This window comes from Pseudomonas sp. BF-RE-25 (genome assembly GCF_019956105.1).
Taxonomy (GTDB): Bacteria; Pseudomonadota; Gammaproteobacteria; order Pseudomonadales; family Pseudomonadaceae; genus Aquipseudomonas; species Aquipseudomonas migulae.
In genome coordinates this window covers 1-56,314 of record NZ_JAHBDB010000088.1, presented here as the reverse complement: position 1 = coordinate 56,314, position 56,314 = coordinate 1, and the positions used below count along the sequence as shown (strand labels likewise).

The window sequence follows — 56,314 nt, the reverse complement described above, 5'->3', positions numbered from 1 at the left end:
CGCGGAACTGTTCTTTCCCGCGATCACCGATTTCTTCCAGCGTCTCGATGCAATCGGCAACGAACGCCGGGCACATCACCAGCACCTTCCTCACGCCCATTCCCGCCAACTCATCAAGGCGCGCTTCGGTGTAGGGTTCGATCCATTTCGCCCGCCCCAGCCGCGACTGAAACGACACCGACCATTTGCCGTCCGGCAGGCCCATGCGCTTGGCAAATTCCGCTGCGGTGCGCAGGCACTGGCCGCGATAACAGGTCGCGACGACTTCCGGTGGCGCACCGGCGCAGCAATCGCCGCCACCTTCAAAACTGTGCCCCGGGTTGAGCTTCTTCAGATGCCGCTCCGGCAAGCCATGGAAGCTCAGCAACAGATGATCGAAATCCTGCTCCAGATGCGGTTTGGCGCTGGCCACCAGGGCATCGATGTATTCCGGCTGATCGTAGAACGGCTCGAGTATCGAGAACTGCACGTCGAGTTTGTGCTCGCTCACCACCCGCTTGGCTTCCTCGATCACCGTGGTCACGGTGCTGTCGGCGAACTGCGGATAAAGCGGCGCGAGGGTAATGCGCTTGTGGCCCAGGGCGGCGAGTTGCAGCAGTTTCGACTCAATCGACGGCTCGCCATAACGCATCGCCAGCTCCACCGGCCCGTGCGTCCACTGTGTGGTCATGGCCTGCTGCAAGCGGCGGCTGAGCACCACCAGTGGCGAGCCCTCCTCCCACCAGATCGAGGCATAGGCGTGGGCCGACTGCTCCGGGCGCCTGATCAGAATCAGCGAGACCAGCAAACGGCGCACCGGCCATGGCAGGTCGATCACATACGGGTCCATCAGAAATTGATTGAGGTAGCTGCGCACATCCGCCACCGAGGTGGAGGCAGGTGAACCCAGGTTGACCAGAAGCAACGCGTGATCGGTCATGCAACGTCCTATTTCAGAGGCGGCTGGACAAGTCGTCCAGAGCCGCACGCAGGTCAGTGAACTGGAAGGTGAAGCCCGCTTCCAGCAAGCGCGCCGGGACAGCCTTCTGGCCACCCAGCAACAGCAATGACAACTCGCCCAGGCCCACCTTCAAGGCCAGGGCCGGCATGGGCATGAACGCCGGGCGATGCAGCACGCTGCCCAGCGTCTTGGCAAATTCACGATTGCGCACCGGTTTGGGCGCGCAGGCATTATAAGGACCGCTGGCGTTTTTCTGATGCAGAAGAAAATCAATCAGAGCGATTTGATCCTTGATATGAATCCACGGCATCCACTGCCGACCAGTGCCCAAAGGCCCGCCCAGCCCCAGTTTGAACGGCAGCAACAGCCGCGACAAAAAGCCGCCCTCGACCGACAGCACCAAGCCGGTGCGAACGAAGATCACGCGAACGCCCAAGGCTTCGGCACGCTGGGCGGTTTCTTCCCAGGCAATGCACAACTGACTGGCAAAATCATCGATCACCGGAGGGGAATGTTCAGTCAACTCCCGCTCGCCCCCGTCGCCATACCAGCCAATGGCAGAGCCCGAAATCAACACCTGCGGTTTCTGTTCACGGCTTTCGAGCCACACCAGCAAGGTTTCCGTCAGCGTGATACGGCTGCTCCACAGCAAGGCTTTACGTCGGTGGGTCCAGAGCCGATCGGCAATTGGCGCACCCGCGAGGTTGATAATCGCATCCACCGGTTCCTGACCGAGGTCCTCAAGTCGGGCCACCGCGCGCACCTGGGCGCCACAGACTTTCGCGACTTTGGCCGGCGTCCGGCTCCAGACGCTCAGACGATGTCCCTGACTCAACCAGTGGCGGCAGAGCTGACGTCCTATCAAACCAGTACCGCCGGTCAGCAATATGTGCATGACTTCTTCCTCGCGTGGCGTTTTACCCTGATCACTAGTCTATTTTTATAAGCAGGGATCTTTGATATCGGGCAGGGTCTGTGTTTAACAATAGGCCAAGCTGTCAGAACGAGAACGCTAAAAGTTATACCGAAAAACAATATTGTACAGGTTTCAACCACGGCGTAGTCTGTACAGAAAGGTAAACGAGGCCCCTATGACTGTACCTATCGCAATCATCGGCACCGGCATTGCCGGACTCTCAGCCGCCCAGGCCCTTACGGACGCAGGGCATGTCGTTCAACTTTTCGATAAAAGCCGCGGCAGTGGCGGACGCATGTCGAGCAAGCGCAGCGATGCGGGTGCGCTGGACATGGGCGCGCAATATTTCACTGCGCGTGATCGCCGCTTTGTCACTGAAGTCCAGCGTTGGCAAGCCAAAGGCTGGGTCGCCGAATGGGCGCCGCAGCTTTATACCTACCACGGCGGCCAGCTCAACCTGTCGCCGGACGAGCAGACGCGCTGGGTCGGCACGCCACGCATGAGCGCCATCACCCGTGGCCTGATTGGCGATCTGGAAGTGCATTTTGCCTGCCGCATTACCGAGGTCTATCGCGGTGAAGAACACTGGCATCTGCAGGATGCCGAAGGTTTCACTCATGGCCCGTTCGGCCATGTGGTGATCGCCACACCGGCACCTCAAGCGACCGCTTTGCTGGCCTCCGCACCGAAACTCGCCGGAGCCGCCGCAGGGGTAAAAATGGACCCGACCTGGGCCGTCGCCCTGGCCTTCGAAACGCCGCTGGACACGCCCATGGAAGGCTGCTTCGTGCAGGACAGCCCGCTCGACTGGCTGGCGCGTAACCGCAGCAAACCGGGACGTGACAACACGCTGGACACTTGGGTGCTGCACGCGACCAGCGCCTGGAGCCGACAACATATCGACTTGTCCAAGGAAGCCGTGATCGAGCAACTGCACGGCGCATTTGCTGAACTGTTACACGATTCAATGCCGGCTCCGACCTTCAGCCTCGCCCATCGCTGGCTCTACGCGCGCCCTGCCAGCAGTCATGAATGGGGTGTACTGGCTGACGCCGACCTGGGCCTGTATGTGTGCGGTGACTGGTGCCTGTCGGGCCGGGTCGAAGGTGCCTGGCTCAGTGGACAGGAAGCTGCCCGTCGCCTGCATGCGCACTTGCAGTGAACCGCATTAACCCGAGCAAATTGCTGCTGTCGAAGTGGACAGCAGCCCACCCGCAAAACCGCGAAAAACATTTTCTGGTCATCGAGTTGTTCCGCGACGAGGAAGGCACGGTGCTGGACGTCGAATTGCAGGCGGTGCTGACCAAGCGCAATCAACGCCTGAGCTGGCAAACCCTGAAAAACAGCAACGCCTGGCTACTGGGCTGGAACTAGATCCCTGTAGGAGCCGGCTTGCCGGCGATGCAGGCGCTACGGTTTAGCAGGTAAACCCCGTCATCGTTCATCGTCGGAACGCCGCCCGCAGCAAGCCGGCTCCTACCAACACGCCAAATACTTATACAAACAATTTGACTTGTACACCTTTGAATCTATGATGAAACACATGTTGTACAGAAATTAAATCCTGTACAGGTTTGGATTCGAGGTGCTCCGATGCCCCACGCCAGCGCGAAACCGAAAATCGCCATCAGCGCCTGCCTGATGGGCGCCGAGGTGCGTTTCAATGGCGGGCACAAGGAATCGCGGCTGTGCAGCCGCACCCTCACCGAGTATTTCGATTTCGTCCCGGTGTGCCCGGAAGTCGCCATCGGCCTGGGCATTCCTCGCCAGCCCATTCGACTGGTCGGTGACGCTGAACGCCCCGAAGCCATCGGCACTGTTCACCCCGAACTGAATGTCACCCGGCCGCTGGCCGATTACGCCCGGAAGATGGCCGCCGAGCTGGACGATGTCTGCGGCTACATCTTCATGCAAAAATCGCCGTCGTGCGGACTGGATCGGGTCAAGGTCTACCACGCCAACGGTGCACCGGTAGACGGCGGTGGCCGTGGCATCTATGCCCAGGCTTTCTGTGCGCTGCACCCGGACCTGCCGGTGGAAGAAGACGGCCGGCTCAACGACCCGGTGCTGCGGGAAAACTTTCTCACCCGTGTGTTCGCCTACAGCGCCTGGCAACAGTTGCTGCAAGCAGGCCTGACTCGTCGCGGATTGACGGAATTTCACTCGCGCTACAAATACCTGCTGATGGCCCACAACCCGGTGCAGTACAAAACCCTGGGCAATCTGCTGGGCAACATGGGCCGGATCGACCCGAAAGAACTCGGCCCTCGCTATTTCAGCGAACTGATGGCGGCCTTGAAAAAGTGCGCCACGCGCCGCACCCACACCAACGTTCTGCAACACATCAGCGGTTACCTCAAGCAGGTCATCAGCGCTGAAGACAAACAGGAAGTGCAACACGTCATCGGCCAGTACCGCCACGGCATCGTGCCGTTGGTGGTGCCGCTGACGCTGCTCAAGCATCACTTTCGCCAACACCCGGATCCGTACATTGCGCAACAGGTTTACCTGCAACCGCACCCGGAAAACCTCAGCCTGCGAAACGCGATCTGATGAAAACCCCACTCGACACCAGTGCCCGCGAAGACCTCGGCGCCGACTTCAAGAAAGCCCTCGATGAGGGTTGGCTGCCGATTCGTGAAGTGGCCCGGCAGACCGGCGTCAACGCCGTCACCTTGCGCGCCTGGGAACGGCGTTACGGTTTGATCGTGCCGCAACGCACGCCCAAAGGGCATCGGCTGTTCAGCGCCGAACACGTGCAACGCATCCTGACAATCCTCACCTGGCTCAATCGCGGCGTGGCCGTCAGCCAGGTCAAGCAACTGCTCGACACCCCGCAAGCCTTTAGCGAATCGGTCGAAAATGATTGGCAAGTGCTGTGCAACACGCTGCTGCAAGCAGTCACTCGGCTCAACGAACGCACCCTCGATGACACCGTCAACCAGGCGATCGCGTTGTACCCGCCACGGACTTTGTGCGAACAACTGTTGATGCCATTGCTGGCCGAACTTGAACAACGCTGGCAAGGCCAGTTTGGCGCGCAGATGGAGCGCGTGTTTTTTCACTCCTGGTTACGCAGCAAATTCGGCGCGCGCATCTACCATAACAACCGTCAACTGCGCACCGCACCGCTGCTGTTGATCAATCACTCCGACCTGCCGCTGGAACCGCATCTGTGGCTCACCGCGTGGTTGATCAGCAGCGCCGATTGCCCGGTGGAAGTGTTCGACTGGCCGTTACCGGCGGGCGAGCTCGCACTGGCGGTCGATCACCTGCAAGCCCGCGGCGTACTGCTGTATTCCAGCAAAGCCATGAACCTTGCGCAGCTGCCGAAACTTTTCAACGGTGTCAGTTGCCCAAAAATGATTGCCGGACCAACGGTATGCATCCACCACGCCGAGTTGTCCGTAAAAACCACAGAGATTGCTGAATTGTTCCTGGCCGAAGATCCGCTATCGGCGCATCAGGACCTGGTACAGCGCGGGCTTATTTAAATGAATCGTACGGACACCACCATGCAATTGATCTGGCTGCGCAGCGACTTGCGTCTACATGACAACACCGCCCTCTCGGCCGCCGCTTCCCGGGGGCCGAGCGTGGCGGTGTACCTGTTGAGCCCGGAACAATGGCGCGAGCATGACGACGCGCCGTGCAAAGTGGATTTCTGGCTGCGCAACCTCCGTGAACTGAGCCGTGCACTCGGCGAGTTGAACATCCCGTTGCTGATTCGCACGGCCTCTCGCTGGGATGAAGCGCCGAAGGTTCTGCTCGACCTGTGCCAGCAGTTGAAGATCGACGCGGTGCACGTCAACGAGGAATACGGCATTCACGAAAGCCGTCGTGATGCAGCGGTGGCAGAAGCACTGAAAACCAAAGGCGTCGACTTTTATAGCTACCTCGATCAGTTGCTGTTCAGCCCCGGCACCGTGCTGACCAAGACCGGCACGTATTTCCAGGTCTTCAGTCAGTTCCGCAAAGTCTGCTACGACCGTCTGCACCGTTCATTGCCGAGTCTCGTCAGGGCGCCAGCGGTGCAATCGAAGCTGAACATCGACAGCGATGAAATCCCTTCAAGCGTTGCAGGCTTCGACACGCCCAGCGACACCTTGCGAAAGCTCTGGCCCGCCGGTGAAGCCGAAGCCCGACGCCGTCTGGACACCTTCGCCGATGCGCAGATCGACTACTACAAAAGTGAGCGTGACTTCCCGGCCAAACCCGGCACCAGTCAGCTCTCGGCCTACCTGGCGGCCGGCGTCATTTCCCCGCGCCAGTGCTTGCATGCCGCCCTGCAAAGCAATCAGGGCGAGTTCGAAAGCGGCAAAGTCGGCGCCGTCACCTGGATCAACGAATTGCTGTGGCGCGAGTTCTACAAACACATTCTGGTGGGCTACCCGCGCGTCTCCCGTCACCGCGCCTTCCGCCCGGAAACCGAAGCCCTGGCCTGGCGCGATGCACCCGACGAACTGGCAGCCTGGCAAGAAGCGCGCACCGGTCTGCCGATCATCGACGCGGCGATGCGCCAACTGCTTGAAACCGGCTGGATGCACAACCGCTTGCGCATGGTGGTGGCGATGTTCCTCACCAAAAACCTGCTGATCGACTGGCGTGAAGGCGAACGTTTTTTCATGCGGCACCTGATCGATGGCGATCTCGCGGCGAATAACGGCGGCTGGCAATGGAGCTCATCCACCGGCACCGATTCGGCGCCCTACTTCCGGATTTTCAACCCGCTCAGCCAATCGGAAAAATTCGACAGCGAAGGCCTGTTCATCAAGCACTGGTTGCCGGAGCTGGCCGGACTGAACAAGAAAGACGTGCACAACCCGGCGAACCTCGGCGGGTTGTTTGGCGTGGCAGGTTATCCGTCGCCGATCGTCAATCTAAGTACATCCCGTACACGCGCACTGGCGGCGTTCAAAAACCTGCCGTCGCGACAGAACGCGGGAGGCGGTTATGAGTGATTTCCTGCGCCGCTTCGCCTGGCAGTTTGCCGAGCTGAGCAAAGACAACCTGCAGCGCCTGAATGAGCTGTACGCCGACGATGTGCACTTCACCGATCCGCTGCACGAAGTACAGGGCCTCGCGCATTTGCGCAGCTATTTCAGTGAGCTCTACGCCAATGTCAGCGAACTGCGCTTTGATTTTCACGGCTTCGACCAGATCGGCGAAGGCGAAGGTTATCTGCGCTGGGTCATGAGCTACCGCCATCCACACCTGGCCGGCGGGCGTTTGATTCGGGTGGAAGGCTGCTCGCACCTGCTCTGGCGCGACAAGGTTTATCGCCACCGGGACTACTTCGATGCCGGGGCGCTGCTTTACGAACATGTACCCGTATTGGGCCGGGCTATCGCCTGGTTGAAAAGGAGAATGGGATGAGCCTTACACCTCCACGACGATATTGGCTGACCGGGGCCAGCAGTGGCATTGGCGCCGCGCTGGCCGAGGAAATTCTGAAAACCGGCGCCCACCTGGCGGTCAGTTCACGTTCGCTGGCGCCGCTGAAAGTCTTGTCGCAACGCTATCCCGGGCAAGTGCTGGTGGTGGCGGGTGACCTGACCAACAGCCAGACCGTACGCGAAATCGGCGAGCAAATCGCGCACGACTGGGGCTCGCTGGATACGGTGATTCTCAATGCTGGCACCTGCGAATACGTCGACGTTCAGCAGTTCGATTCGTCGCTCGTCGAGCACGTGGTGCGCACCAATCTGCTGGCCAGCAGTTACTGCATCGAAGCCGCGCTGCCGCTGTTGCGCAAAGGCCTCGCGCCGCATCTGGTGGGCGTCGCCAGTTCGGTGACTTACCTGCCGCTGCCACGGGCAGAGGCGTATGGCGCGTCGAAGGCCGGGCTGCGTTATCTGTTCGAATCGTTGCGCATTGACCTGGCGCCCGAAGGCATCGAAGTCACTGTGGTCAGCCCGGGGTTCGTCGAGACTCCGCTGACGGCGAAGAACGATTTCCCGATGCCGCTCAGTTGGCCGGTGGGCAAAGCGGCGCGGCACATCTTCGCCAAACTGAAAAACCGGCCACTGGAGATCGCGTTCCCGGCGCTGTTCATGGCGGCGCTCTGGCCGCTGTCGAAAATGCCCAACCGGGTGAAGCTCGCCATCGGCAAACGCATGGTCCGCAGCAGTCCGCCGATCAAGGACGCGCCGTGAACATCGCCATCATCGGCAGCGGCATCTCGGGGCTGACCAGTGCTTACCTGCTGAATCGCCGTCACGAGATCACCCTGTTCGAGGCTGGCGACCGGGTCGGCGGCCATACCCACACCGTGGACGTGAAGGTCGATGGCGAGCGTCATGCCGTGGACACCGGTTTCATCGTGTTCAACGACTGGACCTACCCGAACTTCATTCGCTTGCTGGGTCAGATCGGCGTGGGTTTCAAAGCGACCGAGATGAGTTTCTCGGTCACCGATCCGGACAGCGGCCTGGAGTACAACGGCAACAACCTCAACAGCCTGTTCGCCCAGCGCCGCAACCTGCTGTCACCGGGGTTCTGGGGCATGCTGCGCGACATTGTGCGCTTCAACAAACGCGCCCGGCTCGACCTGTCCGAGGGCCGGATCGCGGCGCACACCACGCTCGATGAATACCTCAAGGCCGGCGGTTACGGCGAGCGGTTCATCCTGCACTACATCGTGCCGATGGGCGCGGCGATCTGGTCGATGCCGATGGCCGACATGCTGAATTTTCCGCTGCAATTCTTTGTGCGGTTTTTCAAGAATCACGGTTTGCTATCGGTCAACAATCGCCCGCAATGGCGTGTGATCGAGGGCGGTTCGAGTGCTTATATCGCACCGTTGACCGCAACCTTTAACCGGAAGATCCGCCTCAACTGCCCCGTGATGCAGGTCGAGCGCGATGCCGATGGCGTCGTGATCCACAGCCGCGCCGGCAGCGAACGCTTCGACAAAGTGGTGTTCGCCTGCCACAGCGATCAGGCGCTGAAACTGCTGGCCAAACCGAGCGATGCCGAACAGTCGATCCTCGGCGCCCTGCCCTACGCCGACAACGAAGTGGTGCTGCACACCGACACACGCCTGCTGCCGTCGCGCACACTTGCCAGGGCCAGCTGGAATTACCGCCTCGGTGGCGCCGGCCATACGCTGGCGGCGGTCACCTACGACATGAACATCCTGCAAGGCATCCAGAGCGACACCACGTTTTGCGTCAGCCTCAACCAGAGCGCCGGCATCAGCCCGGCCATGGTGCTCGGCCGGTTCACCTACGCCCATCCGCAATACAGCCTGGCGGCGGTGGCGGCGCAGGAGCGCTGGGAAGAATTGAATGGCGCGCAACACAGCTTTTATTGCGGCGCCTACTGGGCCAACGGTTTCCATGAAGATGGCGTGGTCAGCGCGTTGCGCGTGGCCCGCTCGCTCGGGGAAGTGCTGTGAACAGCGCGCTCTACAGCGGCTGGATCGCCCATCGGCGGTTTGCCCCAAGGCGCCATGAATTCCGTTACCGGATCGGCCTGCTGTACCTCGATCTCGATGAACAGGACGCCGTACTCGGGTTATCGCCGCTGTCGGGCAACCGCCGTTTCTCGCCGTTTTCGTTTCGCGAAAGCGACTACCTCAAAGCCTTCACCGGCAACGGCATGCGCCTGATCGATGCGGTGCGCGAACAGGTCCGCCAGGCCATCGGTCATGCGCCACAAGGTTCGGTCTGCCTGCTGACCCAGCCTCGCAGTTGGGGCCTGGCGTTCAACCCGGTGAGTTTTTTTTATTGTTACGAAGCCGACGGCCAACTGGCGGCAATCGTTGCCGAAGTCACCAATACCCCGTGGCGCGAGCGTTATCACTACGTGTTGCCGGCCAGGACGCCGGATGACCTGCGCGATTTCCATCAGCATTTCGCCGTAGCCAAGGCCTTTCATGTGTCGCCGTTTCTGCCACGCGATCTCGAACACCGCATGAGCTTCAGCCCCGTCGCGAAAAAACTCGGCGTGCACATGGCCGACTGGCAGGGCGAACTGAAGCTGTTCGACGCCACGCTCAACCTGAAACGCGAAGCCCTGAGTCGCGCCAGCCTGCACCGATACCTGCGGCGGTTTCCGTGGATGACCGCAAAAACCTGCCTGGCGATTTATTGGCAAGCCCTGCGCCTGCTGTTCAAACGCGTGCCGATATTTGCTCATCAAGCTGCCGACGGCAGCTTTCAAACCGCCACCGTTCCGCCCAAGGATCGCCGCCATGAAATCCTCTAGCGTCTCGGCCAAAGCCACTCTACTCAGCACTAACGGCTTGACCGGGACGTTGCTGCGTCGCGGTGTGCTGCGGCAACTGGCGCACCTCAAGCACGGGCAACTGGTGGTGATCGAGGATGGCGAGCGGCAGGTCTTCGGCACCGCTGGCAGTCATTTGCAGGGGGAAATCCACATCCTCGACTCAGCGGCGTGGGGGCTGGTGGCGAGTAACGGTTCAATCGGCGCGGGCGAGGCATTTATTCACGGTTACTGGAGCTCGCCGGACCTGACGGCGGTGGTTCGCGTGTTTGTCAGTAACCTTGACGTACTTGATTCGCTGGAAGGTGGCCTGGCGAAACTCGGCCGGCCCTTCGTTCAAGGCCTGCACTGGCTCAATCGCAATACACGCAAGGGTTCGCAGAAAAACATCGCCGCTCACTACGACCTGGGCAACGACCTGTTCGAACAGTTTCTCGACCCGACCATGATGTATTCGGCCGCACAATTTCTAAGTCCCGAGGACAGTCTGGAACAGGCGCAGTTGAACAAACTGGAGCGGATCTGCCAGAAACTCGACCTCAAGCCCAGCGATCACCTGCTGGAAATCGGCACCGGCTGGGGCAGCATGGCGCTGTACGCGGCGCAGAATTATGGCTGCAAAGTCACCACCACCACGTTGTCCAGGGAGCAGTACGCGTTTACCGCGCAACGGATCGAAACCCTCGGGTTGCAAGGCCAGGTCACGTTGTTGCTCAAGGATTACCGCGACCTCACCGGGCAGTACGACAAACTGGTGTCGATCGAGATGATCGAAGCTGTAGGCCATCGCTTTCTGCCGACCTACTTCAAGCAGTGTGCGCACTTGCTCAAGAGCAATGGCTTGATGCTGTTACAGGCGATCACCATCCGCGAACAGCGCTACGAGCAGGCCAAGGGCAGTGTCGATTTCATTCAGCGCTACATCTTCCCCGGCGGCGCCCTGCCCTGCGTGCAGAAAATGCTCGAGATCGTCAGCCGCGACACCGACATGAACTTGCTGCACATGGAGGATTTCGGCCTGCACTACGCGCGAACCTTGCGCCTGTGGCATGAGAATTTTCGCCGCGCCCAAGGCCGCTTGAGCGAATTGGGCTACGACGATTATTTCCTGCGGCTGTGGGAGTTTTACCTGTGCTACTGCGAAGGTGGTTTCCTGGAGCGCACCATCGGCACCGCGCAGTTGCTGCTGGCCAAACCTTCGGCGATCACCGCGCCGCTGCTCGGCCGTTTCGATGCTTGAACGCCTGGCCAACGCTGTGCTGTTCCAGCTCGGCTGGCTTGCCTGCGTGATCGGCGGCAACAGTCTGTGGTTATTGGTGGCGTTGGGCGCGTTGGTGATTCATCTGCTGTGGATAAGTCGTTGGGCGGACGAAGGCCGGCTGATTCTCAGCGTTGTGCTGCTGGGCACGACCGTCGACAGTTCATTGCGCTGGCTGGGGGTGTTCGAGTTCAACGATGTCGCGCCGCTGATTCCACTATGGCTGATGTTGTTGTGGGCGTTGCTGGCCACGACGTTGCGCCATTGCCTGCAATGGAGCGCAACGCCCTGGTGGCTGGGCTGCTTGCTGGGCGCCGTGGGTGGGCCGTTGTCGTATTACGCGGGAGGACAACTGGCCGGGGTGCAATTCCCTTACGGCCAATTACCGACGCTGATCGGCATCGGATTACTTTGGGCGCTGCTGTTTCCCACGCTGCATTTCATGGCCCGGCGCCTGGCGTCGTCCGACACCCACGACTGAGCGTCCGTCCGGCCTTTCACACAGCACCGACCGACTGACTTACACTGCGTGCCATGAAAACCATTCCCCACACGCAAATCACCGAGCCTGCGGTCACGTGCTCGACCTGCGCGGCCTGCTGCTGCCAGCTCGAAGTGATGCTGATCACCGACACCGGCGTGCCCGAACGTTTTATCGATACCGATGATTGGGGCGGGGAAGTCATGCTGCGCCTGGACGACGGCTGGTGCGCCGCGCTGGATCGCAACACGATGATGTGCACGATCTACGAAAAACGCCCGCTGATCTGCCGGGAGTTCGAGATGGGCGCACCGGAGTGCATCGAAGAGCGCCAGGGGATTAGCACGGCGTATCGATGATCTTGAAAACACCTCGCTCCCTGTAGGAGCCGGCTTGCCGGCGATGGTGTGTCAGTCGACATCACCGTAGCTGACCCACCATCGCTGGCAAGCCAGCTCCTACAAGGGACCGCGTTTTGTCTTACAACGGCATCGTGTAGTGCAGCGCGTAACTTTCTACACCATCGTTCGGGCTGCTGAGCCCCGCATTGGAATAGTGCGTCGCACGAATCCCGACTTCATGCCCGCCCGCAAAACGCAGACCGAAGCCAAAACGGTCTTCGAACTGAAAGGCACTGCCCAGTTCGTTGCCTTCGAGTTCGGTATTCGAGAACGCCGCCACGCCAACCCCGAGCTCTAGATAAGGTTTGACGTTCTGACCGGCAAACTCATAAACAAACACCGGCGAGAAAGACAGGCTGTGGTTGCTGGAAGTCTTGTCGCCTTCCCAATAGGTGTAGGCACCACTCCAGTAACCGGTCAAACGACCGACGTCACTTTGCAACCAGCTCTTGTCCCAATCGAATTGCATGCCCAATCGATAGGTCATGGTCGAATCGCTGGTCTGGCCGACCCCGAACTCCACGCCTGCCGCCTGTGCGGTAAAACTTTGCCCCATCAATGCAGCCGCAATCGCGGCCAAGCAGAATAGTCGCTTCATAGAAACATCCTTTTCCGTACGATTTCGTATGGTTTTTTTTTGCTTACCGCAATAGAAGTCGACGCTTAATCAGAAGTTCACCCCAATTACCCGTTTCCCCAAACTACCTATTGAAGCTTTGCACAACGCCAGCGGTATTCCACAGTATCGGCAAGATATTTCTGAAATGTTCCGGATCGGCACTCGTCCAGAATTGCGCTGCGCGAGCTGGACCTTCAGCCAGCAATTCACGCTCGGCCAACAGCCGCTGAAGTTGTCGCGCGACGGCGGCGCCGGTATCGATCAGGCTGATGTCCTCGGGGATCATCTGCTTAAGCAACGGCTTTAGGAAGGGGTAATGCGTGCAGCCGAGAATTATCGTGTCGCAGCCTGCGGCGAGCAGCGGCCCGACATAGCGGGCCAGCAACTCACGCAGGGCGGGACTGTGCAGATCGCCGTTTTCAATCAGCTCCACAAGCCCTGGGCACGGTTGGGTGATCACCTGCACATCGGTGGCGAAACGGTCGAGCAACGCAGCGAACTTGGCGCTCTGCAAGGTGCCGGTGGTGGCGAGGACACCGACCACGCCGCTGCGGGTCGCGGCGGCGGCCGGTTTGACCGCAGGCTCCATGCCGACGATGGGCCACTCGGGGAAGTCGCGCCGCAAATCGGCAACACCGGCCACCGTCGCCGTGTTGCAGGCCAGCACCAGGGCCTTGGCGCCTTGCTGCTGAAAAAATTCGGCCATCACGCTGCAACGATGGCGAATGAATTCCGGGGTTTTCTCGCCGTAAGGAATATTGCCGCAATCGGCGACGTACAGCAGAGACTCGTTAGGCAGCAAACGCTGGACCTCGGCCAGCACCGACAGCCCACCGACCCCGGAGTCGAACACGCCAATGGGCGCTTCACGCATGTTTCGGCCCACAGACGCTGCAGCCCGGATCACGCTTGACGCGCAATTCACGGAAGCGCGAACCCAAGGCATCGATCAACAACAGGCGCCCTACCAGCGGTTCGCCGAAACCGGCCAACAGTTTCATCGCTTCCAGCGCCTGAAGGCTGCCGACCAGTCCCACCAAAGGACCGACGACGCCCGCTTCACTGCACGTCAATTCAGCTTCGCTGCCGTGCCCGTATAGACAGTGGTAGCACGGACTGTCCGGACGGCGCGGATCGAACACCGACAATTGCCCTTCAAGACGAATCGCTGCGCCGCTGACCAACGGTTTGCCGGCCGCCACGCACGCAGCGTTGACCGCTTCGCGGGTGGAAAAATTGTCGGAACAGTCGAGGACCAGGTCCACTGTGGCCACCACAGCGGCCAGGGAATCTTCGTCCAGCGCGGCACGATGGGCGACCAGCTTGATCTCGGGGTTGATCGCGCTCAGGCGGCGGATCGCCGAATCAACCTTGGTCTGGCCGACGCTGTCGGTGTCGTGAATGATCTGGCGTTGCAGGTTGGTCAGGTCGACGGTGTCGAAGTCCGCCAGATGCAGCTCACCGACGCCCGCGGCGGCGAGGTACAACGCAACCGGCGAACCGAGCCCGCCGAGACCGATGATCAACACGCGGCTTTCTTTCAATCGCAACTGGCCGTCGATGTCGACGTGCTGCAACAGAATCTGCCGACTGTAGCGCAACAATTCCTGATCATTCAGCACGGCAGGCGCCCCAGGCTGATCCGTTGGTGACCGCCCAGATCGGAGCGGCTGTGGACTTCTTCAAAGCCGCGGGTCTGCAACAAATCGCGCACGGCTTCGGCTTGATCATAACCGTGTTCGAGCATCAGCCAGCCGCCCGCTTCCAGATAATCCGGGGCCTGGGCGACGATCAAACGCAAATCGTCGAGCCCGTCGACTCCAGCTACCAAGGCACTGGCCGGTTCGAAGCGCACATCGCCTTCCACCAGATGCGGATCGGCGGATGCAATGTACGGCGGGTTGCTGATGATCAGTTGAAAACGCTGACCTTCCAGGGCGCTGAACCAATGACTGCTCAGCACGGTGGCGTTGTTCAGGTGCAAACGCTGACGATTGCGCTCGGCCAAAGCCACGGCTTCGAGTACACGATCCACAGCGGTGACGCTCCACGCCGGACGCTCGCTGGCCAGGGCCAACGCAATGGCGCCGCTGCCGGTGCCGAGATCGAGGACCTTCGCGGGGGTGGCGGGAAACAATTCCAGCGCGGCTTCCACCAGCAATTCGGTGTCCGGGCGCGGGATCAAGGTGTGCGGCGCAACTTCCAGATCCAGCTTCCAGAAACCTTGCTGGCCCAGAATGTAAGCCACCGGCTCACCGCCACGACGGCGTTGCAGGTACTCGGCAAACTTCAGCGCGGCGTCGCTCGGAACGATGCGCTCCGGCCAGGTGTGCAGAAAACTGCGGGACTTGCCCAACGCCGCCGCCAGCAGCAATTCGGCATCCAGACGCGCCGTCGGCGAGTCGGGTAAATCAGCGGCGCGCAACAAACTGGCAATGATCGTCATTTAGTCACCTATCGCTGCCAATTGGTCGGCCTGGTATTCGGCCAGCAACGGTTCGATCACCGCATCGACACCGCCCGCGAGAATTTCGTCGAGGGAATACAGCGTCAGGTTGACCCGGTGGTCGGTGACCCGGCCCTGGGCAAAGTTGTAGGTGCGGATGCGCTCGGAGCGATCACCCGAACCGACCAGCAACTTACGCTCGCTGGCGATGGCATTCGCCGCTGCGCTGGTCTGCTGATCATTGAGCTTGGCCGACAGCCAGGACATCGCCCGGGCGCGGTTCTTGTGCTGGGAACGTTCTTCCTGGCACTCGACGACGATACCGGACGGCAAGTGCGTGATGCGGATCGCCGAGTCCGTCTTGTTGACGTGCTGGCCACCGGCACCGGAAGAACGGTAGGTATCAATCCGCAGGTCCGCCGGATTGATCTCGATCGCTTCCTGCTCGTCCGGCTCGGGCAATACGGCCACGGTGCACGCCGAAGTGTGGATACGCCCCTGGGATTCAGTGGCCGGAACCCGTTGCACGCGGTGCGCGCCGGATTCGAATTTCAGCTTGCCGTAGACGTTGTCGCCTTCGACGCGGGCGATGACTTCTTTATAGCCGCCATGTTCGCCCTCGTTTTCCGAGAGGATTTCCACACGCCAGCCGCGACGCTCGGCGTAACGCGAATACATGCGGAACAGGTCGCCGGAGAAGATCGCCGCCTCGTCACCGCCGGTGCCGGCACGGATTTCAAGGAACACGTTGCGCCCGTCGTTCGGGTCCTTGGGCAGCAGCATGCGTTGCAGGCTGGCTTCGATCTCGATCAATTGCTCTTTGGCTTCGCGGACTTCTTCCACGGCCATTTCACGCATGTCCGGGTCGTTGTCCTTGAGCAGTGCCTGGGCGCCTTCGAGGTCGCTCTGTACTTTGAGCAACTGTTTATAGGCGTCGACAATCGGCTCGACTTCCGCGTATTCCTTGGAATAGGCGCGGAATTTGGTCTGGTCGGAAATGACCTCGCCGTCGCCAAGCAAGGCGGTCAATTCCTCGAAACGGTCCTGGAGGATGTCCAGCTTATTGAGCAGTGACGCTTTCATTGCGGTTTTTTATCCGAAAAGCTATCCGATGAGCCCTCACCGAGGGCAAAGAGTTCCTGGGCCATGGCCAGTGCGTCGAGGCGACCTTCGGCTGAGAGCTTTTTCAACTGCACGCTCGGGGCGTGCAAGAGTTTGTTGGTCAAGCCACGCGCCAGTTGCACCAGCACATCTTCGGCGCTGCTGCCATTGGCCAGCATGCGTTGGGCCTTCTGCAATTCTTCGTCACGCAGGCGTTCGCTTTGTTGGCGATAGGCCTTGAGTACATCCACCGCTGCCAGTTCGCGCAGACGGATCATGAAATCTTCGGCGCCGACCGAAACCATCTCTTCCGCCGCTTGCGCAGCGCCTTGACGGCTCTTGAGGTTTTCGGCGACCACTTCGTGGAGATCGTCGACGCTATAAAGGTAAACGTCGTCCAACTCGCCGACTTCAGGCTCGATATCGCGCGGTACGGCGATGTCCACCATGAAGATCGGTTTGTGCTTGCGCAGTTTCAAGGCACTTTCCACCGCGCCTTTACCGAGAATCGGCAACTGGCTGGCGGTGGAACTGATGACGATGTCGCTGCGCACCAGTTCGGCCGGAATGTCCGAGAGCAACACGGCATGGGCGCCAAACTGCTCGGCCAGAATGCTTGCGCGCTCCAGGGTGCGGTTGGCGACGACGATGCGTTTTACCCCCAGTTCATGCAGATGGCGGGCGACCAGGGTGATGGTCTCGCCGGCGCCGATCAGCAAGGCCTGGCTGCGTTGCAGGTCGCTGAAAATCTGTTTCGCCAGGCTGACTGCGGCAAACGCCACGGACACCGGGTTCTCGCCGATGGCGGTGTCTGTGCGCACTTGTTTGGCCGCATTGAACGTGGCCTGGAACAAACGCCCGAGCAGCGGACCGATGGTGCCGGCCTCGCGGGCCACGGCGTAGCAGGATTTCATCTGGCCGAGGATCTGCGGTTCGCCCAGCACCAGCGAATCGAGCCCGGAGGCGACCCGCATCATGTGACGAACTGCCGCATCATCTTCGTGCACATAAGCGCTCGCGCGCAGCTCGTCGAGGCTCAGATGGTGATAATCGGCCAGCCAGCGCAGCACGACGTCCGCCGAAAGGTGATCCTGTTCTATATAGAGTTCACTGCGATTGCAGGTGGAGAGGATCGCAGCTTCGCGGCTGTCGGTGAGTCGGCAGAGCTGCTGCAAGGCCTCCACCAGCTGCTCAGGGGTAAAGGCCACGCGCTCGCGGACGTCTACTGAAGCAGTCTTGTGGTTAATACCGAGTGCAAGGAAGGCCATTCAAGGTCGCTGATGGTGACGTGAAGCCGGCAATTGTCCTACTTCGACAGATTCAGAACAACTACTCGATCTCTATTGACCTGGTAGCCGATGCCCGGGCTTGCGAGCGGTTCTCGTTTACACAACTTTTGATCCACGCACCCCCCCTGTAGGAGCCGGCTTGCCGGCGATGGTCGTGAACGATGACGCATTTATTCTGGAAAAGACGCGACACCTTCAAGTCCATCGCCGGCAAGCCGGCTCCTACAGGGGGGTGTCCGACACGTTCCGTACGTGCAAGGGTAAATTGGCCGGCCGGTTATGTTTGGCCGAAGGCTTGTGTCATGATGATCTGACCGCAGGTTAGTCGTCCTCTTCCTATATGAATAGATCTTCCGCGTTGCTCCTCGCTTTTGTCTTCCTCAGCGGCTGCCAGGCCTTGGCACCCGTTTCGTCGGACGGTACGTCGCCGGTCGAAGACAGCACTCCGGCCCCTGAAAAGCCCAAGGTCTACAGCTCGTTCAGCGAAGAAACCATCTTCAGCCTGTTGAGCGCCGAACTGGCTGGCCAACGCAATCGTTTCGACATTGCGCTGGACAACTACGTGACCCAGGCCATCAACACCCAGGATCCGGGCATCTCCGAACGGGCGTTTCGCATCGCCGAGTACCTGGGCGCCGATCAGGCTGCCCTGGACACCGCGCTGATCTGGGCGAAAAACGCCCCGGACGACCTCGAGGCGCAACGGGCCGCTGCCGTGCAACTGGCGCGCGCCGGGCGTTATGACGACTCCATGGCCTATATGGAGAAAGTCCTTCAAGGCAAGGGCGACACACATTTCGACTTCCTTGCGCTGTCCGCCGCGGATACCGATCAGGAAACCCGCAACGGCCTGATGAAAAGTTTTGACCGCTTGTTGCAGCGTCATCCCAACAACAGCCAGCTGATTTTCGGCAAGGCCTTGTTGATGCAACAGGACGGCGACAGCAAAGGCGCACTGACACTGCTGGAAGACAACCCGCCGGATGACGGCGAAATAGCCCCGATTCTGCTGCGCGCACGCCTGCTGCAAACGCTCAATCGTGGTGATGAAGCGTTGCCGCTGCTGCAAAAAAGCATCAAGAAATACCCGGACGACAAACGCCTGCGCCTGACGTATGCCCGCATGCTGGTCGAACAGGACCGGATGGACGACGCCAAAGTCGAGTTTTCGAGCCTGGTTCAGCAGTACCCCGAAGACGACGAATTGCGTTACTCCCTGGCGCTGGTGTGCCTGGAAGCCAAGGCCTGGGACGAGGCCAAGGGCTACCTGGAAGACCTGATCGCCCGTGAAAGCCATGTCGACTCGGCACACCTGAACCTCGGCCGTATCGCTGAAGAGCGCAACGATCCCCAGGGCGCCCTGATCGAATACGCCAAGGTCGGCCCGGGCAACGACTACCTGCCGGCACAGTTGCGCCAGGCCGATATCCTGATGAACAACGGCAAGACCGCCGAAGCGCAAAGCCGCCTGGCGGCAGAGCGTGACGAACAACCTGATTACGCGATTCAGCTGTATCTGATCGAAGCCGAAACCCTGTCCGCCAATAAACAGGGGGACAAGGCCTGGAATGTTCTGCATAAAGCCTTGCAGCAATACCCGGACGATCTGAATCTGCTGTACACCCGCGCCATGCAGGCGGAAAAACGCAATGACCTGGCGCAGATGGAAAAAGACCTGCGGCTGATCATCAAGCGCGACCCGGACAACGCCATGGCGCTGAACGCCCTCGGCTACACCTTGTCCGACCGCACGACGCGTTATGCCGAAGCCAAGGCCCTGATCGAACAGGCGCACCAGATCAATCCGGAAGACCCGGCGGTACTCGACAGCCTCGGCTGGGTGAATTTCCGCATGGGTAATCTCGACGAAGCGGAAAAACTGCTGCGCAAGGCGCTCGATCGCTTTCCCGACCAGGAGGTGGCCGCTCACCTCGGCGAAGTACTGTGGGCCAATGGCAAACAACGCGAAGCCAAACAAATCTGGGGCAAGTTCCTCAAGGAACAACCCGACAGCCCAATCCTGCGCGGCACCATCAAGCGCCTGACCGGATCAGAGACTCTTTAAGCTTATGTTTTTGCGCCACTTCATCGTTTTCAGTTTCATCGCCCTGCTCGCCGGTTGCGCGGGCTTCGGTGCCCGCGAATCGGTACAGGGTCAGGGCGACGCCGGCCTGTGGCGCATTCACAAAGAACAACTGACCGGCCTCGACGGCTGGCAGATCAACGGCAAGATCGGTATTCGCGCACCAAAAGACTCGGGCAGCGGCACGCTGTTCTGGTTGCAGCGCCAGTCCTATTACGACATTCGCCTTTCGGGCCCCTTGGGTCGCGGCGCCGCACGCCTGACCGGACACCCCGGAAAGGTTTCGCTGGAAGTCGCCAATCAGGGGCGCTATGAAGCGCCGACGCCGGAAGTGCTGCTCGAAGAACAGCTCGGCTGGAAGTTGCCGGTATCCCATCTGGCATGGTGGGTCCGCGGACTCCCGGCACCGGACAGCAAGAGCCGCCTGACCCTGGATACCGATAGCCGACTGGCCAATCTGGAACAGGATGGCTGGCAAGTCGAATACCTGAGTTACGCCGAGCAAAACGGCTTTTGGCTGCCTGAGCGGATCAAACTGCATGGCACCGACCTTGATGTCACGCTGGTGATCAAGGAATGGCAACCGCGCAAACTGGGGCAATGAACATGACGACCCCACACTTGACGCTGCCCTCCCCGGCCAAACTCAATCTGATGCTGCACATCCTCGGTCGCCGTGAAGACGGTTACCACGAGTTGCAGACGATTTTTCAGTTTCTCGACTACGGCGATGAAATCACTTTCGCCGTGCGCGACGACGGTGTGATTCAACTGCACACCGAATTCGATGGCGTACCGCACGACAGCAATCTGATTGTTCGAGCCGCAAAAAAACTTCAGGAGCAATCCGGTTGTTCGCTCGGCATCGACATCTGGATCGAAAAAATCCTGCCCATGGGTGGCGGCATCGGTGGCGGCAGCTCAAATGCCGCGACGACTTTGCTCGGGCTCAATCACCTCTGGCAACTGGGTTGGGATGAGGATCGACTGGCCGCACTGGGCTTGACGCTGGGCGCCGACGTCCCGGTTTTCGTGCGTGGCCACGCGGCTTTCGCCGAGGGCGTGGGAGAGAAACTCACCCCTGTAGACCCCGAAGAACCGTGGTATCTCGTGCTTGTGCCGCAAGTATCTGTAAGTACAGCAGAAATTTTTTCAGATCCGTTGTTGACACGTAACTCTTCTCCCATTAAAGTGCGCCCCGTTCCCAAGGGAAACAGTCGAAATGACTGCTTACCGGTGGTAGCAAGGCGTTATCCAGATGTACGTAACGCATTGAATTTGTTAGGTAATTTTACCGAAGCAAAACTCACCGGAACTGGAAGTTGTGTGTTTGGGGGCTTCCCAAGCAAAGCTGAAGCTGATAAAGTCTCGGCCCTTCTTACAGAGACCCTTACAGGGTTTGTAGCAAAGGGAAGCAACGTTTCGATGTTGCATCGCAAGCTGCAAAGTCTGCTCTAAAGGAACCGATTACTGGGTAATCGTTGCAACAGATACAGGGGCGTCGCCAAGCGGTAAGGCAGCAGGTTTTGATCCTGCCATGCGTTGGTTCGAATCCAGCCGCCCCTGCCATTTTCTATACTCATCCAGGTTACCCTCAGCCTCTAGGTACTGCGCGTGTCCAAGATGATGGTCTTTACGGGGAATGCTAACCCCGATCTGGCTCGGCGTGTCGTACGTCAGCTGCATATCCCTCTCGGTGACATCTCTGTCGGTAAGTTTTCCGACGGCGAGATTACAGCCGAGATCAATGAAAACGTCCGCGGTAAAGATGTCTTCATTATTCAGCCGACTTGCGCTCCGACCAACGATAACCTGATGGAACTGGTAGTGATGGCTGATGCCTTCCGCCGCTCCTCGGCTACTCGTATTACTGCTGTTATTCCTTACTTTGGTTATGCCCGTCAGGATCGCCGTCCGCGTTCCGCACGTGTGGCTATCAGCGCGAAAGTCGTTGCTGACATGCTTACCGTAGTCGGCATCGACCGTGTTCTCACGGTTGATCTGCATGCTGACCAAATCCAGGGTTTCTTCGATATTCCGGTAGATAACATCTACGGCTCCCCCGTTCTGGTGGATGACATTGAAGATCAGCGCTTCGAAAACCTGATGATCGTGTCCCCGGACATTGGCGGCGTCGTGCGTGCACGTGCCGTTGCCAAATCCCTGGGCGTGGATCTCGGGATCATCGACAAACGCCGTGAGAAAGCCAATCACTCTGAAGTGATGCATATCATCGGTGATGTCGAAGGGCGCACCTGTATTCTGGTCGATGACATGGTCGATACCGCCGGCACTCTGTGCCACGCGGCAAAGGCTTTGAAAGAGCATGGCGCTGCCAAGGTTTTCGCCTACTGCACACACCCTGTGCTGTCCGGTCGGGCGATCGAAAACATTGAAAATTCCATGCTGGACGAACTGGTGGTGACTAACACCATCCCGTTGTCCGCTGCTGCTCAAGCCTGCTCGCGTATCCGTCAACTGGATATCGCGCCGGTTGTTGCCGAAGCGGTTCGCCGCATCAGCAATGAAGAATCGATCAGCGCGATGTTCCGTTAAGGGCCCTGCCCTTCTCGAACAGCTCGTTGACGAAAAGCGCCCCGCCCCGGCATTCCTGTCGGGGCGGGGCTTTTTTGCCCATATCGCCTTTAGCGCTGGTCGCAAACGCTGGGGCGAATGTGGTTATTTTGGAGATACAACATGAACGATTTTACTCTGAATGCTGAAGTGCGTTCCGACCTGGGGAAAGGTGCGAGCCGCCGCCTGCGTCGTCTCGCAAGCCTGGTACCAGCTGTAGTTTACGGTGGCGAAAAAGCCCCTGAATCCATCAGCATGCTGGCTAAAGAAGTTGCCAAACTGCTCGAAAACGAAGCGGCTTACAGCCACATCATCGAGCTGAACGTTGGTGGCACCAAGCAAAACGTAATCATCAAAGCTCTGCAGCGTCACCCGGCCAAAGGCCACGTGATGCACGCTGACTTCGTACGCGTAGTTGCCGGCCAAAAGCTGACCGCTATCGTTCCAGTGCACTTCATCAACGAAGAAGCACCAGCGAAGAAAGGCGGCGAGATTTCGCACGTTGTTGCTGAAATCGAAGTGACCTGCCTGCCAAAAGACCTGCCTGAATTCATCGAAGTCGATCTGGCTAACGCCGAAATCGGTTCGATCATTCACCTGTCCGACCTCAAAGCCCCTAAAGGCGTTGAGTTTGTTGCTCTGGCACACGGCGATGACAAGGCTGTTGCCAACGTCCACGCTCCACGTGTTGCTCCAGAAGCTGCTGAAGGCGCTGCAGAGTAATTCACTCTGTGATGCCGGAGTGACCCGGTAACATCGCGGACTGGAACGTAGCGAGAAAGCGGGCGAGAACGCGGAGTTTACATAATGGTAAATGAGCACTTGTCGTCCACTTTCGCCGTACACCCGGATTGCGGCGATGTTATCCACCACTCCAAAGAAGGGCCCCTATCGTGACTGCCATCAAACTGATCGTTGGCCTGGGAAATCCAGGCGCTGAATACGAACAGACCCGGCATAACGCAGGGGCCCTTTTTGTTGAGCGCATCGCGAACGCACAAGGCGTCAACCTTGTGGCGGACCGCAAATATTTCGGCCTGACCGGGCGCTATTCGCATCAGGGTCAGGATGTTCGTCTGCTGATTCCCACCACGTACATGAACCGCAGCGGCCAGGCCGTGGCGGCACTCGCCGGTTTCTTCCGCATCAAGCCTGAAGAAATCCTCGTGGCGCATGACGAACTCGACCTGCCACCGGGCGTTGCCAAACTCAAACAGGGCGGCGGCCATGGCGGTCACAACGGGTTGCGCGACATCATTGCGCAACTGGGCAATCAGAATACCTTCTACCGCTTGCGGCTTGGCATTGGCCATCCGGGCGTAGCCAGTATGGTTTCAAATTTCGTCCTGGGTCGTGCGCCACGCGCCGAACAGGAAAAACTCGATGCCAGCATCGACTTTGCCCTCGGCGTGCTGCCGGATATCCTCGCCGGGGAATGGAACCGCGCGATGAAAAACCTGCACAGCCAGAAGGCCTGACTCTACTCCTCGGGGAAAACACCATGGGATTCAATTGCGGCATCGTCGGCCTGCCTAACGTCGGTAAGTCCACCCTGTTCAACGCCCTGACCAAATCCGGGATCGCGGCCGAGAACTTCCCCTTCTGCACCATCGAGCCGAACAGCGGTATCGTGCCGATGCCGGATCCGCGTCTGGACGCCTTGGCGGCCATCGTCAAACCAAAGCGCATCCTGCCGACCACCATGGAATTCGTCGACATCGCGGGCCTCGTTGCCGGCGCCTCGAAAGGTGAAGGCCTGGGCAACAAGTTCCTGGCCAACATCCGTGAAACCGATGCCATCGCCCACGTGGTCCGCTGCTTCGAAGACGAGAACGTGATTCACGTCTCCAACAGCGTCGACCCGAAACGCGACATCGAAATCATCGACCTGGAACTGATCTTCGCCGACCTCGACAGCTGCGAGAAGCAACTGCAGAAAGTCGCACGCAACGCCAAGGGCGGTGACAAGGACGCAGTGGTCCAGAAAGGCCTGCTGGAGCAACTGATCGCTCACTTCACCGAAGGCAAGCCAGCGCGCAGCCTGATGAAGAGCATGGGCACCGACGAGAAAGCGGTGATCAAAGGCTTCCACCTGCTGACCACCAAACCGGTCATGTACATCGCTAACGTCGCTGAAGACGGTTTCGAAAACAACCCGCACCTGGACGTGGTCCGGGCCATCGCCGAAGAAGAAGGCGCCGTGGTTGTTCCGGTGTGCAACAAGATCGAAGCGGAAATTGCCGAGCTGGATGACGGCGAAGAAAAAGACATGTTCCTCGAAGCCCTGGGCCTCGAAGAGCCTGGCCTGAACCGCGTGATCCGCGCCGGCTACGAAATGCTGCACCTGCAGACCTACTTCACCGCCGGTGTTGAAGAAGTCCGCGCCTGGACCGTCCGCGTTGGTGCCACCGCACCACAAGCCGCTGGCGTGATCCACACCGACTTCGAAAAAGGCTTCATCCGCGCCGAAGTCATCGCCTACGACGACTTCATCCAGTACAAAGGCGAAGCCGGCACCAAAGAAGCCGGTAAATGGCGCCTGGAAGGCAAGGACTACATCGTTAAAGACGGCGACGTGATGCACTTCCGTTTTAACGTGTAAGACAGCAGCCCAAGAAAAAGCCGCGTTTGATACGCGGCTTTTTTGTGCCTGAAATCCCGTTCACCGCAATCCTGTAGGAGCCGGCTTGCTGGCGATCCAGACACCGCGGTTAACCAGCCAGTCCGCGTGATCGTTCATCGCCAGCAAGCCGGCTCCTACAGAAGAAATGTGTAGATCAGGCCTTTTTGGTTCTTGGCAGGAAGATCGCCAACACGCCCAACAACGGCAGGAACGAGCACAGGAAGTACACGTATTCAATGCCGTGCACGTCCGCCAGATGGCCCAGCAACGCCGCGCCAATCCCGCCGAAACCGAACATCAGCCCGAAGAAAACCCCGGCAATCATCCCGACATTACCCGGCACCAATTCTTGTGCATAAACCACAATGGCCGAGAATGCCGAGGCCAGGATGAAGCCAATCACCACGCTCAGAATGCTGGTCCAGAACAAATCAACATGCGGCAGGATCAGGGTGAACGGCGCAACCCCAAGGATCGAAAACCAGATCACCGCCTTACGCCCGATCTTGTCGCCAATCGGTCCGCCGAAGAAAGTCCCCGCCGCCACCGCCCCCAGAAACAGGAACAAATGCAGCTGCGAACTGGCCACCGAGAGGTCGAATTTCTCGATCAGGTAAAAGGTGAAGTAACTGGTCAGACTGGCCATGTAGAAATACTTGGAGAACACCAGCAGCCCAAGCACCACCAACGCACTGGTGACCCTGCCCTTCGACAAGCCATGAGTGGCCGCCTGACCTTGCTTGAGCTTGAACAGGTTCAAGTGATTGGCGTACCAACGGCTGATCCGGTAGAGCACGAACAGCGCAAACAACGCGAACAAGCCGAACCACGCCACATGGCCCTGACCGAACGGAATGATGATCGCCGCCGCCAGCAATGGACCAAAGGCCGAACCCGCGTTACCGCCCACCTGGAACGTCGATTGCGCCAGACCGAAGCGCCCGCCCGAAGCCAGTCGCGCCACACGGGAGGCTTCCGGGTGAAAGGTCGAGGAACCAATGCCGATCAGCCCTGCCGCCAGCAGGATCATCGGAAAGCTGCCGACCACCGACATCATCAAAATACCAATCAACGTACACACCGTACCGGCCGGAAGCAGCCAGGGTTTGGGATGACGATCGGTGTGGTAACCGACCCACGGTTGCAACAGCGAGGCCGTCAGTTGAAAGGTCAGGGTGATCAGGCCGACCTGGGTGAAGGTCAGGCCGTAGTTGGCCTTGAGCATCGGGTAGATCGACGGCAGCACCGACTGAATCAGGTCGTTGATCAAATGCGCCAGCGCCACGGCGCCGATGATGCGCATGACCAGAGGGCTGCTTTGTGACGTCGCGGATGCCGGCGTCGCGCCGGTCTGGGCATTGCTGATAGCCATGGGAGTTTCCGTACAACAGATGGGTGCACACGGGCAGGTGCGTCAATGTGCCATTTTTCAGTGCAGCAGCGCCATCCCCTTAGCCAGCTAACGAACTAATTTCCGCAAGTAATAGCGCAACGCCATGGTCTGAATCTTGCCTTGTTATCCGCTTCAACGCGGCGCCCTTACAAAGGGCACCGAGAATGGGAAGTTTCGCTACAGAGTCGGCCTACAGAGCTGGCGAGGGTGAACTTTCGAGGCCTTTAAAAAGGGCACGAGTCGCGGTCGCAACGACCTCGACGCACGCGATTAGTGCGTGGTGTCCAGAGGAGTCATGGGGCATGCAGGCTTTTTTATCTCCGGGGATCGGGTTGCTGGGGCGTTTCGGCTTCGCCCGTAAATTTCAGTTGTTGTTTCTGCTGTTTATCCTGCCACTGGCGGGTAGCCTGCTGATGATCGGCCAGGACTATCGCGCCAAACTGAACCTGATTTCCGGCGAACGTGCCGGGGTTCGGCAACTGCTCGCGCTGGATGCGCTGGATAACCTGCTCGCAGCCCAGCGTGACCGCGCCGCGCGCTGGCGTGCCACCGAGACCAATCGCCAACCGACACCGGCCACCCTCGCCGCGATGGCTGCGTTCGATGCCGTTCAGCCGGCGGTCGCGCAAGCCACCACGGACCTTGGCAACGCGTTGCAAACCGAAGGCGCCGAGGGCGAAACCCTGGCCCGCTATCAAACCCTGCAAACCGCGCTCAACGGCCTCGACTCGAAAAGCCTGAGCAGCGTCGGCTGGTGGCCGGACGGTTACGACCGTTTCACCAACGCCTTGAGTGCCCTGCAGGCCCTGCGCGAGCAGATCGCCATGGACAATCGCCTGACCCTCGCGCCGTGGCTGGAAACCTACCTGCTGACGCAGATCTCGACGCAACACGCGCCGGACCTGATCGAGCGCGTCGGCCGTCTGGCCAGCGTCGGTCAGGCGTCGGTGGTGTCGGGGCAATTCACCCTGCAAAGCCGCCTGCAATTGCGCGACCTGCGTAGCCGCATCGGCGACGCCCGCGAGCAGCTTGTCAAAACCGCTGGCCTGCTGGAAGCGCGCCTGCCCAGTGCCTTGCAGGCGTGGGCCGGGCAGTACCATGACAACCTCAAACACCTCGACGCCGAGCTGAAAGTCCTCGATGACGGCGTGTTTGGCGGCAGCATCAAACTCAAACCCGAGGAGTTCGAACGCAGCCTGGACAGCCTGCTCACCGACCTCGCCTCGCTGCGTCAGCAGTCGTTGGTTTCGCTGGATCAGCGTCTGGATTACTACCATGGCTCGGCGATCCGCCAGTTCATTCTGGTGGCCGTGATCTTTGGTTGCCTGCTGCTGGCCGCGCTGTACCTGTTCATCTGCTTGCAGGCTTCGATCCGCCGCAGCGCCAGCGGCATCACGCTGCTGGCCGAAGCCTTGCGCGACGGCAATCTGAGCCTGCAAGTGCCGGTTGAAGGCCGCGACGAACTGGCGGCGATCAGCACCGCGCTCAACGTTGCGGTGGTGCAACTGCGCAACAGTCTGTTGGGGGTCGATCATGAAACCTTGCAGCTGAGTAACGCGGTGCGCACGCTCAATCACCATTCCAGCGGCGCGTTGGGCGAGGTTGAAGCGCAGCAGTTGCAGATCAGTCAGATCGCGGCAGCGGCAACGCAATTGGCCGCCACTTCCCAAGGGGTTGCCCAGAGTTGCGAACAGGCCTCCGGCAGCGCTCAGCATACCCAGCGCATCGCCGCCGACAGCAGCCGTGACAGCCAGCGTACAACGGCGAGCATCCAGCAGCTCAATCAGCGTTTGAACGACACGGCGGCCGCACTCGGACGGGTCAGCGAACAAGGGCAGCAGATTCAGTTGGTGGTCGACACTATTCGCGGTGTCGCCGAGCAGACCAACCTGTTGGCGCTCAACGCCGCTATCGAGGCCGCTCGTGCCGGCGAACAGGGCCGTGGCTTTGCGGTAGTGGCCGATGAAGTGCGCAGCCTGTCGCAGCGAACCCAATCGTCCACCGCGCAGATCGCCGGTACCGTCGACAGCCTGCGCAACACGGTGAACGAAGCCGTGAGCCTGATGGAAGCCGCCTGTGGCCAGGCGCAATCCGATGCGCAAGCAGTCACTGGCCTCGGCGAACGACTGGGGGAAATCGCCAGCGCCGTGCAGAGTGTCACCGACACGTTGGCGCAAATTGCCACGGCGGTCGACGAGCAAGCGACCACTGCCGACGAAGTCAGCGGCAACATCCAGCAGGTCGATCAGGCGGCTGTCCGTTTGCTCGAAGGCGCGCGGGCGGTGAACCTGGCGGCGGACACCTTGAGCCAAGGCAGCAAGGCCCTGAGTGCCAATACCGGGAGATTCCAGCTCGGTTGACGCCCTCCCCCGGTCCGGTTTTTCGGCTCTGGAGGATAAGCGGTTGAAAGTGTAGAGAAATATTTTAGATTTACGCTTGACGCATCTGCATTACCGGTGAATAATGCGCGCCACTTGGCTACATAGCTCAGTTGGTTAGAGCATAGCATTCATAATGCTGGGGTCCGGGGTTCAAGTCCCTGTGTAGCCACCAAGTACTAAAAACGGCTTACCGAAAGGTAGGCCGTTTTTTTATGCCCGGAGAAAAGTGCACGGATTCTTTGCCCGACACAAAACCTGTAGGAGCCCGGCTTGCCGGCGATGAGGGCCTCGAGCCTTGTATCGATTGCGAGCACGCCATCGCCGGCAAGCCGGCTCCTACATGGACATGTGTCGTGCGCAAACTCTTCGGTCAACGCAAAACCTGTAGGAGCCGGCTTGCCGGCGATGGCGACCTGACACGCACCACAAAACCTCAGCCGAACCACAACGCCTGTCAGGAACGCATCGCCGCCAGCGCCGACAACCCCCGCTCCCATATCTGCCACGTACGCAACCAGACCATCGCCTGCCAGTCGCTGTCGGCAGGATAGAACTGCTCCAGCAGATTCAGTTTGATCTCGCGCCCTACCGCATCACTCGGATTGCCGTGCAGATGCAGCCAATGATCGTCACGCAGATGACGATGAACCTCTGCCCCCGGATACGTCCCGCACTCAATCACGAAGGGCATCAGGCGCACCTGCGGCAACGCATCGATCAGCGCCTGGGAGGTGTAGCCGGTTGCCGTCGCGGCCACGCCGGTTTCGCTCAGCGTATCGGCACCGGTCAGCAGCGTGTAGAGCCATGGCCCGTAAATAGCCTGCGCCTCGGGCAGCGTCGGGTAAGCCGACTCGGTGATGGTCAGCAACATCGGATGGCCGTACTCCCCGGCGCCGGTGTGCAGGTCAAAGCACATCGCGACCTCGGCGTGGGCGACATGCTTTTGCAGGATCTGGTGCAACGTACGGTTCGACCAGGCCGGTGCCCGCCCGCCATAGAACAGACCATCGGGATGACTGTGCTGGCCGCCCTCGACAATCGACATCACCGCCGGCCAGCCATGATCGTGGATCTGCTGGTTAAGCAGCGCATCGGCGTGATCACGCTCGGGGCCTGTCAATTCAGTGCAGGCATAGATTTCATGCAGCGCGGCGTAGGCCCGGTTGTCCGGCAGTGGATGTTCAAAGTTCAGGTGATTGCGGTTCAGGTCGATGTTGTCTTCGTTGACCCGACGCAACCACGCCGCGCCCCAGGGATTGATCAGATGAACGAACACCACGGCGACATCGGCCGGCAGTGAACGCTTGCCCAATTCCTGCATCCATTTGATCTGACAGCCCGAACCATAGAAACCTTCGACCCCGTGAGTGCCGCTCAACGCGATCAGCAAGCGTTTGGCGCCCGGATCACCGAGCACCGCCACATCGGTGCTCAACGGCTCACCGAACGGCCCTTTGAGCGGGTGCGGGTACTCAGTCAGCGTCGCGCCGGCCGTGGTCGCTGCGGCCAGAAACTGTTCACGCTGGGTGCGATAGCCGGGCTGGGTGGGAAAGTCGGTCTGCATGTCTGCCTCTTGTTTGTTTTCTGGCCTGCCTGTTGCCCTCGACCCTACAGAAAATCCGTCAATGGATGAAGGACAAAACGTCCTGTGGTTTGCGTCGCTTCCTGTCGGCCGATAAAGTCCCCTGAACTTTTCCCACGGACGGAGTGCCCCGCGTGTTCTCAACCCTTCATTTGAGCCGCTATCGCCTGTCAGCCCTTTCGCTGATTGCCAGTGCATTAATCCTCGCGGCGTGCAGTGCCCCGCCCTCCTCGACCTTACCGGTCGCACCGGAAACCGCCTCGGGCTATCGCACCGACCTGCAAACCCGCCACGCCTCGAAACACATGGCAGCAGCAGCCAACCCACTCGCCGCCGAAGCCGGGCGGGCGATGCTGCGTCAGGGCGGTTCGGCGATTGATGCCGCCATCGCCATGCAAGCAGTGCTGACGCTGGTCGAGCCGCAATCGTCGGGTATCGGTGGTGGCGCGTTGATCGTGTTGTGGGATGGCAAAGCCGTGCGCACGTACGACGGTCGCGAAACCGCGCCGGCCGGCGCCACCGAGAAGCTGTTCCTGCAGGCCGATGGCAAACCGATGCCGTTCACTCAGGCGCAGATTGGCGGTCGCTCGGTCGGCACGCCGGGCGTGTTGCGGGCGCTGGAACTGGCCCATCAAAAACACGGTCGCCTGCCTTGGGCGCAGCTGTTCGAGCCGGCGATCAAACTCGCGGAACAAGGCTTCGCCATCTCGCCGCGCCTGTATCAGTTGATTGCTTCGGATTCGTCCATGCAGCGCTCGCCGGACATGATGGCGTACTTCCTGAACGCGGATGGCAGCCCGAAAGCCGTCGGCACCTCACTGAAAAATCCGGCACTGGCCGCCGTGTTCAAACGCATCGCCAAGGAAGGTCCCGATGCACTGTACAAAGGCCCCATCGCGCAGGAAATCGTCGCCAAGGTTCAGGGCCACGCCAACCCCGGCACGCTGTCGCTGAACGACCTCAACGGCTACACCGCCAAGGAACGCGCGCCGCTGTGCACCGATTACAAGCGCTGGCAAGTCTGCGGCATGCCACCACCGTCGTCGGGCGGAATCGCCGTGGCGCAGATTCTCGGCACCTTGCAGGCGCTGGAAGCCCGCGACCCGCGTTATGCCCTGGCGCCACTGAAGCCAGTCAAAAGTGCCCAACCCGCCGGCATCGAACCGGCCCCTGAAGCCGTGCACCTGATCTCCGAAGCCGAGCGCCTCGCCTACGCCGACCGTGCACAGTACGTCGCCGACAGCGACTTCGTGCCCGTCCCGGTCAAAGGCCTGGTGGACCCGACCTATCTGGCCAGCCGCGCCGCTCTGATCGGTGATCGCAGCATGGGCACAGCCAAACCCGGCACGCCGCCGGGCATTCAGGTCGCCTACGCCCCGGACCGCTCGCCACTGCGCATTTCCACCTCGCAGGTGGTGGCGGTCGATGACCTGGGCGGTGCAGTGTCGATGACCACCACGGTCGAATCCGCGTTCGGCTCGCACCTGATGGTCCAGGGCTTTCTGCTCAACAACCAGATGACCGACTTCTCATTCATCCCCGAAGAAAACGGGCAAAAGGTCGCCAACCGCGTCGAACCCGGCAAACGCCCGCGCTCGTCCATGGCGCCGACCCTGATCTTCGACCGCCAGAGCGGCGAATTCCTCGCCACCATCGGCTCTCCCGGCGGCTCGCAAATCATCGAGTACGTGGCCAAATCCACCCTCGGCCTGCTCGACTGGAACCTCGACCCGCAAACCGCCATCAACCTGCCCAACTTCGGCAGCCGCAACGGCCCGACCGAACTGGAACGCGGGCAGTTCAGCGCCGAGCTGATTCAGGCGCTGAAGGACAAGGGGCACAACGTGAGCGAGATCGACATGACCAGCGGGACACAGGCGATTGTCCGGGTCAGGGATGCGCAGGGGAAAGCGTCGCTTGCGGGTGGAGCGGATCCAAGGCGTGAGGGGGAAGCGTTGGGGGATTGAGTCCTACATGGCAGGGAAAAGGCTTACCGGGAGGTAAGCCTTTTTTATGGAGAACCCATCCTGATCGTCCAGCTTGCGCAGCCTTTTCCTACCCGCAGATGAATGCTTCCAAGATAGAGTTTGAAGACCTATTTCCCGAAGCCGACCAGGCCCGCTCCATCAAAACAGCTGTCAGCGAGACTTGATTAAAGAAATCGAACTCGCGTCCCGACAATCTCTTTAGATTTGCATCAGTCCCATCATGGGACTAGGATCGTGCCATGAGAATCATCGCTATCAGCCAGTTAAAAAGGTTTTGGGAGAAATATCCGGACTCGGAACAACCATTCCTGGCCTGGATTGACGAGGCAAAAATCGCTGAGTGGAAAACGCCAGCGGACATAAAGGCTCATTTTACGACCGCCAGTATTCTCAAAAGCCGCAGAGTTGTGTTCAACATCAAAGGCAATGACTTTCGACTGGTAGTTGCCGTGGCCTATCGCTTCGGCGCCGTGTACATAAAATTTGTCGGCACCCACAAACAGTACGACGCAGTCGACGCCAACACTGTCGAGATGGAGTAACCCATGAATATTCGTCCGATTCACACCGACGAGGACTACCGTGCAGCCCTTAAGAGCGTGTCAGCAATGTTCGACAATGAACCAGAGCCTGGCACCCCTGAGGGTGACTACTTCGACATCATGATCACGCTTATTGAAGCGTATGAATCGAAGCAGTTTCCTGTCGATTTGCCCAATCCGATCGATGCAATCAAATTTCGCATGGAGCAATCTGGTCTGTCCGCCGCAGACCTTGCGCCCGCCATAGGCCGGACAAACCGAGTCTACGAAGTGCTCAACGGCAAGCGTGCATTAACGCTTCCTATGATCTGGAAACTTCATGATCTATTCGGCATACCTGCCGAGAGCTTGATCAAGCCTGTGAAGCAGGCTTGACCTTTATCCTGCCTGCAGTTGAAACCTCAAATTACGCCGGCACACCCAAAATAATATGCGACGCCTTGATCACCGCCGTCGCACTCACTCCCGGCGCCAGGCCCAGTTCTGCGACAGCCTGGCGTGTCACGATAGAGTAAACCTCGTCACCGCCATCGAGCCGGATCACCACTTCGGCGTTCACCGTGCCATCGATGACGCTGGTGACTTTGCCTTCGAGGCAGTTGCGCGCCGACAGGCGAATGTCACTGGATTCGGTCATCAACATGACCCACGGCGCTTTGACCAGCGCGATGGCTTCCTTGCCGACCGCCAGGCCGAGGCTTTTCACGCTTTCCATGGTGACCACCGCCACCAACTGATTGCCGCCCGCCAGTTTCAGCGATACCTCGGCGTTGACCGCGCCTGGTTGCAATTGACTGATGGTGCCTTTGAAAACGTTACGCGCGCTGACCTTCATGGTGTTGTCTCCTCAAATAGTTAGTTTTATTTAGCGAGAGATTTTCAAAGACTGCCGTGCCTTGTGCTTCTCCAACGCCAGCTCGATCAGACGACTGACCAGCTCGCTGTACGTCATGCCCGTGGCCTGCCACAACTTGGGGTACATGCTGATGCGGGTGAAACCGGGCAGCGAGTTGATCTCGTTGATCAGCACTTCACCGCTGTCCGTCAGGAACACATCGACCCGCGCCAGCCCGGAGCAGCCGAGCACCTGAAACGCCTCGACGGCCAGGGCACGAATGCGTTCGCTGGCTTCGGTGCTGATGTCAGCCGGAACCACCACTTGCGCGGCCTGTGCGTCGATGTACTTGCTGTCGTAGGAATAAAACCCGCTGCGCACGACGATTTCGCCACAGCCACTGGCGATAGCGTCTTCGTTGCCGAGCACCGCGCATTCGATCTCTCGACCGCTGACGGCGGATTCGACCAGCACTTTCTCGTCGAAACCGAGGGCCAGTTCGACCGCTGCCGTGTACTCGGCCTCATCGTTGACCTTGCTCACGCCCACCGAAGAGCCCTGATTCGCCGGTTTGACGAACAGCGGCAGCCCGAGTTTGCCCCGGACCTCGGCGAACCCGGTGCGCTTGGCGGTTGCGCGGGTCAGGGTCACGAACGGCGTCACCGCCAACCCGGCATCGCGCAGCAGGCGTTTGCTGATGTCCTTGTCCATACATACCGCCGAGCCCAGCACATCGGAGCCGACAAACGGCAGATCGGCCATGCGCAGCAACCCTTGCAGGCAACCGTCTTCACCCAGCGTGCCGTGGACGATCGGGAAGATCACATCCACATGGCCCAACAGCTCCTGACTGGAAGTCTCCACCAATTGCTGACGGGTTTTGCCCGGCACCACGGCGAGTTCGCGGTTGGATTGGTTGAGGGCGATCAGCGCCGGGTTTTCCTGGTTGAGCAGGAAATTCGACGGATCGTTCAAGTGCCAATGACCCTGCTTGTCGATACCGATCAACACCGGATCGAAGCGCGAACGATCCAGTGCGTCGACGATGTTTTTCGCCGATTGCAGCGACACTTCGTGCTCCGCCGAACGGCCGCCAAAAATAATGCCTACCCGCAGTTTGCTCATTCAGAACTCCTTAGCGACTGGCCACCAGATGCGCACCGAACAACAGGTAGCAACTGCCGGCAAAGCGATCCAGCCATTGGCGCGAACGGTCGTACACCCGCGCCATCCGACGGCTGGAGAAAACCAGCGCCACGCTGCAATACCAACTGAACGACAACGTCGCCATGGTCAATACGGCCAGCGCCAGCAATGTCGGGGGCACCGTCGCGGGCATGGCGGTCGCGAAGATCGTCGCCACGAACAGTGCGGATTTTGGGTTGGTCATGTTGCCCAGAAAACCCTGGCCATACACCGACCACAATGTGCGCCCCGCGCCGTCAATCAAGCGGCTGTCGCCCGCAGCAACCGGCGGTTTGCGCTTGAACTGCTTCAAGCCGAGATAGATCAGGTAACAACCACCGGCAATCTTGAAGCTCAGGTAAAGCGTCGGCGCCGCGCTGAACAGCGACTTGATACCCAACCCGCCCGCCAGCCCCCAGAGCACCGTGCCGGTGGCCACGCCCAGCGCAGCCACCACGCCGTGACGTTTGGATTGACTGGCTGCCAGTTGCGCGATGTTGAAGAAGTTCGGCCCCGGCGTCACCACCGCAACCGTCCACAACAGCGCCAGCGACAACAACGGAGCGGCGTAGCTCAGGTGGGATATTTCCATAATGTGGGTCGCCTTCTTGGCTGCAGAGGATGCGCAACACATTGCAACATTTGCACTCGGTTTTCTACTCGCGCGAGACCTTCCATCCGCCAGCAGACAGACGACCGGTCACTGAGCTAACGTGTTCTGCATCAAGCTCAAGATAACGATAACCATGGCTCGACACCCGCCTCGCAATGACTGGTTCCACCGCGCGCCCGACGTTTCCGGCCTGCAGCGTTTCGAAGCGTTTTTTGCCGGTCACGGCTACGACTTGCACCGCCACGACACCTACGCCATCGGTCACACCCTGGCCGGCGTGCAGAGTTACCAGTACCGCGGCGCCTGGCGCCACAGCCTGCCCGGCGGGACGATGGTGCTGCATCCGGACGAAGTCCACGATGGCGAGGCCGGGACCGAGAGCGGGTTCCACTACCGGATGATGTACATCGAACCGGCGCTGATCCAGCAGATGCTCGGCGGTCAGCCGTTGCCGTTCATCAAGAACGGGCTGTCGACCGACCCACGCCTGTTCGCCGCCACCCAAGTGCTGCTGCGCAGTCTCGATTGCCCGCTCGAACCGCTGGAAGAACAGGACGCGCTGTTCGATCTGGCGCAAGCCTTGAACACTGTCGGCGGAGTGACCACCACGCGCCCAAGCTTCGATTATGTGGCAGCGGAACGCGCGCGGGAGTACATGCACAGCGCCCTGGATCGCACCGTGACCCTGGAAGAACTGGCGCACCACAGCGGTCGGGATCGCTGGAGCCTGTCCCGGGACTTTCGCCTGTTGTTCGGCACCAGCCCTTATCGATACCTGACCATGCGTCGCCTGGACCTGGTCCGTTCGCTGTTGATTCAGGGCCAGTCGCTGGTCAGTGCCGCGCTGATCGCCGGCTTCACCGATCAGAGCCACATGACCCGCCAGTTCAGCAAAACCTACGGCTTGTCACCGGCGCGCTGGATGAAAATGCACCGGCGCTGAGCCACGCACAATCGTACAAGAAGCGCGCCGTTGCGCTGGTTACCGTGGTTCTACGATCAACCACTAGAGCTGCTTCATGAAAGCTTACGAAAGCCTGAACTTCGCCGAAAAAATCTCACGAATCGACTCGCACTGGACACCGCGCGTCATTGCCGAAATGAACGACTACCAGTTCAAGGTGGTGAAGCTGCTGGGGGATTTCATCTGGCACGACCACCTCGATACCGACGAAGCCTTCATCGTGCTCGAAGGCCAGTTGCGCATCGATTTTCGTGATGGCCACGTGCTGGTGAACGCCGGCGAAATGTACGTGGTGTCCAAGGGCATCGAGCACAAGCCGTTCGCCGAGCAAGAGGTGAAACTCCTGCTGATCGAACCCCGGGGCGTGTTGAACACCGGCGACAAGGGTGGCGAACGCACGGCAGAGAATGACCTCTGGGTCTGAAGTCTTACGGCTGCAAGGCTTTGCCGTCCACCGGATCACCGATGGTCAGGAAATGCCCGCCCGCCACGTGGTGCAAGGTGCGCAACGCATCGTGCCCCTCGAAGTGCCAGCGACCGTCGCTGAACACGCGCTCGTCCGCCTGGGCCGCAATCACTTCGGCCAGGAACAGATCGTATTGTTGGTGATTGTTCGGTTCCGGCAGCAACCGGCATTCCAGCCAGGCCACGCAACCTTCGAGCATCGGCGCGTCGATCAACTCGCCGCTGAAAGTCTGCAAGCCATAGGTCTGGAATTTGTCCCGGCCCTGGCCTTGAGTCAGCTCCAGGCCCGAGGTCGAGCCGACGGTTTGCGCGATATCGGCCTGGGCAGCACAGGGTACGTTCAAAACGAATGTGCCCGACGCTTCCAGCAGGTGCCGGGTCCAGGTGGACTTGTCCAGCACCACGGCAATTTTCGGCGGTTCGAAATCCAGTGGCATGGCCCAGGCCGCCGCCATGATGTTGCGCTGCCCGTCATGGGCCGCGCTGACCAGCACGGTCGGCCCATGGTTGAGCAGGCGATAAGCCTTGGACAAGGGAACCGGACGGCGATGGGAAGCGCTCATGGGATCTGCTCCTGGGAAAAGAGCCGATTGTAACGATATCCGCCCGGTTCGCAGGCATCAAGTCGTTAGCTGGTTGGCAAACTGCCCGACCGCGTTCACCACTTTCTGCGCGCCGTCCTGAATCTCGACAATCACCGTACCCGCCTCTGCCGCCAGCGCCAGCCCCTGCTCTGCCTGAGTTTTGCCGTCGGTCATCAGCGACACCGCATTACGCGCCATGTCCTGGTTCTGACGCACCACCACGACAATTTCATCGGTGGCCTGACTGGTGCGCGAAGCCAATTGTCGGACCTCGTCCGCGACCACGGCAAAACCACGACCCTGCTCACCGGCACGGGCCGCTTCGATCGCCGCGTTGAGTGCCAGCAGGTTGGTCTGTTCGGCGATGCCGCTGATGGTTTTGACGATGGTGCCGATCACCAGCGACTGCTCGTTCAAGGCCTCGATGCCCTCGCCGGCCGTTTGCATGTGCTTGGCCAGGTCGCGCATCACATTCACCGCTTGCGTCACCACGGCCGTGCCGCGCTGGGCGCTTTGATCGGTTTGCTGCGAGGTGCCGTAGGCAATGTTCGCCGCTTCAGCGACGGCCAGCTCCTGATTGACCTGATCGGTGATCACCGTGGCGAACTTCACCACTTTGTAGAGTTTGTTATTGGCGTCGACCACCGGGTTGTAGGACGCCTCCAGCCAGACCGTACGCCCGTGGCTATCCACGCGCTTGAAACGGCCGGCCACGAACTCGCCGGAATTCAGGCGACGCCAGAAGTCCTGATACTCGGCACTGGTGTGCTCCTGCGCTTCACAGAAGAGACGGTGATGTTTGCCTTTGATCTGCGCGAGGCTGTAACCCATGCCGTTGAGGAAGCGGTCGTTGGCCGACAACACGTTGCCAGCGAGGTCGAACTCGATCACCGCCGTCGAGCGCACCAGCGCGCCGATCAGGTTCTCGTGTTCACGGGATGCCTCGATGGTGCGGGTCAGGTCACTGGAGTAAATCGAGAAATGCTTGATCCGCCCGTCCCCGGAGCGCACCGGCTGCACAATCGAACGCAACCAGGCCTCTTGGCCATCGCCACGCAACAAGCGCACCGCACCGGCAAAGTGCTCACCTCGGGTCAGCGCAGCCTTGAAGCGGTGATGGAATTCGTCGGACTTCACGTGAACCGGAACGATGTCTTCGATAGGACGATTGATCAGGTCATGGCTCTTGTAGAGCATCTCACTGAGAAAATTCTGATTGACCGATTGAATCCGCCCGTCGGGATCCAGGGTCAGGACCAGCATCTCGCTTTCCAGACTTTCCTTCACTTGCTGAAGGCTGGAGAGTTCTTCGCGAAGAGCCGACAACTCTTGCTTCAAGCGTTTGTTGAACATGGGAAAGCACCGATGGACAGAGATAGAAAGCGGCATTCAGCCTAGCCATCGGCCTTGGGGATATTTTCTGAAGAGTGTTTCAGGGTTGTCCTACAAAAATAATTGTCATGGACGCAGCGCCACCTTCAATCAGATGGCGCCAGCCGCCGGGCAAGTGCCTGTGCTCGGCGTACGCGCACCGAAATACAGCGCGCTGCTCACGCCCACCGCGCCCATCACCGCGCAGAAAATCACGCAGATCCAAGGGCTCCACGGCATCAGACCGATCAGCAACAGCGGCGTGATACTTGCCCACGCGGCGTAGGCAATGTTGTACGTGAAGGAAATCCCCGAGACGCGAATCCGCGCCGGGAACAGGCTGATCATCACCGATGGTACCGCGCCGACCACGCCACAACTCAGGCCGGCAATCGCGTACGCCAGACCGATCCAGTTGCCGCCGATGATCAGGCAGGTATAAAGCACGCCGATGCCCAGCGGCAGCAGCAGGCTGTACAGCATCACGGTGCGCCAGGCGCCGATACGGTCGACGAGCAAACCGGCGAGTACGCAGCCGATGTTCAGGAACACGATGCCCAATGCGCTCAGGCCAAAGGTGTGGCTGGCGGTCATGCCGAAGGTTTTCTGCATCATGGTCGGGGTGATGACCACAAACACCACCACGGCTGAAGTCAGCACGCAGGTGAGGATCATCGCCGGCAAAATGGCCAGGCGATGCTCACGCAGGACCGTGCGCAGTGGCAGTTCGACGGCGGCATCACGCTTCGCCTGCATCGCCATGAACACCGGGGTTTCATTGAGCCAGCGGCGCAGCCAGACGCCTATCACGCCAAATACGCCGCCCAGCAGGAACGGGTAACGCCATGCGTAATCGAGGATCTCCGTCGGGGTGAACGCCTGTGCCAGAAAGGTCGCTGTCAGCGCGCCGATCAAGTAGCCAAAGGTCAGCCCGGCTTGAAGGAAACCCAGTGCATAACCGCGATGCCCGGCCGGCGCGTGCTCGGCGACGAACACCCAGGCGCTTGGCACTTCCCCGCCCACCGCCGCGCCTTGCAGTACCCGCAGGACCAACAGCAGCAAGGGTGCGAAATAACCGATCTGGGCGTAGGTCGGCATGATGCCGATCAGCAGGCACGGCAGCGCCATCATCAGAATGCTCAGGCTGAAGACTTTCTTGCGCCCCAGACGGTCGGCGAAATGCGCCATCAGAATCCCGCCCAACGGCCGCGCCAGGTAACCGGTGACAAAAATCCCGAAACTTTGCAGCAGGCGCAGCCATTCGGGCATTTCCGGCGGGAAGAACAGCTGACTGAGGGTCAGGGCGAAAAACACGAAGATGATGAAATCGTAGATTTCCAGCGCGCCGCCGAGGGCCGCAAGGCCGAGGGTCTTGTAGTCCGAACGGCTGAACGGTGCCGGGCGCGAATCGTTAAGGGCAGTCATCAAAAGAACTCTGGCATGGGCAAAAAACCAAGGCGCCCATGGTCTACGCAAACGCGCCAGCGGACAACCCGTTAGACCATAGTCCCGTATCGGTAAAACTTCGTCACAAATCCTGACCGATTGATTTACTGTTGGCGCCTGTCCAGACGGGCGTTGCAGCCAGTGCCGATCAAAAACTGTAGGAGCGAGCCTGCTCGCGATGGACTCGAGAACACCGCGTTTAACCAGTAAACACGCGTCATCGTTTACGACCATCGCGAGCAGGCTCGCTCCCACAATAAAAACGGCGTTAGGTCTTTGCAGCCCTGAAGACCACAACAATCATAAAAATTCGAGGTACTCCCGTGGCCGCTGATATCGAAGATACCCGCTCCGCCCGTTTTGCCCTGCGCTGTTCAAGTTTTGCCGAACGCTGGTTTCCTGATTCCTGGGTGTTTGCTGCGCTGGCGGTGATCATCGTCGCCGTGGCCACTCTGTTCATGGGTGCCAAACCCACCGATGCCGCGATGGCCTTCGGTGACGGGTTCTGGAGCCTGATCCCGTTCACCATGCAGATGGCGTTCGTGGTAATCGGAGGTTATGTAGTCGCCAGCTCGCCGCCCGCCGTCAAGCTGATCGACCGTCTGGCGCGCATCCCCAAGAACGGCCGTTCCGCCGTGGCGTGGGTGGCGCTGATTTCCATGGTCGCATCGCTGTTGAACTGGGGCTTGTCGCTGGTGTTCGGCGGCTTGTTGGTGCGCGCCCTCGCCCGCCGCGTCGACCTGAAAATGGATTATCGCGCCGCCGGTGCTGCCGCCTACCTGGGCCTTGGCGCGGTGTGGGCCCTGGGCCTGTCGTCGTCCGCCGCGCAGTTGCAGGCCAACCCGGCCAGTTTGCCGCCGTCGATTCTGTCGATCACCGGGGTGATACCGTTCACGCAAACCATCTTTCTCTGGCAGTCCGGCGTCATGTTGCTGGCGCTGATCGTGATCTCGCTGATCATTGCCTACGCCACCGCCCCAGGCCCGAACTCGGCCCGCGATGCCAAAGCCTGCGGTATCGACCCGAGCTTCAACCTGCCACCGCTGCAACCGCGCACTCGCCCCGGCGAATGGCTGGAACACAGCCCGCTACTGACGATTTTGCTGGTGCTGCTGGCGGCCGGGTGGCTGTTCCACGAGTTCTCGACCAAACCGGCGATCAGTGCGATTTCCGGGCTGAACACCTACAACTTCCTGTTCATCATGCTCGGTGCCTTGCTGCACTGGCGCCCGCGCAGTTTCCTCGATGCGGTGTCCCGCGCGGTGCCGACTACCACCGGCGTGCTGATCCAGTTCCCGTTGTACGGCTCGATCGCCGCGCTGATGACCACGGTCAAAGGCACTGACGCGCAGACCCTGGCGCACCACATCTCGACGTTTTTCGTACAAATCGCGTCCCACGACACCTACGCGCTGCTGATGGGTGTGTACTCGGCGATCCTCGGCTTCTTCATCCCGTCGGGCGGCGGCAAGTGGATCATCGAAGCGCCGTATGTGATGCAAGTGGCCACCGACCTGAACTACCACCTGGGCTGGGCCGTGCAGATCTACAACGCCGCCGAAGCCCTGCCGAACCTGATCAACCCGTTCTACATGCTGCCGCTGCTGGGCGTGCTGGGCTTGAAGGCTCGGGACTTGATCGGGTTTTCGTTCGTGCAACTGCTGGTGCACACGCCGCTGGTGCTGTTCCTGCTGTGGGCGCTGGGGACGACGCTGACGTATACGGCGCCGGTGATGCCGTAAACGGAGTTGATTGCACCTGCTGTGAGGCAGGTGCAATCAGGCTTGATCGGTGGGTAACACCTTCAGAAGTTCAGGCAAGGCCGCCTGAACCGTATCCCATACCACTTCAAGATTGATATCGAAGTAGCCATGAGCAATGCGATTGCGCATACCCCGCATGCTGCGCCAAGGCACCTGAGTGTTCTGCGTGGCGAACTCGGCGTAGCGGTCCATGATTTTTGTCGCGGCCTCTCCGATAATGATGAGGCTCATGATGACGGCTTGCTGGGTTCGCTTGTCCTCGAAGAACTCTTCTTTACTCAATCCTTCGACAAAAACCAGCGCATCCACAGCGGCCTGACGCATGTGCTCAAGGTAGTCGCCGAGACGGTTTTCGATCATACAGGACGAGCCTGCTCAAGCACTTGCTGGCGAAATTTCAACGGAAGATCGCCGGGCGTCAGCAGGTCGACACTCACTCCCAACAAATCCTCAAGCTCGACCTGAAGGCCGCCCAGATCGAAAAGAGTGGCACCAGGCAGTGCATCTACCAGCAAATCGAGGTCACTCCCCTCTTTATCCGTTCCGAGCAACGCCGAACCAAACACCCGAGGGTTGGCGGTACGAAAGCGGCCTACAACCTCGCGAACGGCTGCTCGTTGCAGATCAAGAGCGGTGGAGGGCTTCATTTTTCACCTTTACCCAGTGCAGTATTGCGCCAGTCTAGCAGTGCTTGAGTGAGGTAAACACTGCGCCACTTGTAAGCTGACCTGTCGCATTGCACTGTACTCGCCTCCGCTTTGGGGGCCCACACGCTGAAAAGGATCTGAGCATGTTCAAACTCGCAGCACTCACCCTTGCCGCCCTGACCCTGAGCACTGCCGCCCAGGCGGATGCCGATCTGAAGCTGGGCAGCACCGAGCGCGTCACCCGGCTGTTCGCTTACCCCAACAATTGCAACGTGATCTGCTTTCGCAACTGGACGCTGGAGCAAACCGTCGAGCATTACCTGACGCAGAGCGTGCAGCGTGATGGTTACAGCGATGCGAAGGTGCAGGTCAAAACCGATAACAATCAGCTCTATGCCGCAATCACCGGTGTGCCCAGGGGCTATGAAAAGCCGTTGGCAGCGTTGCTCGATGCCGGCGATCTGGCTTATACCGGCGCCAGCAAGTTGAATGCCGACGGCAAGTGGGCTTACAGCTGGTACTTGTTCCTGCCGCTGGGCATGGCCCTGGAGAACCGTAGAAGTGTCGAGTTGCTGCACTTCCCGCCTGATTACTCGCTGACTCAGGCCCAGGACTATCTGGAGTCCAAGACCACCGATCGCTGGGCCACGCTGCTGACGATCAACGGCATCCCTGCCGATCAGACGCCGGCTTTCCAGACCATCATCGACATCGCCCCGATCGCCGCGCCCTCCAACGCCGGCAAAGATCTGGAAGGCGTCTACGACTACTTCAAGGACTACCAGACCACCATGGTCAAGGAAGTCAGCCAGAACGCCAGCGGTGCCACGTTGCCGATGGTCGCGTTCGGTGCGCCGGTGCGTAACTGGATCAAGCAGCAATACGGGCCGACCGTAAACGTGCTGGGCCTGGCAACCATCAGTCCGAAAGAAGGGGTGAAAGTGCCGGTGCTGGGTTCCAACCACCCGAGCTACATCTGGTACGCCGCCGACCCGGACAGCTACACCGGTAAAGATGCCCAGGCCCAGGCCGACGCAGCGGGCCTGAAAGTCATGGGCCAGGACTTGAGTGCCGCATGCTGGCAAGCCGCCATGGGCCGCGACCTCGACAGCAATCCAGACATTGAGCTGAGAAGTTGCACCCAGACCTGGCAAGTGGCCCAGGCAGTTAAAACCTGCGAACTGTTCTACACCTCGATCCGCAACCTGACACCTGGACAAGCCACGGCCAAATGCGCGACGACGCCGATCAAGGCTCAACTCAAACAGCTCAAGGTCCCCACGCCTGCGACCGCAGTGCCTGCTACGCATCTGTAAAAAACTGAACGGCGTTCCTGCGTGAGCCTTGGCTGACGTGGGAACGCGCGCTTTTCCTCTGTCAGTTATGACAGTAGACCGGTGGTTTTTTTTGCGAGAGTCTTGAGGCGTACCCATGTGCTGCAGGGCTGACAGGATGTCAGCTGACGGAGGTCGCAGCACCCCGCCGACAAGGATTGTGATGAAACCCCATGCTGAGCAAGGAATCACCTCACCGCCATTCAATGGCATCTATCCGTTTATGGAATTGCCCCCTCGACTGGGATTCCCTACCACGCAAGACTTTCAAATCATCAACAATGCCCAGAGAGAGCCAATCGCTGTCGCCGCTTTGCGCGAATTCCCTCGGTTCAGCCGAATCTGCCGTATTTCCGGGCATTTGCTGCCCTATCGCTGCCGACACACTCGGCAAATGGCGCCGGGCATTCATGTCTATGACCCGCGCTTCCTGGGCCTGCTCAGACACTCCTGCGATCCCAAGGTCTATCCCGACATGAGTGAGCTGTGGTTATGGGCGCTCAAAGACATCAAAAAAGGTGATCGGCTGACGATGGATTTCGCCACGACGGAAGACAGGCTGCAGCGGCAGTTTGCCTGCCGTTGCGGTTGTCCTTGCTGCCGTGGCTGGATCACCGGCTACAACGAATCGCCGAATGCCGATGGCCAGTTGTTCTTCCAGAATTGGCGCCGATGACGCCGGGGGCTTTTACAGCGGCTCGAATGGACGCAGGCGGTACTGCGGCGGCAACTGCTCGAAACCACTGATGGTGGCATTCAGGCTCTTCCACCGACCGTCCTTGATGCCATAGATGCAGCCGTGAATCGACAGTTTCTGCCCGCGGTGCCAGGCGTTTTGCACAATGCTGGTGTGCCCGACGTTGGCCACTTGCTGGATCACGTTGAGTTCGCAGAGGCGGTCGACCCGCTCTTCTTCGGTTGGCAGTTTGGAGAGTTCTTCGCGCTTCTCGTAGTAAAGGTCACGAATCGACCGCAGCCAGCCATCGATCAAGCCGAACTGGCGATCCTGCATCGACGCACGCACGCCGCCGCAGCCATAGTGGCCGGTAACGAGGATGTGTTTGACCTTGAGCACGTCCACCGCGTACTGAATCACCGACAGGCAGTTGAGGTCGGTGTGCAGCACCACGTTGGCCACGTTGCGGTGGACGAACAGGTCACCGGGCAGCATGCCGACAATCTCGTTCGCCGGTACGCGGGCGTCGGAACAGCCGATCCAGAGGAATTCCGGCGTTTGCTGACGCGCCAGTTTGGCGAAGAAATCAGGATCTTCTTTGGTGATCGCGTCAGCCCAGCGCTCGTTGTTATCAATCAGATCTTGTAAGTCGTTCATGCAATGAAGCCTCGAGAATGATGCGCTGCTTTGACAGACAACCGCCCGTCGGGGTCACGCGCAAGATGCAGATTGCCGATGAGGCATATTACCGGTGTTCCCTGCCGGCGGAATTCCGGGCAGCCCAGTGGGTCTACCGTAGTAAGGCTCACAGTATGAGGAATTACCATGAATGATTCACGACGTCCGTACGATGCGGCGCAACCCGAGCCCATCGACGACAACGAAGACCGCATGGGTTCGCTGCAGGAGCTGGATTTCGACGAGGAAGAACCCAGCGCGAAAATCGGCGACGAACTGACGCAAACGGAACGCGAGCGACTGATACCGCGCGCGCGCGTGCGTGAAGCCGGCATGACCGGCGCCTCGACCGCTGATCATGAATCCACCGATGATGACATGAGCCCGGAAACGTTGATCCGTGAAGACGGTGCGCGGGATGCGCATGAGGCCGGTGACGATTACCGGGCCGATTGGGATTTGAGCATCGTCGATGAAGATGACATCGGTGGGGGTAATGGGCTGGATGAAGAAGAACTGGCGCGGCTGGATCCGCTGGATGGGAATCGGTGATCGTGGGTGTCAATGAGGACGCCTTCGCGGGCAAGCCTCGCTCCTACAGGATTTGTGGCGTTCTTGCATTTGTGAACGCCGAAATCCTGTAGGAGCGAGCGGGCGGCGATCCGACTTGCCCGCGAAGCTTTTAAGGCTCAATCCACCAAAGTGCAGGCCATGACCACCGCATCTTCGCGCCCACCCACCGCCGGATAATAATCCCGACGCCGGCCAATCTCGTTGAACCCATACCGCTCATACAACCGGAACGCCGAGCGATTGCTGTCGCGCACTTCCAGAAAACATTCCCGCGCCTCAGCCTTGTAGGCAATCGACATCAGGTGCTCCAGCAGCGTCAAACCCAGGCCACGGCCCTGATTTTCCGGTTTGACGGTGATGTTCAGCAGGTGCGCTTCATCCAGAATGATCTGCACCACACCGTGCCCGACCTGCTGTGAACCTTCAAACATCAGCCAGATCTGGTACTTGCCCAGCCCATCGAGAAAAATCCCGCGGGTCCAGGGATGGCTGTACGCCGCGAATTCAATTTTCAGGACAGCGTCCAGGTCCGCCTCGGTCATCGGGCGAAACGATACAGCGTCACTCATTCGATTCTTTCCAGCGCGCCATCAGCCGACGCATGGCTTGCCAGACATCAGCCTTACGCTGTGGCTCTTCCATTAATAATTCCAGGCCCGGCAGGGCCCAGACCGCGCCCAGGCCTTCGACCTGAAGTTCACGATTGAAGGATTCGGCGTTGGCCTCGCCGGCAAAACGCACCGCCGGCAGGCCGATCAGCCACACGCAGACGCACGGTGCGTCTTCCAGCCGGGCCGAGAGAAAACCTTGTACGAAATCACGAGCCGCTTCCGGGCCTTGATCCATGGTGCCGCGAACCAACAATGGCCAGCGCACCGGTTCGCCGACAATTTGCGGGCTGTCCGGCAGACCGGCGGCGCGCAACATGTCCTTGAGCAGCAGATAGGCGGGATCGCGGGTCTGGAAGGTTTCGCCTGTGGGTAACTCCACCAACAGCAGGCAACGACCGGCGCGCAGCAATTGCAGGGCAAATCGCGGTGGCGGCACGACCGGCGCCTTGACCGCGACCGGTGCCTCTTCTTCTTCGACCTTGGCGTTGGTGCGCGTGCTGGCCAACGATGGCCGCGGCACCTCGATTTTTACCCGTTCGGCCGGTTTGACCACAGGTTCCACAGGCGCATCGGCCACTGGAGCCAGCGCCACTGGCGCGACGACCAACGGCTCCGGCATTTCCAGCAGCTCGGGCCGCGAGGGCGCGGCGAAGGGCAATTCGGTACGCGGCAGCCAGTTGACCACCTGCATGGCGGTCAAATAAGCGCGGCGACGGGACTCGATTAGCAAAGGTCGGCCACTTGTGGATAACTAAAGTGCGCTGATTCTACCGCCCTTCGCTCAAGATCGCCCGCGCTTGATCGATACTCTTTCCCTTAGAAACAGCTACAGCCCGTCCCGAGAGTGAATCGCATCGGTCCCGATGCAGTACAATCGCGGCTTTTAATCGCCAACCAGCCGGCCATTCCGATGATCGAACCCAAGCGCGTCTTGCGCGCCCTCGCTGAACACTGGGCACTTCTGGAGCCACTGTGCGAGCACTTCGACCAAGGCACACTGAGCCTCAACGAACTGCGCACGCAACTGGCCGCCCAGCAACTCGACAGTACGCCGCAGGACATCACCAGCCTGCTGGACGTGTGGATCCGCCTCGACATTCTGGTTCCCGTGGCGAAAAGCCCGAACCGTTTCGAGCTCAACGCGCAGATCCACGACTTCCTCGCTTACCTGCGCCGTGAGCACCGCCTGGGCCTGTGCCTGGAAATCGAAGCCTATCTGCGTCATCTCGAACGCCTGGCCGGTTACATTCAGGACGCCTTCGACATCCGCGACGGCCACGACCTGGCGCGCCAATTGCGCCTGCTCGACATGCGTGTGCGTGATGTACTGAAGAAGCTCGCCAACGACGAACAGGCCCTGGTGGCCGTCGCCGAACGCGCCAAGACCAGCGACCGGCAGATTCCGCTGCGTCAGCGTTACGCCGAAGTGCTGGCGACCTGGGACGAATACGTCGAGCCGATGATTCAGTTGGTGAACGCCGACGGCGCCTTCGAACAAGGCGTGCGCAAGGTCGAAAATGTCCTGTTGAAGATGCTCACCGAGCAGCAACGCCTCGGCCACCTGGTCGATGACGACATGCTGCTGCGCACCCACGCACGTATCCTTGAAATGCAGACCAGCGCTCAATTGACGCTGCGTCATGCTCGCGAACTGCTGCTGCCGCTGCGTGAAGAAGCTCGCCGTCACAACGCCGTGACCCGTGGCGCAGCGCTGGCCTTGTCGGCCATCCGTCGCAAAGGTATCGACGCGGTGCCACAAGCGGCGATGCCGATGTTCACCCGGCCGCAAAGCACCTTCCTCGGCAGCGCCAGTCAGGTCGAAGCCTACGTCTACGCGCTGGCCCGTTTCGAGCCGAAACCGGCGCGTTTCCCCAAGGCCCACAAGACCCAGAAAGGCGAAGCGCCACGCGCACCACGTACCGTTCGCGAAATGCTTGAACGTTGTGAAGACGCGCTGCCAATGCCAGACCTGATGACTTGGCTGCTGGAACAGGAACCGAACGGCGCCACCGACGAATTGCTGTACTGGTTCTCGCGCCTGTCGCGGGAAAAACGCTTCAAACGCGAGCGTCTGGAACGCCGCGATTACCACACTCATGAGCACCAGGTCAGCCTGCGCTCCTTCGCCCTGCTCTCGGCCAGCGACACCGCCGCCGAGGATTCTGCGAGCATTCCACATGCATCTTGATCTATCCGAACTGTCCCAGCTGGCACCGATCTTTCGCGAGCTGTTCAAGGGCTACCACGTCAGCCGCCGCGATCCGGAGCTGTACGCGCAACTGTCGAACTTCCAGGACCAGTACCGCACGCTGTTCAAGGCACTGGGTTTTGAACTGGTCTGCGACACCCGCGGTTTCTACTACTTTGTGCCGGACCTCGCCGCCGCTGCGGTGAACAAGACCGCGCAGCGTCTGGCGCTGTTCACCTTTATCCTCGTCGAGCATCTGGCCGATCAGGGCCGTGACCCGATTGCCGTGCTCGATGGCGGCAGCCTCGGTCGCGATGAATTGCCGTCGTTGCTGGAAAAATACCGCGACCTGTTCATCCAGGCCGAAGTGCAGACCGTCGAAGAACTCGAAGAAAAAATCATGCGCCGCATGACACAGCTTGGGTTCGCCGGCGAAGAAAACGGCGTCTACCGTTTCCTGCCGCCGATGCACCGTTTCCTCGACGTGTGCCTGTCGGTTCAGCAGGACCGTGACCTGGCCGCCAGCCTGCACAGCGTGCTGCCGCTGCCGGTTCCGGTACTGATCGACGACGACAGCGACGAAAAACTGCTGCAAACCGATGATCCGCTGGACTTGAGCGACTTCGAAGAAGAAAGCGAAGAAGACGCCATGGCCCGCGCCATTACCGAAGAACAGGAGACCGACGCATGAGCAAGGAACGCTACGGCATTCGCCGCTTTGCCCTTTTGAACACCGCCGGTTACAGCCTCGGCCTGTTTCCGCTGGAAGAACCGTTGTCGGTCTACGGCGCGAACAACCTCGGTAAATCCGCCTCGATCAACGCCTTGCAGTTCCCGATTCTGGCGCGCATGTCAGACATGAGTTTCGGCAAGTACAGCCTGGAACAGTCCCGGCGTTTCTACTTCGCTTCGGACACCAGTTACATCCTGGTGGAAGTCTCGCTGCCCCACGGCCCGCACGTGATCGGCGTGGTCGGTCGCGGCCCGGGCGGTGGTTTCGGTCACCAGTTCTTTGCCTATGCCGGCAAACTCGACCTGGCCCATTACCAGAAAAACGACACCTGCCTGCGCCAGAAAGAACTGTTCACCAACCTTGAGCGCGAAGGCCTGAAAGCCTACGAACTCAAGCCGGATGAACTGCGTCGTTTGCTGGTCGGCGGCCACACCTCGATTCCGCTGGACCTGACCCTGATTCCGCTGCGTTCCACCAGCGAGCAGAGCCTGAAGACCTTCCGCGCGCTGTTCATCAACCTGCTGCACATGCGCGAAATCACCGCGGCCAAGCTCAAGCAGTTGTTCCTCGATGCTTTCGAACACAGCCTGCGTTCCGGCAGCGTCGATTACATCGCTGCGTGCGAAGAAGCCTTCCGCGATGTACGACGCATGGAGCAGGACTACAACTCGCTGGTCACCGCCGGCCCGCTGGTTGAAGCGCTGGCCGCAGGCGTTGCTCAGCGCAATATTCTGCGTGGCAAACTGCACCGGATCTCGCCGCTGCTCGATTCCTTGCTCGGCACCTGGTCGGACTACGCCAGTGCGCGCAAGGAAGAACTGACGATTCAGGCCGAGCACTACCGCAACGAACAGGACGCGCTGCAAAACGATCAGCGTGGCGGCACGCAGGAGCTGATGCGTCTGGAGCGGGAAATCACCGGTATCCAGCGCTGGCTCGGCGAGTTGTCCGTGCTCAAGCATCGCTTCGCGTTGGTGACTGACGTCAAGGTCCTGGAGCAGCAATTGCTCGCGGCCAAGGACGCGCACGATGAACTGGCCGGTGCGCTGGCGCAGTCGCGGCAGTTCTCTGCCGAAGACCTGGAAGAGCGTCTGCGCGATCTGGAAAAACGCCTGAAGTCGGTGAAACAGCAACTCGATCACGCCGACAACAACAGCTACGCCCGTCTGCGTGAAGAGTTCTCGCAACAGGATGTCGAGCGTCTGATGCGCCTGTTCAACAGCGCGCTGTTCAGCCTGCCGTTGGGCGAGCATGGCATCACGCTGGACGAGGACGGTCAGTGGGTCAAATCCATGGAGCTGATCCTCGACGGCTTCAAAGGCGAGCGCTTCGAAGTGCCGGGCCTGTCCATCGACATCTCGCACATTGAACCTCCGGCGTTGCAGGCGCTGGCGGACCGCGCCGCGTTGCGCGATCAGAAAGACCGCCTGGAAAAAGAACTCAAGCAACTGAAAACCCAGGCTGCCGTGGTCGCCGACCGCGCAGCGAGCAAGACCCAGACCGAAGCGCTGTACCAGCAAGTGCTGGACGCGCAGAAAGCCCTGGAAGATTTCCGTCGCGCGCAAACCCTGAGCGCCGAGGAAGACGACAAGCTTGAGCAACTGGCGCAGATGGAAGCGGCGCAGGAAGAACTGAAGCGCTCCAGCGACGCCTTCACCGAACGTGTCCAGCAACTGTCGGCCAAGCTGCAACTGGTCGGCCGGCAGATCGGCGACATGGAAGCCAAGCAACGCACCCTCGACGACGCCCTGCGCCGCCGTCAGTTGTTGCCGGCAGACCTGCCGTTCGGCACGCCGTTCATGGACCCGATCGACGATTCCATGGACAACCTGTTGCCGCTGCTCAACGACTATCAGGACAGCTGGCAGGGCTTGCTGCGCAGCGATGGCCAGATCGACGCGTTGTACGCTCAGGTGCGCCTCAAGGGCGTGGCCAAGTTCGACAGCGAAGACGATATGGAGCGTCGCCTGCAACTGCTGATCAACGCGTATGCGCACCGCACCGACGAAGCCCTGACCCTCGGCAAGGCACGCCGCGCCGCGGTTACCGACATCGCCCGGACCCTGCGCAATATCCGCAGCGACTACGACAGCCTCGAGCATCAACTGGCGCTGTTCAACCGCGAGATCAACAAGCGTCAGGTCTCCAACCTGCAGAGCTTCCGCATCGTGCTTGCGCCGAACAAGGAAGCGCTCAAGCACATCGACCAGATCATCCACAGCGCCGGTCAGTACGAAGAAGGCGAAACCCTCTCCGTGTTCGACCTGAGCCAAAGCGCCGATCAGGACAACAAGAACGAAGAAGCCAAGGAATACCTGGCGCGCCTGGTAGCGGCGAACCACAACCAGCTTGGTCTCAAGGACTTGTTCGAACTGGCGTTCGAGATCACCAAGGTCAACGGTCAACCGGTGATCCACACCGACATCGACGGTGCTGCGTCCAACGGCACGACGATGACCATCAAGGCGCTGACCAACATGTACTTGTTGCTGCACTTGATGGACCGTGACCAGGCTGGTCGCGTGCGCCTACCGTACTACCTCGACGAAGCGGCGGACATCGACGAGAAAAACCAGGCCGCGTTGCTGGAAACCAGTCTGCAACTGGGCTTCGTGCCGATTCTGGCGAGTGTGAAGCCGCAGGTCTGCGCCAGTGTGGCGATTGACCTGGAAGGGGGTAGCGGGCCGAACGGGATCTACATCGATGAGGCGGACTGGAAGTACATCCGTCGTCACGATGAGGTGAAGGCTGTGGTTAACGTTGAGGCGGATGAACCGGAGCTGGATGCGGTCTGATCGACGTTAATTCCAAGGCAATAAAAAAGGCCGCGATCCAATTGGATCGCGGCCTTTTTAGTGGGCTTTCGTTAGTATCTTCGGTGATCTTGAGGGCCCCATCGCGAGCAGGCTCACTCCCACAGGTTGTATGTTTGACACAAATCCACTGTGGGAGTGAGCCTGCTCGCGATGGCGGCAGTGCGGTCGCCAATCAACTACTTACCCAGTGATATCTTCGGCGCCCACGTCAGCCATTCATCTTCAAACTTGTCGAACAACGGGAAGGTTTGCTCCGCTCTCGCCGGGTTACCCATGCGATCCCCATCCGGCGTGGCGAAAGCGATGCCGCCCTGAATCAGCGTCTCCAGCGATTCGGTACGAACCGTCGCGCCTTTGAACAAACCGTAATCGAAACCGAAACCGCTGGTGTTCCAGAATCGTGTGCCGCTGCGCACCAACGGCGCGTACTTCGGCTCGATCAGGATGTGAATCAACACACGGTCAGCCGTCTGGCCCAGTTCATACCCCGTCACCTTGCCCACGGTGACTTCGCGATACGTCACTGGTACGCCGATTTTCAACGAACCGCGGCGAGCGGCGCTGAGAACCAGACTTAACCCGGCTTCCTGTTTGGCGGTTTCAGGAGGATTGGCCAGCGCTACGAAGTTATTCTGCGACCCGAGGTTTTTCGCGGCCGGCTGCACTTCGATATATTGGCCGGTCACCAGGGTTTCCAGGTTCGACGTTTTGAGCAGACCCAGCTCGGGCTTGACCACCCAGAACTGACTGCCGGCCCGAGCGATACGCTCTGGCACTTCGGTGATCCGCGCGGTGAGCATCACCGATTGCAGGTCATCCGTGAGGTCAACGTCTTCAATCTTGCCGACGTCCAGACCTTTGAATCTCACCGGTGTGCCGCTGCGCAAGCCATCGGCGCGATCGACCTTGATCGTGATCACGGCGCCTTTCTGGTTGGCTTCGTCATGGCTGGCGAACAGACGGAAACGCGGGATTTTCTTTTGCAGCGGGGCTTTGGCCAGCGGGGTTTCGAAGGCGATACCACCAGCCATCAGGCTTTGCAACGATTCACTTTTGACCTGGATTCCGCCAGTCAATCCGCCCGTGAGCGTAATGCCACTGGCATTCCAGAATCGGGTCGAGGCGTTAACCAGCCCTTCGTATTCCTTTTCGATGTGTACACCGATCACCAACTGTTTTTTCTTGCGCGAGAACTGATAGCTCTGGACCGAACCGACCTTGACCTGCTTGTAGAGAATCGGACTGCCGACTTCCAGCGAACCAAGATTTTCGGTAAACAACACCAGGTGCAGGCCCGGCGAGCGCAAATCCAGCGGCGGCGCCTTGGCCCTTGCCACGAACTCACGTTGTGGTGCTGCGCCTTTATCGCCGGGACGCACAGCGATGTAGTTACCTTTGACCAACGCTTCAAGCCCGGTGATACCGGCCAGGGAGATCGACGGTTTGACCACCCAGAATTGAGTGCCTTCGACCAGGTAATCTTCGGCCAGAGGATCAAGGGTCAGTTCAGCGGTAGCACCGGACAGATCGGGATCGATCTTCAACGCTTTCAGATTGCCGACCTGAATGCCTTTGTACATCACCGGCGTACGACCGGCCTGCAGGCCTTCGAAATCGCTGAGTTTGACCTTGACCCGTATACCGGCCGCCGCCGCATCGAAGTCCTCATAAAGACGGAACGGCAGGCTCGGATCGGTGGGCGGGCTGTCCCTGCGGTTTTCCGGCGTGGCAAACGCGATACCGCCGGCGACGATGCTGGCCAGGGACTCACTGCGCACTTTCACACCAGACAGGTTGGCGTCGATGCTGATGCCGCTGGCATTCCAGAAACGTGTGTGTTTGCGTACGAGCTTGGCGTAGGTGGGCTCGATGAACACTTTGAGCTCAACTGTGCTTTGGTCTTCGGACAGCAAGTAACTTTTGATCTGGCCTACTTTGATCTGCTTGTAGAACACCGGGCTGCCGCGGTTCAGCGAACCGAGGCGGTCAGCCTTGATGGTCAGGTGCAACCCGGGCTGGGCATCCGACAGCGGCGGTTCTTCAGCCAGGGCCTTGAACCTGCGTGTGGGTTCGCCCTCCCCCGGACTGATCGCGACGTAGTTACCGGAGACCAGGGTTTCCAGGCCAGTGATACCCGCCAGGGTCACGCTCGGCTTGACGAGCCAGAAGCGTGTGCTGGTCCGCAGGTATTGCTCCACGTCCTTGTTCATCTCAACGGTGGCGATCACCCCTTTGGAGGCGCCTTCGTCATCGAGCGTGAGGGTTTTCACCTTGCCGACCGACATGCCTTTGTAGACCACTTCGGTCTTGTTGGCCTGAATGCCTTCACCGCTTTCAAAACGTACCTGAATCTCGATGCCGGTCTCGTTGTAGGCACGCCAGCCGAGCCAGCCGCCGATGATCAAGGCGATCAGGGGCAACACCCAAATGGCTGACCAGTTCGAGGCCGGTCGGGTTTTCGCTGTGGGCAAATCAGTCATGGTCGTCGTCCGACTCCGTGTTATCCCAAATCAGTCGGGGATCGAAAGTTACTGCGGCAAGCATCGTCAGAATCACCACACTGGCGAAAGCGATGGCGCCAAGATTGGCTTCGACACTGGCAAGCCGTCCAAAATTCACGACCGCCACCAGGATGGCAATCACAAAGATATCGAGCATTGACCAGCGACCGATGAACTCGATAAAGCGGTACATCCAAATCCGTTGACGAGCCGAAAGCGGCTGGTGGCGCTGCACCGAAAACAGCAGCAAGGCGATGCCCACCAATTTGAACGTGGGCACCAGAATACTGGCGATAAAAACCACGGCGGCGATGGGAATCATGCCGTGTTGAACCAGTTGGATCACACCGGACATGATGGTGCTGGGATCGCCCTGGCCGAGGGAACTGACCGTCATGATCGGCAGTACGTTGGCCGGAATGTAGAGAATCGCCGCCGTGATCAGCAACGCCCAGGTACGAGCGAGGCTGTTGGGGCGGCGGGCGTGAACCAGCGCACCGCAGCGGGTACAGACCTGCTCGTCGGTGTCAGCTTCCTGCTTGTTCAATTCATGGCATTCGGCACAAATCAGAATGCCTGCATCAATCGCCCGCATGGGCATCCTCTCCTGATAAAGCCTGCCAGATCTGATGGGGCGACATCACGACCTCCAACCAGACCTGGACCAACAACAAACTGATAAAGCACGCCAAGCCGAGACCAATGGTGATTGCTGCCATATCTGCCAGTTTGACGATCGCCACCAGCACCCCCATGAGGTAGACCTCGAGCATCCCCCAATCGCGTAGATGGTGATAAATCCGATAGAGCAACAAACCGTAACTACGGCCGATATCAAAACGAATGCTCAGCAGCACGGCCAGTTGGCAAAGCAGTTTGAGCAACGGGATCCCCATGCTGCACAGGAACACAATCACTGAGACGCCTTGCATTCCGGTATCGAACAGGCCGACAACGCCACTCCAGACAGTATCTTGCGACGACTGCCCGAGTAGATTGAGCTGCATGATGGGTAAAAAGTTCGCCGGGATGTACAACAACAGCGCGGAGATGACCAAGGCGAGACTACGTTGCACAACATTGTGCCGGTGGGCATAGAGTTCGTAACCGCAGCGCGGACACAGGGCTTTCTCCCCATGGGCGAGCTTGGGCTTGCGCATCAGCAAGTCGCACTCATGGCACGCCACCAAGTCGTCCAGCGGTAATTCTGACAGCCCGGGGGCGTCAACCGGATCTGGCATAAAGGCACTGACTCCGAAAAAGTTGGACCTATTCTAGTGTCCTGAGTCGAAAATAACTGTGCAAATTTGTGCTCGTGCGGAGCGTGCTTTTTTTTGCGGGCAAAACAAAACCCCAACTGCTTTCGCAATTGGGGTTTCGGAATTTAATCTTGACGATGACCTACTCTCACATGGGGAAACCCCACACTACCATCGGCGATGCATCGTTTCACTGCTGAGTTCGGGATGGGATCAGGTGGTTCCA

General features: G+C 59.8%; 55 protein-coding genes, 2 tRNA genes, 1 rRNA gene and 2 pseudogenes (1 of these 60 cut by a window edge). 34 read left to right on the top strand and 26 right to left on the bottom strand.

Going from position 1 to position 56,314, the window contains the following annotated elements:
- Together hemH and KGB24_RS27875 are read right to left on the bottom strand one after the other, a co-directional pair.
- Positions 1-919: the 5' portion of a ferrochelatase gene (hemH, locus tag KGB24_RS27880; RefSeq protein ID WP_223415261.1), read on the bottom strand. It extends 104 nt beyond the left edge of the window; only the first 919 of its 1,023 coding nucleotides appear in the window; its start codon is at positions 917-919; its stop codon lies off the left edge, out of view.
- 13 nt (positions 920-932) lie between these two features.
- Complete coding sequence (locus KGB24_RS27875) at positions 933-1,835, bottom strand: TIGR01777 family oxidoreductase (protein WP_223415260.1); 903 nt, start codon at positions 1,833-1,835, stop codon at positions 933-935.
- A gap of 196 nt (positions 1,836-2,031) precedes the next feature.
- Here KGB24_RS27875 and KGB24_RS27870 point away from each other — a divergent pair, with 196 nt between their 5' ends.
- From KGB24_RS27870 to KGB24_RS27815, 12 genes are all read left to right on the top strand, one after another.
- Positions 2,032-3,018 (top strand): NAD(P)/FAD-dependent oxidoreductase, encoded by a 987-nt coding sequence (locus tag KGB24_RS27870; protein ID WP_008025886.1) that lies wholly within the window; start codon positions 2,032-2,034, stop codon positions 3,016-3,018.
- Entirely contained in the window at positions 3,015-3,230 is a 216-nt protein-coding gene (locus KGB24_RS27865; protein ID WP_008025883.1) for a TIGR02450 family Trp-rich protein, read from the top strand. The genes KGB24_RS27870 and KGB24_RS27865 overlap by 4 nt, the downstream gene beginning before the upstream one ends.
- 219 nt (positions 3,231-3,449) lie before the next feature.
- The gene (locus tag KGB24_RS27860; protein WP_223415259.1) at positions 3,450-4,409 is read left to right on the top strand and encodes a YbgA family protein; all 960 of its coding nucleotides are present in this window, start codon (positions 3,450-3,452) and stop codon (positions 4,407-4,409) included.
- Positions 4,409-5,350 (top strand): MerR family transcriptional regulator, encoded by a 942-nt coding sequence (locus tag KGB24_RS27855; RefSeq protein WP_223415258.1) that lies wholly within the window; start codon positions 4,409-4,411, stop codon positions 5,348-5,350. The genes KGB24_RS27860 and KGB24_RS27855 overlap by 1 nt, the downstream gene beginning before the upstream one ends.
- A gap of 21 nt (positions 5,351-5,371) precedes the next feature.
- The gene (gene phrB / locus KGB24_RS27850) at positions 5,372-6,817 is read left to right on the top strand and encodes a deoxyribodipyrimidine photo-lyase (RefSeq protein ID WP_223415257.1); all 1,446 of its coding nucleotides are present in this window, start codon (positions 5,372-5,374) and stop codon (positions 6,815-6,817) included.
- Positions 6,810-7,232, top strand: coding sequence for a nuclear transport factor 2 family protein (locus KGB24_RS27845; protein WP_223415256.1), 423 nt, complete (start codon positions 6,810-6,812; stop codon positions 7,230-7,232). Before phrB ends, KGB24_RS27845 begins: the two co-directional genes overlap by 8 nt.
- Positions 7,229-8,011 (top strand): SDR family NAD(P)-dependent oxidoreductase, encoded by a 783-nt coding sequence (locus KGB24_RS27840; RefSeq protein WP_223415255.1) that lies wholly within the window; start codon positions 7,229-7,231, stop codon positions 8,009-8,011. Before KGB24_RS27845 ends, KGB24_RS27840 begins: the two co-directional genes overlap by 4 nt.
- Entirely contained in the window at positions 8,008-9,255 is a 1,248-nt protein-coding gene (locus KGB24_RS27835; RefSeq protein WP_223415254.1) for an NAD(P)/FAD-dependent oxidoreductase, read from the top strand. Before KGB24_RS27840 ends, KGB24_RS27835 begins: the two co-directional genes overlap by 4 nt.
- Entirely contained in the window at positions 9,252-10,067 is an 816-nt protein-coding gene (locus KGB24_RS27830; protein ID WP_223415253.1) for a DUF1365 domain-containing protein, read from the top strand. Before KGB24_RS27835 ends, KGB24_RS27830 begins: the two co-directional genes overlap by 4 nt.
- On the top strand, positions 10,054-11,325 hold the full coding sequence (locus KGB24_RS27825; protein WP_223415252.1) for an SAM-dependent methyltransferase: 1,272 nt from the start codon (positions 10,054-10,056) through the stop codon (positions 11,323-11,325). The genes KGB24_RS27830 and KGB24_RS27825 overlap by 14 nt, the downstream gene beginning before the upstream one ends.
- Positions 11,318-11,824 carry a DUF2878 domain-containing protein gene (locus KGB24_RS27820; RefSeq protein WP_008037214.1) on the top strand — a complete coding sequence of 169 codons (507 nt, stop codon included), beginning with the start codon at positions 11,318-11,320 and terminating at the stop codon, positions 11,822-11,824. The genes KGB24_RS27825 and KGB24_RS27820 overlap by 8 nt, the downstream gene beginning before the upstream one ends.
- A 53-nt stretch (positions 11,825-11,877) precedes the next feature.
- Positions 11,878-12,183, top strand: coding sequence for a YkgJ family cysteine cluster protein (locus KGB24_RS27815; protein WP_008025864.1), 306 nt, complete (start codon positions 11,878-11,880; stop codon positions 12,181-12,183).
- A 121-nt stretch (positions 12,184-12,304) separates the two neighbouring features.
- Here the strand turns inward: KGB24_RS27815 and KGB24_RS27810 are convergent, their stop codons facing one another.
- The 6 genes from KGB24_RS27810 to hemA all read right to left on the bottom strand — a co-directional run bounded on the left by KGB24_RS27810 (position 12,305) and on the right by hemA (position 17,659).
- Positions 12,305-12,823, bottom strand: coding sequence for an acyloxyacyl hydrolase (locus KGB24_RS27810; RefSeq protein WP_192419158.1), 519 nt, complete (start codon positions 12,821-12,823; stop codon positions 12,305-12,307).
- A 103-nt stretch (positions 12,824-12,926) separates the two neighbouring features.
- The gene (gene murI / locus KGB24_RS27805; protein WP_008025861.1) at positions 12,927-13,718 is read right to left on the bottom strand and encodes a glutamate racemase; all 792 of its coding nucleotides are present in this window, start codon (positions 13,716-13,718) and stop codon (positions 12,927-12,929) included.
- Positions 13,711-14,466, bottom strand: coding sequence for a molybdopterin-synthase adenylyltransferase MoeB (locus KGB24_RS27800; RefSeq protein ID WP_008025859.1), 756 nt, complete (start codon positions 14,464-14,466; stop codon positions 13,711-13,713). Before KGB24_RS27800 ends, murI begins: the two co-directional genes overlap by 8 nt.
- Positions 14,460-15,290, bottom strand: coding sequence for a peptide chain release factor N(5)-glutamine methyltransferase (gene prmC / locus KGB24_RS27795; RefSeq protein WP_223415251.1), 831 nt, complete (start codon positions 15,288-15,290; stop codon positions 14,460-14,462). The genes KGB24_RS27800 and prmC overlap by 7 nt, the downstream gene beginning before the upstream one ends.
- Positions 15,291-16,373 carry a peptide chain release factor 1 gene (gene prfA, locus KGB24_RS27790; protein WP_008025856.1) on the bottom strand — a complete coding sequence of 361 codons (1,083 nt, stop codon included), beginning with the start codon at positions 16,371-16,373 and terminating at the stop codon, positions 15,291-15,293.
- The gene (gene hemA, locus KGB24_RS27785; RefSeq protein WP_223415250.1) at positions 16,370-17,659 is read right to left on the bottom strand and encodes a glutamyl-tRNA reductase; all 1,290 of its coding nucleotides are present in this window, start codon (positions 17,657-17,659) and stop codon (positions 16,370-16,372) included. The genes prfA and hemA overlap by 4 nt, the downstream gene beginning before the upstream one ends.
- Positions 17,660-18,020: 361 nt before the next feature.
- Between hemA and KGB24_RS27780 the strand changes: the two genes are divergently transcribed.
- From KGB24_RS27780 to ychF, 8 genes are all read left to right on the top strand, one after another.
- On the top strand, positions 18,021-19,745 hold the full coding sequence (locus tag KGB24_RS27780) for a tetratricopeptide repeat protein (RefSeq protein WP_008025853.1): 1,725 nt from the start codon (positions 18,021-18,023) through the stop codon (positions 19,743-19,745).
- Positions 19,746-19,749: 4 nt separating this feature from the next.
- Positions 19,750-20,367, top strand: a complete 618-nt coding sequence (gene lolB, locus KGB24_RS27775; RefSeq protein ID WP_223415249.1) for a lipoprotein insertase outer membrane protein LolB — start codon at positions 19,750-19,752, stop codon at positions 20,365-20,367.
- Between the two features lie 2 nt (positions 20,368-20,369).
- Complete coding sequence (ispE, locus tag KGB24_RS27770; protein WP_223415264.1) at positions 20,370-21,221, top strand: 4-(cytidine 5'-diphospho)-2-C-methyl-D-erythritol kinase; 852 nt, start codon at positions 20,370-20,372, stop codon at positions 21,219-21,221.
- Between the two features lie 36 nt (positions 21,222-21,257).
- Positions 21,258-21,332 (top strand) — tRNA-Gln (locus KGB24_RS27765).
- A gap of 45 nt (positions 21,333-21,377) precedes the next feature.
- Positions 21,378-22,319 carry a ribose-phosphate pyrophosphokinase gene (locus tag KGB24_RS27760; protein ID WP_003208392.1) on the top strand — a complete coding sequence of 314 codons (942 nt, stop codon included), beginning with the start codon at positions 21,378-21,380 and terminating at the stop codon, positions 22,317-22,319.
- 141 nt (positions 22,320-22,460) lie between these two features.
- Positions 22,461-23,060 carry a 50S ribosomal protein L25/general stress protein Ctc gene (locus KGB24_RS27755; RefSeq protein WP_008025849.1) on the top strand — a complete coding sequence of 200 codons (600 nt, stop codon included), beginning with the start codon at positions 22,461-22,463 and terminating at the stop codon, positions 23,058-23,060.
- Between the two features lie 170 nt (positions 23,061-23,230).
- Positions 23,231-23,815, top strand: a complete 585-nt coding sequence (gene pth / locus KGB24_RS27750) for an aminoacyl-tRNA hydrolase (protein WP_008037207.1) — start codon at positions 23,231-23,233, stop codon at positions 23,813-23,815.
- A gap of 23 nt (positions 23,816-23,838) precedes the next feature.
- Positions 23,839-24,939 (top strand): redox-regulated ATPase YchF, encoded by a 1,101-nt coding sequence (gene ychF, locus KGB24_RS27745; protein ID WP_207286086.1) that lies wholly within the window; start codon positions 23,839-23,841, stop codon positions 24,937-24,939.
- Between the two features lie 175 nt (positions 24,940-25,114).
- Here the strand turns inward: ychF and KGB24_RS27740 are convergent, their stop codons facing one another.
- On the bottom strand, positions 25,115-26,332 hold the full coding sequence (locus tag KGB24_RS27740) for an MFS transporter (protein WP_008037203.1): 1,218 nt from the start codon (positions 26,330-26,332) through the stop codon (positions 25,115-25,117).
- Between the two features lie 185 nt (positions 26,333-26,517).
- Between KGB24_RS27740 and KGB24_RS27735 the strand changes: the two genes are divergently transcribed.
- Together KGB24_RS27735 and KGB24_RS27730 are read left to right on the top strand one after the other, a co-directional pair.
- Positions 26,518-28,713, top strand: a complete 2,196-nt coding sequence (locus KGB24_RS27735; protein ID WP_411736635.1) for a methyl-accepting chemotaxis protein — start codon at positions 26,518-26,520, stop codon at positions 28,711-28,713.
- Between the two features lie 116 nt (positions 28,714-28,829).
- Positions 28,830-28,906: transfer RNA gene (locus KGB24_RS27730), tRNA-Met, on the top strand.
- 282 nt (positions 28,907-29,188) lie between these two features.
- Here KGB24_RS27730 and KGB24_RS27725 read toward each other — a convergent pair.
- Complete coding sequence (locus KGB24_RS27725; protein WP_223415247.1) at positions 29,189-30,298, bottom strand: DUF2817 domain-containing protein; 1,110 nt, start codon at positions 30,296-30,298, stop codon at positions 29,189-29,191.
- A gap of 152 nt (positions 30,299-30,450) precedes the next feature.
- On the opposite strand from KGB24_RS27725, the gene ggt reads away from it, so the two are divergent.
- From ggt to KGB24_RS27710, 3 genes are all read left to right on the top strand, one after another.
- Positions 30,451-32,283, top strand: a complete 1,833-nt coding sequence (gene ggt / locus KGB24_RS27720; RefSeq protein WP_223415246.1) for a gamma-glutamyltransferase — start codon at positions 30,451-30,453, stop codon at positions 32,281-32,283.
- A 260-nt stretch (positions 32,284-32,543) separates the two neighbouring features.
- Complete coding sequence (locus KGB24_RS27715; RefSeq protein WP_008025841.1) at positions 32,544-32,846, top strand: type II toxin-antitoxin system HigB family toxin; 303 nt, start codon at positions 32,544-32,546, stop codon at positions 32,844-32,846.
- A 3-nt stretch (positions 32,847-32,849) separates the two neighbouring features.
- A complete protein-coding gene (locus tag KGB24_RS27710; protein WP_008025840.1) occupies positions 32,850-33,221 on the top strand; it encodes a type II toxin-antitoxin system HigA family antitoxin in 372 nt (123 codons plus the stop codon).
- Between the two features lie 31 nt (positions 33,222-33,252).
- Here the strand turns inward: KGB24_RS27710 and KGB24_RS27705 are convergent, their stop codons facing one another.
- Genes KGB24_RS27705 through KGB24_RS27695 form a run of 3 tightly spaced genes read right to left on the bottom strand, consistent with a single transcriptional unit; the run spans position 33,253 to position 35,458 of the window.
- Positions 33,253-33,681, bottom strand: a complete 429-nt coding sequence (locus KGB24_RS27705) for a molybdopterin-binding protein (protein WP_223415245.1) — start codon at positions 33,679-33,681, stop codon at positions 33,253-33,255.
- Between the two features lie 30 nt (positions 33,682-33,711).
- Positions 33,712-34,806: a D-alanine--D-alanine ligase gene (ddlA, locus tag KGB24_RS27700; RefSeq protein WP_223415244.1), complete on the bottom strand. Its 1,095-nt coding sequence runs from the start codon at positions 34,804-34,806 to the stop codon at positions 33,712-33,714.
- A 10-nt stretch (positions 34,807-34,816) separates the two neighbouring features.
- Entirely contained in the window at positions 34,817-35,458 is a 642-nt protein-coding gene (locus KGB24_RS27695; protein ID WP_223415243.1) for a LysE family translocator, read from the bottom strand.
- A 154-nt stretch (positions 35,459-35,612) separates the two neighbouring features.
- On the opposite strand from KGB24_RS27695, the gene KGB24_RS27690 reads away from it, so the two are divergent.
- The gene (locus KGB24_RS27690) at positions 35,613-36,422 is read left to right on the top strand and encodes an AraC family transcriptional regulator (protein WP_032832348.1); all 810 of its coding nucleotides are present in this window, start codon (positions 35,613-35,615) and stop codon (positions 36,420-36,422) included.
- 76 nt (positions 36,423-36,498) lie between these two features.
- The gene (locus KGB24_RS27685; protein WP_207286082.1) at positions 36,499-36,867 is read left to right on the top strand and encodes a cupin domain-containing protein; all 369 of its coding nucleotides are present in this window, start codon (positions 36,499-36,501) and stop codon (positions 36,865-36,867) included.
- A 4-nt stretch (positions 36,868-36,871) separates the two neighbouring features.
- Here the strand turns inward: KGB24_RS27685 and KGB24_RS27680 are convergent, their stop codons facing one another.
- The 4 genes and pseudogenes from KGB24_RS27680 to KGB24_RS27670 form a co-directional block, all read right to left on the bottom strand.
- Positions 36,872-37,471, bottom strand: a complete 600-nt coding sequence (locus tag KGB24_RS27680; RefSeq protein ID WP_008025833.1) for a flavin reductase family protein — start codon at positions 37,469-37,471, stop codon at positions 36,872-36,874.
- 57 nt (positions 37,472-37,528) lie between these two features.
- Positions 37,529-37,963: pseudogene (locus tag KGB24_RS29520) on the bottom strand (methyl-accepting chemotaxis protein); the annotation flags it as partial.
- Between the two features lie 159 nt (positions 37,964-38,122).
- A pseudogene (locus tag KGB24_RS29515) lies at positions 38,123-38,755 on the bottom strand (PAS domain-containing protein); the annotation flags it as partial.
- 219 nt (positions 38,756-38,974) lie between these two features.
- Positions 38,975-40,288, bottom strand: a complete 1,314-nt coding sequence (locus KGB24_RS27670; protein ID WP_223415242.1) for an MFS transporter — start codon at positions 40,286-40,288, stop codon at positions 38,975-38,977.
- Between the two features lie 344 nt (positions 40,289-40,632).
- On the opposite strand from KGB24_RS27670, the gene KGB24_RS27665 reads away from it, so the two are divergent.
- The gene (locus KGB24_RS27665; RefSeq protein ID WP_008037184.1) at positions 40,633-42,051 is read left to right on the top strand and encodes a short-chain fatty acid transporter; all 1,419 of its coding nucleotides are present in this window, start codon (positions 40,633-40,635) and stop codon (positions 42,049-42,051) included.
- Between the two features lie 36 nt (positions 42,052-42,087).
- Here the strand turns inward: KGB24_RS27665 and KGB24_RS27660 are convergent, their stop codons facing one another.
- Together KGB24_RS27660 and KGB24_RS27655 are read right to left on the bottom strand one after the other, a co-directional pair.
- Positions 42,088-42,432: a DUF86 domain-containing protein gene (locus KGB24_RS27660; protein ID WP_223415241.1), complete on the bottom strand. Its 345-nt coding sequence runs from the start codon at positions 42,430-42,432 to the stop codon at positions 42,088-42,090.
- On the bottom strand, positions 42,429-42,719 hold the full coding sequence (locus KGB24_RS27655) for a nucleotidyltransferase family protein (protein ID WP_008025823.1): 291 nt from the start codon (positions 42,717-42,719) through the stop codon (positions 42,429-42,431). Before KGB24_RS27655 ends, KGB24_RS27660 begins: the two co-directional genes overlap by 4 nt.
- Positions 42,720-42,862: 143 nt before the next feature.
- Here KGB24_RS27655 and KGB24_RS27650 point away from each other — a divergent pair, with 143 nt between their 5' ends.
- Both KGB24_RS27650 and KGB24_RS27645 read left to right on the top strand, forming a co-directional pair.
- A complete protein-coding gene (locus KGB24_RS27650) occupies positions 42,863-44,035 on the top strand; it encodes a hypothetical protein (protein ID WP_223415240.1) in 1,173 nt (390 codons plus the stop codon).
- Between the two features lie 181 nt (positions 44,036-44,216).
- Positions 44,217-44,729 (top strand): lysine methyltransferase, encoded by a 513-nt coding sequence (locus tag KGB24_RS27645; RefSeq protein WP_223415239.1) that lies wholly within the window; start codon positions 44,217-44,219, stop codon positions 44,727-44,729.
- Between the two features lie 12 nt (positions 44,730-44,741).
- Here the strand turns inward: KGB24_RS27645 and can are convergent, their stop codons facing one another.
- The gene (gene can / locus KGB24_RS27640; protein WP_008025819.1) at positions 44,742-45,386 is read right to left on the bottom strand and encodes a carbonate dehydratase; all 645 of its coding nucleotides are present in this window, start codon (positions 45,384-45,386) and stop codon (positions 44,742-44,744) included.
- Between the two features lie 168 nt (positions 45,387-45,554).
- Between can and KGB24_RS27635 the strand changes: the two genes are divergently transcribed.
- A complete protein-coding gene (locus tag KGB24_RS27635; protein ID WP_008025818.1) occupies positions 45,555-45,959 on the top strand; it encodes a hypothetical protein in 405 nt (134 codons plus the stop codon).
- 137 nt (positions 45,960-46,096) lie between these two features.
- Here the strand turns inward: KGB24_RS27635 and rimI are convergent, their stop codons facing one another.
- Together rimI and KGB24_RS27625 are read right to left on the bottom strand one after the other, a co-directional pair.
- Positions 46,097-46,549: a ribosomal protein S18-alanine N-acetyltransferase gene (rimI, locus tag KGB24_RS27630; RefSeq protein WP_008025817.1), complete on the bottom strand. Its 453-nt coding sequence runs from the start codon at positions 46,547-46,549 to the stop codon at positions 46,097-46,099.
- Positions 46,542-47,282 (bottom strand): energy transducer TonB, encoded by a 741-nt coding sequence (locus KGB24_RS27625; RefSeq protein ID WP_223415263.1) that lies wholly within the window; start codon positions 47,280-47,282, stop codon positions 46,542-46,544. Before KGB24_RS27625 ends, rimI begins: the two co-directional genes overlap by 8 nt.
- 219 nt (positions 47,283-47,501) lie before the next feature.
- Between KGB24_RS27625 and mksB the strand changes: the two genes are divergently transcribed.
- From mksB to mksF, 3 genes are read left to right on the top strand one after another with little or no spacing between them, the layout of a single operon-like run.
- Positions 47,502-48,779 (top strand): Mks condensin complex protein MksB, encoded by a 1,278-nt coding sequence (gene mksB, locus KGB24_RS27620; RefSeq protein ID WP_008025814.1) that lies wholly within the window; start codon positions 47,502-47,504, stop codon positions 48,777-48,779.
- Entirely contained in the window at positions 48,769-49,470 is a 702-nt protein-coding gene (mksE, locus tag KGB24_RS27615) for an Mks condensin complex protein MksE (RefSeq protein WP_223415238.1), read from the top strand. Before mksB ends, mksE begins: the two co-directional genes overlap by 11 nt.
- Positions 49,467-52,307, top strand: a complete 2,841-nt coding sequence (gene mksF, locus KGB24_RS27610) for an Mks condensin complex protein MksF (protein ID WP_008037179.1) — start codon at positions 49,467-49,469, stop codon at positions 52,305-52,307. Before mksE ends, mksF begins: the two co-directional genes overlap by 4 nt.
- A 197-nt stretch (positions 52,308-52,504) precedes the next feature.
- Here mksF and KGB24_RS27605 read toward each other — a convergent pair whose 3' ends face one another.
- The 4 genes from KGB24_RS27605 to rrf form a co-directional block, all read right to left on the bottom strand.
- Positions 52,505-54,808 carry an intermembrane transport protein PqiB gene (locus KGB24_RS27605; RefSeq protein ID WP_223415237.1) on the bottom strand — a complete coding sequence of 768 codons (2,304 nt, stop codon included), beginning with the start codon at positions 54,806-54,808 and terminating at the stop codon, positions 52,505-52,507.
- On the bottom strand, positions 54,801-55,424 hold the full coding sequence (locus tag KGB24_RS27600; RefSeq protein ID WP_008025805.1) for a paraquat-inducible protein A: 624 nt from the start codon (positions 55,422-55,424) through the stop codon (positions 54,801-54,803). Before KGB24_RS27600 ends, KGB24_RS27605 begins: the two co-directional genes overlap by 8 nt.
- A complete protein-coding gene (locus KGB24_RS27595) occupies positions 55,411-56,070 on the bottom strand; it encodes a paraquat-inducible protein A (protein ID WP_008025803.1) in 660 nt (219 codons plus the stop codon). The genes KGB24_RS27600 and KGB24_RS27595 overlap by 14 nt, the downstream gene beginning before the upstream one ends.
- Before the next feature lie 147 nt (positions 56,071-56,217).
- Positions 56,218-56,314: ribosomal RNA gene (gene rrf / locus KGB24_RS27590) — 5S ribosomal RNA — on the bottom strand; the annotation flags it as partial.

Bases quoted from the DNA above. Each gene is read 5' to 3' on its own strand.
- KGB24_RS27595 (WP_008025803.1), bottom strand. From the start codon at position 56,070: ATGCCAGATCCGGTTGACGCCCCCGGGCTGTCAGAATTACCGCTGGAC.
- KGB24_RS27605 (WP_223415237.1), bottom strand. From the start codon at position 54,808: ATGACTGATTTGCCCACAGCGAAAACCCGACCGGCCTCGAACTGGTCA.
- KGB24_RS27780 (WP_008025853.1), top strand. From the start codon at position 18,021: ATGAATAGATCTTCCGCGTTGCTCCTCGCTTTTGTCTTCCTCAGCGGC.
- KGB24_RS27810 (WP_192419158.1), bottom strand. From the start codon at position 12,823: ATGAAGCGACTATTCTGCTTGGCCGCGATTGCGGCTGCATTGATGGGG.
- mksE (WP_223415238.1), top strand. From the start codon at position 48,769: ATGCATCTTGATCTATCCGAACTGTCCCAGCTGGCACCGATCTTTCGC.
- KGB24_RS27600 (WP_008025805.1), bottom strand. From the start codon at position 55,424: ATGCGGGCGATTGATGCAGGCATTCTGATTTGTGCCGAATGCCATGAA.
- KGB24_RS27740 (WP_008037203.1), bottom strand. From the start codon at position 26,332: ATGGCTATCAGCAATGCCCAGACCGGCGCGACGCCGGCATCCGCGACG.
- KGB24_RS27655 (WP_008025823.1), bottom strand. From the start codon at position 42,719: ATGAAGCCCTCCACCGCTCTTGATCTGCAACGAGCAGCCGTTCGCGAG.
- KGB24_RS27625 (WP_223415263.1), bottom strand. From the start codon at position 47,282: ATGCAGGTGGTCAACTGGCTGCCGCGTACCGAATTGCCCTTCGCCGCG.
- KGB24_RS27755 (WP_008025849.1), top strand. From the start codon at position 22,461: ATGAACGATTTTACTCTGAATGCTGAAGTGCGTTCCGACCTGGGGAAA.
- prfA (WP_008025856.1), bottom strand. From the start codon at position 16,373: ATGAAAGCGTCACTGCTCAATAAGCTGGACATCCTCCAGGACCGTTTC.
- KGB24_RS27870 (WP_008025886.1), top strand. From the start codon at position 2,032: ATGACTGTACCTATCGCAATCATCGGCACCGGCATTGCCGGACTCTCA.
- KGB24_RS27735 (WP_411736635.1), top strand. From the start codon at position 26,518: ATGGGAAGTTTCGCTACAGAGTCGGCCTACAGAGCTGGCGAGGGTGAA.
- KGB24_RS27645 (WP_223415239.1), top strand. From the start codon at position 44,217: ATGAAACCCCATGCTGAGCAAGGAATCACCTCACCGCCATTCAATGGC.
- hemA (WP_223415250.1), bottom strand. From the start codon at position 17,659: ATGGCCTTCCTTGCACTCGGTATTAACCACAAGACTGCTTCAGTAGAC.
- KGB24_RS27840 (WP_223415255.1), top strand. From the start codon at position 7,229: ATGAGCCTTACACCTCCACGACGATATTGGCTGACCGGGGCCAGCAGT.
- lolB (WP_223415249.1), top strand. From the start codon at position 19,750: ATGTTTTTGCGCCACTTCATCGTTTTCAGTTTCATCGCCCTGCTCGCC.
- phrB (WP_223415257.1), top strand. From the start codon at position 5,372: ATGCAATTGATCTGGCTGCGCAGCGACTTGCGTCTACATGACAACACC.
- KGB24_RS27695 (WP_223415243.1), bottom strand. From the start codon at position 35,458: ATGGAAATATCCCACCTGAGCTACGCCGCTCCGTTGTTGTCGCTGGCG.
- KGB24_RS27825 (WP_223415252.1), top strand. From the start codon at position 10,054: ATGAAATCCTCTAGCGTCTCGGCCAAAGCCACTCTACTCAGCACTAAC.
- can (WP_008025819.1), bottom strand. From the start codon at position 45,386: ATGAACGACTTACAAGATCTGATTGATAACAACGAGCGCTGGGCTGAC.
- KGB24_RS27670 (WP_223415242.1), bottom strand. From the start codon at position 40,288: ATGACTGCCCTTAACGATTCGCGCCCGGCACCGTTCAGCCGTTCGGAC.
- mksB (WP_008025814.1), top strand. From the start codon at position 47,502: ATGATCGAACCCAAGCGCGTCTTGCGCGCCCTCGCTGAACACTGGGCA.
- KGB24_RS27860 (WP_223415259.1), top strand. From the start codon at position 3,450: ATGCCCCACGCCAGCGCGAAACCGAAAATCGCCATCAGCGCCTGCCTG.
- KGB24_RS27680 (WP_008025833.1), bottom strand. From the start codon at position 37,471: ATGAGCGCTTCCCATCGCCGTCCGGTTCCCTTGTCCAAGGCTTATCGC.
- ddlA (WP_223415244.1), bottom strand. From the start codon at position 34,806: ATGAGCAAACTGCGGGTAGGCATTATTTTTGGCGGCCGTTCGGCGGAG.
- KGB24_RS27715 (WP_008025841.1), top strand. From the start codon at position 32,544: ATGAGAATCATCGCTATCAGCCAGTTAAAAAGGTTTTGGGAGAAATAT.
- murI (WP_008025861.1), bottom strand. From the start codon at position 13,718: ATGCGTGAAGCGCCCATTGGCGTGTTCGACTCCGGGGTCGGTGGGCTG.
- KGB24_RS27855 (WP_223415258.1), top strand. From the start codon at position 4,409: ATGAAAACCCCACTCGACACCAGTGCCCGCGAAGACCTCGGCGCCGAC.
- KGB24_RS27710 (WP_008025840.1), top strand. From the start codon at position 32,850: ATGAATATTCGTCCGATTCACACCGACGAGGACTACCGTGCAGCCCTT.
- KGB24_RS27815 (WP_008025864.1), top strand. From the start codon at position 11,878: ATGAAAACCATTCCCCACACGCAAATCACCGAGCCTGCGGTCACGTGC.
- KGB24_RS27820 (WP_008037214.1), top strand. From the start codon at position 11,318: ATGCTTGAACGCCTGGCCAACGCTGTGCTGTTCCAGCTCGGCTGGCTT.
- KGB24_RS27725 (WP_223415247.1), bottom strand. From the start codon at position 30,298: ATGCAGACCGACTTTCCCACCCAGCCCGGCTATCGCACCCAGCGTGAA.
- KGB24_RS27650 (WP_223415240.1), top strand. From the start codon at position 42,863: ATGTTCAAACTCGCAGCACTCACCCTTGCCGCCCTGACCCTGAGCACT.
- KGB24_RS27685 (WP_207286082.1), top strand. From the start codon at position 36,499: ATGAAAGCTTACGAAAGCCTGAACTTCGCCGAAAAAATCTCACGAATC.
- KGB24_RS27635 (WP_008025818.1), top strand. From the start codon at position 45,555: ATGAATGATTCACGACGTCCGTACGATGCGGCGCAACCCGAGCCCATC.
- ychF (WP_207286086.1), top strand. From the start codon at position 23,839: ATGGGATTCAATTGCGGCATCGTCGGCCTGCCTAACGTCGGTAAGTCC.
- prmC (WP_223415251.1), bottom strand. From the start codon at position 15,290: ATGACGATCATTGCCAGTTTGTTGCGCGCCGCTGATTTACCCGACTCG.
- KGB24_RS27660 (WP_223415241.1), bottom strand. From the start codon at position 42,432: ATGATCGAAAACCGTCTCGGCGACTACCTTGAGCACATGCGTCAGGCC.
- KGB24_RS27690 (WP_032832348.1), top strand. From the start codon at position 35,613: ATGGCTCGACACCCGCCTCGCAATGACTGGTTCCACCGCGCGCCCGAC.
- KGB24_RS27875 (WP_223415260.1), bottom strand. From the start codon at position 1,835: ATGCACATATTGCTGACCGGCGGTACTGGTTTGATAGGACGTCAGCTC.
- rimI (WP_008025817.1), bottom strand. From the start codon at position 46,549: ATGAGTGACGCTGTATCGTTTCGCCCGATGACCGAGGCGGACCTGGAC.
- mksF (WP_008037179.1), top strand. From the start codon at position 49,467: ATGAGCAAGGAACGCTACGGCATTCGCCGCTTTGCCCTTTTGAACACC.
- KGB24_RS27705 (WP_223415245.1), bottom strand. From the start codon at position 33,681: ATGAAGGTCAGCGCGCGTAACGTTTTCAAAGGCACCATCAGTCAATTG.
- KGB24_RS27845 (WP_223415256.1), top strand. From the start codon at position 6,810: ATGAGTGATTTCCTGCGCCGCTTCGCCTGGCAGTTTGCCGAGCTGAGC.
- ispE (WP_223415264.1), top strand. From the start codon at position 20,370: ATGACGACCCCACACTTGACGCTGCCCTCCCCGGCCAAACTCAATCTG.